Consider the following 55743-nt stretch of genomic DNA (forward strand, 5'->3'; position numbering starts at 1 on the left):
CTGGTCGAAGCGCAGGTGCGCGGGTACGAGCGGGGCGGGGTGTCGGCCACCGCGAAGCACTTCCCCGGCCACGGCGACACCGCGGTGGACAGCCACACCGGCCTGCCGGTGATCGGCCACAGCGTCGAGGAGTGGGAACGGCTGGACGCGCCGCCGTTCCGCCGGGCGATCGCGGCCGGGATCGACTCGATCATGACCGCGCACATCGTGGTGCCCGCGCTCGACCCGTCCGGCGACCCGGCCACGCTCTCCCGGCCGATCATCACCGGCGTCCTGCGCGACCGGCTCGGCTACGACGGCGTGGTGATCACCGACTCGCTCGGCATGGCCGGTGTGCGGCAGAAGTACGGCGACGACCGCGTGCCGGTGCTGGCGCTGAAGGCGGGCGTCGACCAGCTGCTGATGCCGCCGAGCATCGACCTGGCGTTCAACGCGGTGCTGACGGCCGTGCGCAACGGCGAGCTCACCGAACGCCGCATCGACCAGTCGGTCCGCCGGATCCTGCGGATGAAGGCGAAGCGCGGCCTGTTCGGCGGGCAGTTCGTCGACCCGGCCAGGCTGCCGGAGGTCGTCGGGACCGAGCAGAACCGGCAGACCGCGCAGCGGATCACGGACCGGACGACGACGCTCGTGCGCAACGCGCACCTGCCCCTGCCCACGCCACCGGCCTCCGTCTTCACCACCGGCTGGGGCACGACCGCCGACCCGGTGCCGCACCGGCTCGCCACCGCGGTCGCGAAGCGCTCGGCGGCCACGAACGCGCTCGTCACCGGCGCGAATCCGAACCAGGCGACGATCGACCGGGCGGTCGCCGGTGCGGCCGGTGCCGACCTGACGATCGTGGCGACCAACAAGGCGTGGACCGACGTCGGGCAGCAGAACCTGGTGAAGGCGCTGCTGGCCACCGGCAAGCCGGTCGTCGTCATCGCGGTCCGGGATCCGTACGACATCGCGTACTTCCCCGAGGCTCAGACCTACCTGGCCACCTACTCCTACACCGAGATCTCGGTGGAGTCGGCCGTGCGGGTGATGTACGGGGAGCACGCCCCGGTCGGGAAGCTGCCCGTCACGATCCCGGTCGCCGGTGACCCCTCGACCGCGCTGCACCCGTTCGGCCACGGCCTGACCTGGGAGGGCTGAACCCCATGCGCCGACTGCTGATCGCCGTCCTGTGCGTGCTGCTGGTCGCGAGCCCGACCGCGGCGGCGCAGTCCGAGACCCCCGGTCGTGCGGGCGTGCCGTTGACCGTGATGTCCTACAACATCCACACCGGCATCGGCGTGGACGGCAGGCTCGACCTGGCGCGGGTGGCCGCGGACATCGCCGCGGCCGGCGCCGACGTGGTGGGGCTGCAGGAGGTGGACGTCCACTGGATGGCCCGCAGCGAGTGGCGCGACCAGGCGGCGGAACTGGCGGCGGCGGTCGACATGGCCGTCTACTTCGCGCCCATCTACGACCTGGACCCGGCCGAGCCCGGCAAGCCGCGACGGCAGTACGGTCTGGCGGTGCTCAGCCGCCACCCGGTGGTCGCCGCGGAGAACCACTGGATCACCCGGCTGTCCACGCAGGTGCCGAACCCGACGCCCGAACCGGCACCGGGGTTCCCCGAGGTCGTGCTGGACGTGCGCGGCGAACGCGTGCACGTCTACAACACCCACCTGGACTACCGCGCCGACCCGGCGGTGCGCCGCGCCCAGGTCACCGACATGCTGCGCGTGCTGGCCGAGGACCGCGGTGAGGCGCGGGTGCTGCTCGGCGACTTCAACGCCGCACCGGACGCCCCCGAGCTTGCTCCACTGTGGACGGAGCTGGTCGACGCGTGGGCGGTGGCGAACCCGTCGTCACCCGGCCCGACCTACCCGGCGACGGCGCCCGCCAAGCGCATCGACTACGTGGCCGCCGGCTACCCGGCCCGCGTCCGGGACAGCCGGGTGATCACGACCGGCGCGTCGGACCACCTGCCGGTGCTGGCCGAGCTGACCGTCACCCGACGCCACGGGTCCCCTTGGGACGGACCGCTCCCCGACCACCGCCTGCGCTACGGCACGGCGCACCAGGCCGGGCTGGCGGCCGAGCACGTGGACCGACTGGTGCCCGACGTCGAGGCGGGCGTGCTGGCCTCACCCCGGGCGTTCCCGGGCGGCGTGGTGCTGGCCGCGCGCAACGGCGTCATCGTCCGGCACGCGGCGGTGGGCGACGCGCTGCGCTACGGGCACGACGGTGCCGAACTGCCGCCGGACCAACGGATCCCGATGCGCGAGGACACCATCTTCGACGTCGCGTCGCTCTCGAAGCTCTTCACCACCGTGGTCGCGCTGCGGCTGGTGGAGCGCGACCTGATCGACCTCGACGCCCCCGCCGCGGGGTACCTGCCCGAGTTCGGCCAGAACGGCAAGCAGGACGTCACCCTCCGCCAGTTGCTGACCCACACCTCCGGGCTGCCCGCCGGGCTGGTGCTCGGGTCGTACCCGACCGTGGAGCAACGGCTGGCCGCTGTCTACGCGGTGGCACCGCGGTCGCCGCCGGGCACCCGGTACGTCTACTCCGACCTGAGCCTGATCGTGCTGGGCAAGGTGCTGGAACGGGTCACCGGCCGGTCGCTGCCCGACCTGGTGGCCGCGGAGGTCACCGGGCCGCTGGGGTTGCGCGACACCACGTACAACCCGCCGCAGGAGCTGCGGCCGCGGATCGCGCCGACCCAGCACGGCGGCGCGCGCGGGCTGATCTGGGGCCAGGTGCACGACTCCACGTCCTGGTACCTGGGCGGCACGGCGGGCCACGCCGGGGTCTTCTCCACCGCACGCGACCTCGCCGTCTTCGCCCAGATGCTGCTCAACGGCGGGCGGTACGGCGACCGGCGCGTGCTGCGGACCGACAGCGTCCGGGCGATGACCACGAACTGGAACGCGGCCATCCCCGGCGCCGACCGCGGGCTCGGCCTCGACGTGAACAAGCCCGCGTTCATGGGCCTGCTCGCCACGCCGTACACCGTCGGTCACACCGGGTACACGGGGACGTCCCTGGTCATCGAGCCGGACAGCCGGTCGTTCGTGCTGCTGCTGACCAACCGCGTGCACCCGACCGCCGCCGGTCCGCCGACCAACCCGTACCGGCACGCCGTGGCCGACGACCTGGCGCGGGCCGTGCTGGAACGCTGACCGCGCCGCTCACGCGGGCGGTGGCACAGCCGGCGTGAGCAGGCCCCGGCCGGCGCGACGGTGCCACGCGAACCGCCGGCACGTCAGTCGTCGCCGCCGAGGATGTCGTCGACGAACCGCTCGGCGAACTCGCGCAGCTTGACGTTCTCCCGCTGGGACCGGTCGACCAGCAGCGCGAACGCCTCTTCCGCGGGCACCCGGTGCACCGCCATGACGATGCCCTTGGCCTGGTCGATGACCGCGCGCGAGGTCAACGCCTGCCGCAGCTGGGCCGCCTGCCCACGGGCGCGCAGGTAGCGGCGGGCGTTGCGCAGCGCAGCCTCCGCGGCCGTGGTGTAGAGCTCCAGGAGGGCCGCGTCGAGCGCCCGGAAGCCGTCCGTCCGCGCGCCGTAGAGGTTGAGCGAGCCGGGAATGCCCTCGTCCACGCACAACGGCGCCGACAGGTAGCCGGTGACGCCGGACCCCGCCGCCTCCGCGTCGAACCCCGGCCACCGCCGCGGCACCTCGACCGCCATCGCGTGCACGACCTGCCCGGTGCGGGCGGCGTGCAGGCACGGCCCCTCGTCCGCCCGGTACTGCGCCAGGTCCAGGTCCAGTGCCTCCTGCCGGGTCGCCGCACGCGTCACGGGCCCCTCGCCGGACAGCAGCGTCACGCTCACCATGTCCGCGCCGGGGATCGCCTGCGACACCTGCTTGCAGATCCGGTCGAGGATGACCGCCAGGTCCTCCTCCTGCTCCAGGACCTGCGACAACCCCTCCAACGCCCCGGTGACGTCGTCCAGCCGCCGGATCAGCAGTTCGGCGACGTGGTCCTCCGCCGCTGCCCGCTGCCCGCCGCCCATCGCCACCCGCCTCCTCCTAGGTGCCCTCGTCCTGCTCGCGCGGCCTCCCGTCCGGCCGCTGTCGTGACCGCTGCCCATCTCGACACGTCGTCACCCCCGCCGGCGCGTCCGGTCCGGTGGTTCGGCCTCGCCGGTCTCCTCGGTGACGTCCTGACCGGTCGGCGCGTCATCCGTCACGGCCGGCACCTCCGGGGACTCCCCCGACATCGGCCGGCGCGGCGGCGCGGGAGCCCGTTCCCCGGACTCGTGCGCGGACTCGGTCATGGCCCCGGGTTACCCACCGGTCGACCGCGTCACGCCGCACGATCAGCTGATGTGGACCGTCCGGCCGTGGTTTCGGCGGCCGGGCGGGGGTACTCGACCCGTACGTCGAACAGTCGGCGACACGCACCCCCGTCGCTCCGGACGACCGCCGGTCGACGCGCGTTCCGAACCCACTGGACTTCGCCATGGACATCCCACCTCGGCCCGACTGCGGTGCGATCATCACCTACCTCAACCCGGACGCCCTCGACCCCACCGCCTTCCTGCGCGGCGTCGTCATCGGGGCCCACGTGGTGGACCCGCAGACCTCGCACGCGTGGGTGCCGGTGCTGCTGCCCGACCGCACGTTGTCCGTATTGGACACCAGGAACATCATCGAAGTGCAGGTGTCCGACGGCCCGTGCCCACCATCGGGTGACATGGACGACATGCGGTAGCGGGAACAGCCGGCGGCGTCGCGCCGACCCTCGAACCAGCCTGGTGGACGTGAAGCCGGTCTCGGTGCGGGTCGCCAGACGCGTGTTCGACGCCACCGCGGTGGTAGTCCGGGCGGCGGGCGTACAACCCCGGTGGTAGGCCGATCGGCAACCCCGGCCGGACGACTCCGGCCACGTCCGTTCCTAGGCTTCGCCCGTACCCGTTGTCCGAGCGAAGGAATCCCCGATGGTCGTCACCGATGTCCTTGCCGCCGCCAGTGTCCACAGCTTCGGTCCCGGGCGGCTCGGTGCCGCGGCGGGCGCCGTGCTGGGGCTGATCGGGATCGTCGTCGGCGTGCTGGCGCTGGCCCGTCCCGGCAGCCGCCTCGGTGTCGGCTCCGGGCGGCGCGGCGCCGTCCTGTCCCTGGCCGCGGGGGTGCTCGGGATGGCTCTGGGCGCGCTCGTCGTGGCCACGTCCGACGACGGCATCGGGACCGGCAACGGGCGTGGCGGCGCCTACCTGGCCCTGGTGGTGGGGCTGGTCGCCGTGGTGCTCGGCGGGCTGGCCCTGAACCGCTCGCGCCGCGTGACCGCCTGAGGCCGGTCGGGCAGCGGGGTCGGGCAGCGCGGCCCGGGGCGGCGGCGGGTCAGGGGCGGCGGGTCAGGGGTGGGTCAGCCAGCCCGGCACGGTCAGGCCCGACTCGTAGGCGAGGATCACCAGCTGGGCCCGGTCGCGGACCTGCGTCTTGGTCATGATGCGGCTGACGTGGGTCTTCGCGGTGGCCGGGCTCAGCACCAGCCGTGCCGCGATCTCGTCGTTGGACAGGCCGGCGGCGACCAGCGCCATCACCTCGCGCTCGCGGTCGGTGAGCGCGGTCAGCCGCGGCTTGGGGTCGGGGTGCGTGGCGCGGGTGGCGAACTCGGCGATCAGCCGGCGGGTGATCGACGGCGCGATGAGCGCGTCGCCGCGGGCCACCACCCGCACGCCGTGGATCAGCTCGGCCGGTTCGGTGTCCTTGACCAGGAAGCCGCTCGCACCGGCGCGCAGCGCGCCGTAGACGTAGTCGTCCAGGTCGAACGTGGTCAGGATGATCACCCGGACGTTCGAGCTCGCGGTGATCTCCCGGGTGGCGGCCAGGCCGTCCAAGCCGGGCATCCGGATGTCCATCAGCACCACGTCCGGTCGCAGCCGCCGGGCCAGCTGCACGGCCTCGGCGCCGTCGGCGGCCTCCCCGACCACCTCGATGCCGTCTTCACCGTCCAGGATGGACCGGAAACCGGCGCGCACCAGGGTCTGGTCGTCGGCCAGCAGCAGGCGGATCACGCCGGCACCCGATCCGCGCGCAGCGGCAGGCGGGCGTGCACCCGGAAACCGCCGTCCGGCCGCGGTCCCGCGGTCAGCGAGCCGCCCAGCGCCTGCGCCCGTTCGCGCATCCCGAGGATCCCGTTGCCGGGCGTGCCCGGTGCGCCGTCGCCGTCGTCCTCGACTTCCACGAGCACGGCGTCGTCGTCCGGTCGGACGCGGACCACGGCGGCGGTCGCGGCGGCGTGCCGCGTCACGTTGGTGAGCGCCTCCTGGACGATCCGGAACGCGGCCAGGTCGACCTCGGGCGGCAGCGGCCGGGTCTCGGCGAGTTCGACGCGGATCTCCAGCCCGGTCCGGCCCGCGGTGGTGATCAGGTCGTCGAGCCTGTTCAAGCCGGGCGGCACGCCGCCGTCCTGGCGCAACGCGGTGAGCGTGGTGCGCAACTCGCGCAGGGTTTCCTTGCTGGTCTGCTTGATCGCGGTGAGCGCCTGCTCGGTGCGTTCGGGGTCCGGGCGGTGCAGCGCGGCGCTGGCCTGGACGTTGATCAGCGAGAGGTGGTGGCCGAGCGCGTCGTGCAGTTCCCGGGCGATGCGCAGGCGTTCCTCGGTGGCACGACGGCGTGCCTCCTCCTCCATCCGCTGCTCGGCGGCGAGGGCGCGGGCGCGCGCTTCGGCGAGGTAGGCACGGCGGTTGCGCGTCACGCCGACGATGACCGCGACGAGCCAACCGGCGTGCAGGAACGTCGCGCCGTTGTTGGCCTTGGTGAAGCTGTCGGCGAAGGCGAAGGCGAGCACCGAGGCGAGGCCGAGTCCGATCGCGACGGCGAGGTGGCCTTCGTCGACCACGGTGTACAGCGCCACGACGAACACGACCATGATCGGGCCGGGTTGCTGCAGCAGCGCCCCGTACGCGGCGACGGCGGCCAACGCCACCACGCCCACCGGGATCGGGTGGCGGCGCCGGACGTACAGCGCGGCGGACGACACCAGCACGGCGGCCAGCGCGGCCCACTCGGCGGGTGTGTCGATGCCGCGTGCCTGCACCAGCAGGCCCAGGAGCGCGACCAGACCGGCGGCGAGCGCCAACGCGATGTCCGCCGTCCGGCCGCGCAGTCCCGCCATGCGCCGAAGCCTAACCTCCCGCCCGTGAGCGGGAGGTCAGGTCGGCGTGGTGGGGCTCCGGGTCAGGAGACGCGTTTGCGCGTGTAGACGCCCGCGGCCAGGCTGACGCCACCCGCGGCGAGGGCGATCTGGATGAGCAGCTCGATCCAGTCGATGCCGCCGGTGTCGCCCACGCCGAGCGCGTTGGCGATGAAGGTGCCGATGACGGCGGCGACGATGCCGACCAGGATGGTGAGCCAGATCGGAATGCTCTGCTTGCCGGGCAGGACGAGTCGACCCAGAGCGCCGATGATCAGGCCCACGACGAGGGCGCTGATGATTCCGGAGACGGTCACGTTCACTCCTTAGAGTCAAGTGAGCCTCAGGTACCCGATCACCGCGCCGCTCACTCCTCCGAGATCGGTCGCGCCGCCGAGCCGTGGCGTGCCGGCGCTACGACGCGCAGAACTCGTTGCCCTCGGGGTCCAGCATGACCCACCAGTGCCCGGCGGGCCCCTGGTCGTACTCGCGGACGCGGGTCGCGCCGAGCCCTTCCAGCCTGGCCACCAGCGCGTCGAGGCCGCCGGGCTCGCTGTGGACGTCGATGTGCAGCCGGTTCTTGACGGTCTTGGCCTCCGGCACGTCCTGGAACAGCAGCCGCCGGCCGCGCCCGACTCCGCTGGTCGGGTCGAACGGGTCGTCGGGGTGGCGGATGGCGGCGAAACCGCGGAAGTTCTGGCGGCCGTTGTGCTCGACGACCGCCTCCTCCCCGAGGTGACCCGCGGCCAGCAGTTGCCCGATGAGCGCGCCGGGGTCCTCCACCTCGTACTCCAGCGCCGCGGCCCAGAAGTCCGCGAGGACGGGCGCGTTCTTCGTGTCGATGACCAGCTTCCAGCTCAGTGCCATGTAACCGGTTATATCGGTTACAGCGGCGCCACCGCAACCCGAACGGAGCAACCGGACCGGTCGGCCGGGTCGCGGATACGCTGTGGTGGCATGAGACCGGCACTCGTGATCGTGGACCTGCAGGAGATGCTGATCCCGCTCGTCTGGCGCGGCGAGGAGTTGGTCGACCGCGTCGCCGCGCTGGCCCGCGAGGCACGGCGCGGTGGCGTGCCGGTGGTCGCGTTGCGGCAGGTCGGTGACCGCGGCACGGAGTTCGACCCCGAGGCGCCCGGCACGCGGCTCAGTGCGCGGTTGGGGCTCCGGCCGACCGACGTCGTGGTGGACAAGACGGCCACCGACGCGTTCTACCGCACCGATCTCGCCGCCGTGCTCGCCGAACGGGACGTCGACACGGTGGTGCTCACCGGCCTGGCCACCGACTACTGCGTGGACGCGACCGCGCGGTCCGCGGTGAGCCACGGGCTGGACGTCGTGCTGGTCGGCGACGGCCACGCACCGGCCGCCGGCGGCGATCCCGACGCGGGCCTGACCGCCGAGCAGGTCATCGCCCACCACAACCGGATCCTCGGCACTGCCGTCCACCCGGGCGGGTCGGTGCGCGTGGTCGCGGCGGCGGACGTCGTCTTCGCGCGGCCGGGGGTCGGTCCGGGTGGCGGCCCGGACCGACCTGGAGGCGGTGCGGTCAGCCGCTGACCGAGGCGGAGAAGTTGTTGACCGCCAGGCCGACGCCGCCGTTCCACGGCTCGAAACCGGCCTGGATGCTGGTCAGGTACCAGGACGAGGTGATCGCGCCGCGGTTGCGGACGTCGTTGATGAAGTCGAGCACGTTGAACGACCACGACGAGATCGGCGACGGCGCGACGTAGGAGATCACGTTGTTGGCGCCGTTGCTGCCGCGCCAGACCTGCCAGCTGCGACCGCCGATGGTGGTGTTGCCCACCGCGCTGCCGATCGGCTGGATCGGGCCCTGGCGGTTGAACCAGATCATGATCTCCATCTGGTTGACGCCGTTGGTCTTGGGCGTGGGGTCGAGCCAGATGTCGTAGGAGGCGTTGTAGGTGCCGCCGACGTAGCTGTAGCTGATCGAGGACGACGCGCTGCGGATCCGGCTGACCTGCATCGGCAGGTTGGAGCCCGGCGAGCAGTTGGTGTAGTGGCAGCCGAGGAACACCGACGGGTACGACAGCGGTGCGCCGTTGGTCGGCGCCGAGCCCTGCTGCTGGGTGATGCGGAAACCGGTGGAGGTGACGTTGATGCACTGGGTGGCCGACGTGCCCCAGCGGTTGTTCTGGACCACGTAGCGGCCCTGGATGGTGGTCGATCCGTACTGCTCGCAGATCGTGGTGTCGGCTTGGGCCGGCCCGGCTGCGGCGACGACCGCGGAGGCGGCCATCAGCCCGGCGAGCACGAGGGCGCGGACGGTGCTTCGCATGGAACTCCTTCCGAAGGGTCCACGACGGCGGGGATCTCCTGGGAGCGCTCCCAGGGTAGACCGGAACCGCCCCGTTCGCATACCTCGGACAGGTGACGGCCGGCGGCGGCCGGGCCGCGCACCGGCGATGGCGCGCTCCGGCGGCGTCGACGCGGTCGCCGGCCGGTCCTACCGTGATGCCATGACCGTGTTCCGTGATCAGGACCTGGCCGGCGTGCGCGTGGAGCGCGTGCGGCTGCGCGGTGCCGAGCTGGTCGACGTCGAGATCAGCGGCGAACTGGTGAACGTCGTGGTGAACGGCGTGGACATCGCGCCGCTGGTGGAAGCCGAGCTGGACCGCCGCCTGCCCGAGCGGGCGAAGATGCGGCCGGACGACGCCGAGGGGTTCCGCGCGGCGTGGGCGATCCTGGAGCGGCTGTGGGAGGGCACCGTCGCGAAGGCGAGGACGTTGCCGGAGTCGGAGCTGCACCGCGGCGTCGACGGCGAGTGGTCGTTCATCCAGACGTTGCGGCACCTCAACTTCGCCAATGCGGCCTGGGTCGGCCGGATGGTGCTCGGGAACCCGTCGCCGTGGCACCCGCTGGACCTGCCGTGGGACCAGGCGCCCGGGTGGGACGGCATCCCGTGGGACCGCGAGGCCCGGCCGTCGTTGGAGGAGGTGCTGGCGGTGCGGCGTGAACGGCAGGCGATGGTCCGCCGCGTCGTGGACTCGCTCACCGACGAGCAGCTGACCGCCCACGTGACCCGCACCGAGGCGGGCTGGCCGCGGGCGGAGCACTTCCCCGTCGAGGACTGCCTGCGGATCGTGCTCAACGAGGAGTGGGAGCACCGGCTCTACGCCGAGCGCGATCTGGGCTCACTGCTGGGTTGACGCCATCAGCAGACCCATTTCGTAGATGAACAGGGCGCCCATGTAGAACGGCGCGGCGAGCAGCAGCAGTGCCCAGAACGGCGCCCTCATGCGTCGGGTGAGCAGCCACGACAGCAGTGCCGAGAGCAGCAACGGGACCGGCATGTGCACGGTGGCGTAGTCCAGGAGCAGCGCGCCGAACGAGAGCGGGCCCCCGGTCGGGACGAAGATCGTCACGACCACGAACAGCACGAGCGCGAACGCCAGGTGCGCGAGGAGGTAGGGGACGAACCCGGCCTTCGGCGGCACGGTCGGCGGGTGCTGCGACGTGCCGCGGAGGCGGGCGTGCGGATCCGAGTTCATGTCCCGTCCCCCTGGGTCGTGGAACCCGGATCATACGTATGCCGCCCGCCGCTATTCGACGTCGTGCAGAATGTGCCGGGTCCCGAACCGACTGGAGGACCTCGTGGCCGCTCCCGGTATCACCCGGCCGCCGACCAGGCTGGAGCTCGTCCGGGCCGAGATGGCGCCCGTCCTCGGGCCACGGGCCGCCGCGCGCATCGAGCCGTTCGACGACGGCACCCTGTACGTCCGGGCCGGTGCGCTGCGCCAGACGTTCGCGTGGCTGGTCGACTTCGTGGTCTTCCTGCTCGTGGTCGGCCTCGGCTACGCCATCGTCAGCGTGCCGTACAGCTCGGGCGCCGTCAGCGACAACCAGCTGGCCGTGGCCTTCCTCGTGACACCGCTGGCCGCGCCCCTGCTGTACGGCCTGTGCTACGGCAACGGCCGTGCCCTCGGCGCCGTGCTCACCGGTACCCGGCTGGTGCGGTTGTCCGACGGCGGCCGGATCGGGTGGAAGGCGCCGTGGGCGATGATGGTCCGCACCGTGCTGCTGCCGTTGCTGATCGGCACGTTCGTCGTCGGCGCGGTCGCCGGCGGCTCACCGCCCGGATCACCGGTCCGGGTCAGCATCGACCGCCGGGACACCGATCGACTGCGCGCCGCCGGCCACCGGTAGCCCACGAGCCGGCAGGCCGGCCGCGGACAGTCCACAGTGGACGGTCACGCCGGGGACCGGGACGCCGACCCGTTCGGCGGGGTGCGGCCACGCGAATGGGCGCTCCGGCGCGGCGACCCGCGGTGGGAGGATCGACCACTCACCCGCAGTCGTCGGTTCCCGGGGGTTCGTGATGAGTTCCGCCGTCCTGGACGCGATCGCCGCCCTCGCACCGCGCTTGACCGACGCCGCCGCGCGGGCCGACGAGGACCGCCGGTTGGCCGACGACACCGTGGCGGCGTTGCGGGACGCGGGCACGTTCCGCGTCGCCCGGCCCACCAGGTACGGCGGCGAGGACGCCTCGATCCGCACGCACCTGGACCTGTCGTCGGCGGTGGCCCGGCTCGACGGCGGCGCGAGCTGGTCGACGGCGCTGTGGAACGGCAGCAGCTGGATCACCTCGCTGTACCCCGGGCAGGCGCAGGACGACGTGTGGGGCACCGACCCGGACGCCCTGATCAGCGGCACGCTGATGCCGACCGGTACGGCCGAGCCCGTGCCCGGCGGTTACCGGCTCAGCGGCGCCTGGACCTACGCCTCCGGCATCGGGCACGCCTCGTGGGGCCTGGCGGCGGCCACCGTGGAGGACGGCCTGGCGTGGCTGCTGGTGCCGCGCGAGGACTTCGAGGTCGTGGACGAGTGGTACGTGGCCGGGATGAAGTCGACCGGCAGCAACCGCTTCGTGGTGCGGGACGCGTTCGTGCCCGACCACCGCGTGCTGCGGCTCGGCCGGCTGGTGGCGGGCGCCAACGCCACGTCCGCCACCGCCGCCACGTTCCGCGCCGCGTTCGTGCCCTCGCTCGTGGTCATGGTCAGCGGCCCCCTGCTCGGGCTCGGCCGTGCGGCCCTGGCGCACGTGATCGACGCCAGTGCGGACAAGGGCATCGCCTACACCGGCTTCGACCGGCAACGCGACTCGGCCGCGTTCCAGCTCCTGGTCGCGGAGGCCGCTTCCGCCGTGGACAGCGCCGAGCTGCACGCCTACCGCGCCGCGGACCTGCTCGACCGGCACGCCGCCGAGTCCACCTACCCGCCCGAGCTGCTCCGGGCCCGCTGCCGCGCCGACGCCTCCGTGGCCGTGCGCCACGTGACCGACGCGCTCGACAAGCTGATGTACGCGCACGGTTCGCGCGGCTTCGCCGATGCCAGCCCGTTGCAGCGGATCTGGCGTGACGCGAACGTGGCCGCCCGTCACGGGATGCTGCTCCCCCAGGTGAACCTGGAGCTCTACGGGTCGTTCCTGGTCGGTGCGGAGAACACCGTCAGCCCGTTCGTCTGATCACCCGATCCGGAGCACGTGCTTGCCGCGCACGCCACCGGCTTCCAGCGCGCGGTGTGCCGCGGCGACGTCGGCGAGCGGGTGGACCGCGTCGACCACCGGCCGGACCGCGCCGCTCTCGACCAGCGCGGTGAGGTCGGCGAACAGCTCCGTCTTCGGGTTGCCGCTGAAGAACCGGACGCGGCGCGGGCCGAACACCGCGGACCCGAGCAGGTAGCCGACGTCCGCGGCGGAGCGGAAGGCGATGCCGACCATGCGGCCACCGGGCCCGAGCAGGCGGCGGTACGCGCCGGGCGTGCTGCCGCGGGTGTCGAGGACGACGTCGAAGCGGCCGAGGTCGGCCGGGTCGGTGCGGTAGTCGATCGCCTCGTCGGCACCGAGTTCGCGGACGAAGTCGAGCGTCGCCTTGCCCGCCAACGCGGTGACGTGCGCGCCGTAGGCCTTGCCCAGCTGCACGGCGACGCTGCCCACTCCCCCGCTCGCGCCGCGCACCAGCAGCCGTTCACCCCGGCGCAGCCGCGCCTTGTCGCGCAGGGCGGTGATCGCGGTGGTGCCGACGCCCGGCAGTGCGGCGGCCTGGACCAGGTCGAGGCCCGCCGGGCTGGGCGCGAGTTGGCGCGGGCGCACGACGACGTACTCGGCGGCGCTGCCGAACCGGCCGCGGGGCAGTCCTCCCCACACGTGCGCGCCCGGCGCGAAACCGGGGCCGGACACGACCTCGCCCGCGAAGTCGATGCCCACCCGCTTGGGGAACTCCCGGCCGAGCAGGAGCTTCAGCCGCCCCGAGCGGCCCATCAGCTCGCCGCCGTTGACGCTGGCCGCGTGGACGCGCACCAGGACGTGCCCCGGCCGGACCTCCGGGTCGGGCACGGTGCCCTCGTACAAGACCTCCGGCGGCCCGTACCGGTCGAACAGCGCTGCACGCATCCCTCACCTCTCGCACAAGTGGAAGCTGCCTTCCACTTCGACGCTAACACGGAAAACGGAAGGAGCCTTCCACTTGGGCTAAAGTGAGAGGCGTGGCCGGTGAGAAGACTCAATTGCGCGTGGACGCACGCCAGAACCGCGACCGCATCGTGGCCTCGGCGCGGGAGACGTTCGCCGCTGACGGGCTGGACGTCTCGATGACCGAGATCGCCCGCCGGGCCGGGGTGGGCGTGGCCACCCTCTACCGCCGCTTCCCGACCAAGGACGCCCTGGTCCGGGAGGTGTTCGCGGAACAGCTCGAAGCCTGCACGGGCGAGGTGCGCGGGGCGGCGGAGGACCCCGACCCGTGGCGCGGCTTCTGCCGGGCGGTGGAGAAGCTGTGCGAGATGCAGGCCAGGGACCGGGGGTTCAGCGCGGCGTTCCTGACCGCGTTCCCGGAAGCGGTGCCGGTGGACGGGATGCGCGCGATGGCCGAGGAGGCGTTCGCCGGGGTGGTGACGCGGGCCAAGGCGACGGGCAGGCTGCGGCCCGACTTCACCACCGACGACCTGACGCTCGTGCTGATGGCCAACAACGGCCTGGTCACCGACTCGGTGGAGGCCGCCGTGGCCGCGTCACGACGGCTGGTCGCCTACTTCCTGCAGGCGTTCCAGGCACGCGACCCGCTACCCCCACCGGTCAGCCTCGGCCTGCGCGACGCCCTCGGCTGAGCGCCCATGGGATCTCGGGTGCGGGAAAACCCCAACCGAGCGCTCAGCCCTGCTCCTGCTCGACCCGCCGGTTCCACTCGCCCTTGGACGACTGCCAGCCGTCCTCGTCCGCGCCGAGCCGCCAGTAGCCCGAGATCGACATCTGCTCGCGCGGCACGCCCCGCTCCAGCTTCAGGTGCCCGCGCAGGTCCTTGACCATGTCCGCCTCGCCGTGCACGAAGACCTGGACCACGCCCTCGGGGAACGCCAACTCCTTCACCGCGTCCACCACCCGGCGCCCGCGCGGACCGCCGTCGCGGTGCAGCCACCGCAGCTCCACCCGGCCCGCCGACCGGACTTCCTGCTCGTCCTCGGGGCCGTCGACCTCGACGAACACCTCCGCCCGCGCACCGGCGGGCAACGCCTCCAGCGCCGCCGCGATCGCGGGCCACGCGCTCTCGTCACCGGCCATCAGGTGCCACGCGACGTCCGGGTCGGGCGCGTACCCGCCACCGGGACCGGCGAAGTGCAGCACGTCACCCGGCTGGGCCTTCGCGGCCCACGGACCGGCCACGCCGGAGTCGCCGTGCGTGACGAAGTCGAGCCACAGCTCGCCAGCCTCGGCGTCCCACCTGCGCACGGTGTACGTGCGGGTGCGCGGCCACTGGTCGCGGGGCATCGTCGCGCGGATCGCGCCGAGGTCGAACGGCTCGGGGTAGAGCACGTCGTCCAGCGGGAACGCGAGCTTGACGTAGCTGTCGGTGTAGGGACCGACGGCGAAGTCCGCGAGCCCTTCCCCGCCGAGCACCACGCGGATCATCCGCGGCGCGATCCACTCGGTGCGCACCACGCGCCCGCTCCTGCCCCGGGACCGTTCGGCCATGTCGCGTACTCCTCGGTGATTCGAACGGCGCAACCAGCTTTCACCGTACGTGCCGGCCGCCCGCCGCCGCCCTTCACCCACCGCACGCATCTCGGGAGCGCTCCCAGCACGCGCCGTTCCGACCACCGCTTCCGCCACGCCGTCACGATCCAGCGGGCGGGGGCCGGCCTCGGTCCGGTCCCCGCCCCACCCGTCAGCGCAGGCTCCACTCCCGGGCCAGCTGGGCGGCCAGCCCGAGGTTCGCCGCGGCGGCGTCCTCGGTGCGCCGGCCGTACCCGCACGCGGCGGCGACACCGGCCACCGGCGCACCCAGCGCCTCCTCGGTGAGCCGCAGCGCTTCACGCGTCTCCTCGGGGTGGTCCTCGGCGACCACGCCCGCGATGACGTCCACCCCGGGCCGCAGGTGCCGCAGTCCGTCGTAGAACGCCGGGTCGGTGGGCGGCGGGCTGTCACCGCTGGTCACCGGCAGGTGCACGGTCGGCATCGGGACTCCCCGTCCGGCCAGCGCCTCGGCCAGCGCGTTGAGGAAGCGCACCGGCGGTTCCAGGTCCTCCGGGACGAACACCGGCACGTGCTCCAGGTCTCCGTAGCACAGGTGCAGCACCCACCGGGTGCGCGGTGCGGCGGCCAGGACGTCGGCGACCTGGCGGCTGAGGTCGGTGGTCAGCATCGGCCAGGCCTCCGGCGGGGTGAGGTGGTAGGCCACCAGCACGGCGGGCGTTTCCAGCTGGAGTTGCAGCCGGTCGCCCCACCGGGCGACCAGTTCGGTGACCTCGTGCACCACCGCGGTCTGCATGGTGGGCATCCACTCGCGGGCGGCGTCGATCGAGCCGAACGCGAACGCCGCCAGGTCCAGCGCGTTGGGGATGCCCACCTGCACGCGCAGCGGTTCACCGGTTCCGGTGATGGGCAAGCGGTCCAGCGCCGCGAACGCCGCCTCGGCCTGCTCGACGCGGGACAGGCCGACCTCCTCCGCGCACAGCCGCTGACCCGGCCGGACGCGGTAGTACGGCATGTCGTCGTAGCCGCGGCTCGCGCCGCCGCGCACCTGTTCGAGCGACGGCACGGCGGACATGTGGTGGGTGAGCCAGTCGATGATCCACCGCGGGTCGCGGTCGGACGGCAGGGCGGTCAGCGCGGCGTCGCCCCGGTGCCGGAGGAACCAGTCCATGGCGGTGGCGGGATCGTCGCACAGCGGGTGCGGCAGCGAGCCGACGAGGTGGACGGGCAGCGGACGGCGGTCGTGCTCTCGATCCGGGGTCTTCGTGGGTGCCTGTGCGGTCATGAGTGGTGTTCTGCTTTCGCGACGAAGAGCGTGAAGTGCCCGGGAGTGCCGCAGGATCTCCGCGCCCGACGTCCCGGCGTCCACCTCATCGTGACCCGGCCGGCCCGCCACGTCCACTTAGGATGATCAACAAAAGCCGACCGTGCACATCATCCACGCGATAGTGTGATTTCCCGCTGACGGTAAGGAAATTCTGAGCCGTTATCGGAATCACCGTTACCGTTCACCGCAGGGCGTCCGCGATCGCGGCGACGCCGTCGACGATGTCGGTCGGCGCGCTCGCGCCGTAGCCGAGGACCAGCCCCGGTCGGCCGGGCCGCTGCCGGTGCCACGACAAGGGCTGCGCCTTCACACCGCGGGCGAGGGCCGCGGCGGCGAGGTCGGTGTCGGACACGCCGTCGTCGAAGGTGATCAGCAGGTGCAGCCCGGCGGCGGCGCCGTGCACGACCGCGCCGGGCAGGTGCCGCCCGATCGCCGCGATCATGGCGTCGCGCCTGCGCGGGCCGGCCGCGCTGCTGAACGCGAGCACGCCCGCGTTCCAGGCCCTCAAGCACCTCGGCGTCGCCTACCTCTTCTACCTGGCGTGGACTCGGCACGATGCCGGCGTTCGCCTGAGGACGACCCGTCCGGCGAGGACGCTTTTCAAGCTTCTGATCTCTTCGCGCCTACACGCTCCGAACACACACCAGGACACGCGCGCAGCCGGACGGACTACTAGGCTCCCCGCATGGCCAGGTACTTCGACGTGCACCCGGTGAACCCGCAGCGCAGGTCCATCGACCAAGCGGTGGAGCTGATCAAGTCGGACGGCCTGATCGCCTACCCGACCGACTCCTGCTACGCGCTGGGCTGCCGACTGGGCAACAAAGCGGGCCTGGACCGGATCCGGCAGATCCGGCACTTGGACGACCGGCACCACTTCACGCTCATGTGCCGCGACTTCTCCCAGCTCGGGCAGTTCGTGCACGTGGACAACGCGGTCTTCCGGGCCATCAAGGCGGCCACCCCGGGCAGCTACACGTTCATCCTCCCGGCGACCACCGAGGTGCCGCGCCGGTTGATGCACGCGAAGAAGAAGACCGTGGGCGCGCGCATCCCCGACCACCCGGTGGCGCAGGCGCTGCTGGCGCAGCTCGGCGAGCCGCTGCTGTCCAGCACGCTGCTCCTGCCCGACCAGGACGAGCCGCTGGTCCACGGCTGGGACATCAAGGAACGGCTGGACCACGTGGTCGACGCGGTGCTGGACGCGGGTGACTGCGGAACCGTGCCGACGACCGTGGTCGACTTCTCCCAGGGCGAGCCGGAGGTCGTCCGGCACGGCGCGGGCGACCCGTCCCGGTTCGAGTAGCGCCCCGCGACGTCGGGCAGAGTCCACGAACCTCGAGCACATCCAGCGAACGGCTCAGTGGCGTTGCGCCACCCAGGGCTATGGGAGCGTTCCCAGAGCCGATAGCTTCCTGCTGCCCCCTCAGCGCAGAAGGAGCTACCCGTGCGGAAACGGTTGTCCACGGCGGTCCTCGCCGCCCTGCTGTCGGTCGTCGCCCTCCCGGTCGCGGACGCCGCCGGTCCGAACCATGATCACCGGCTCAAGACGTGCGAGCGGGCCGGCCTGCTGTTCTGCGAGGACTTCCAGCACGTGCCCACGGGCGCGGGCACCAGCCTCAAGTGGGGCGTGGACACCCGCAACGGCTCGCTGGAGGTCGAACGCGACCGGCGCGGCCAGAAGGTGCTGCACGTGCGCGCCGAGGGCAACGGCCGGGCGTTCCTCAAGGTCGACGACTTCGCCGCGCCGGGCAACAGCTTCTACGGCCGGGTCCGGGTGCGCGTCGAGGCGTTCCCGGACGCGCCGGACTGGGCGCACTACACGTTGATCGAGGCCACGGGCAGCGGCCCGGAGGTGGTGCGCCCGCTCGGCGGCCAGTACGTGCCCACGCTGGACAAGGCGTTGTGGGGCGTCGGCGCGGACGGCGGCCCGACCGGCGACTGGACGAACTGGCGCGAGTCGGCGCCGTCGAAGGCCGGCGTGTGGCAGTGCGTCGAGTGGCGGATGGACGCCTCCGACAACCGGATCACGCTGTGGTTCGACGGCAAGCCGAACCCGGACCTGACCGTCTCGACCCGCGAGCACGGCGGCAACCAGGTCGACTTCCTGTTCCCCGAGTTCGACACGGTCAAGCTGGGCTGGCAGCTCTACCAGCCCAACGAGGGCAGCTACGACATCTGGCTGGACGACATCGCGCTCGGCACCGACCGCATCGGCTGCTAGAGCCGGAGGAAAACCAGGCGCGGGACGGGCGGTGGCGCTGCTAGCGTCGCCGCCATGTCCTCGTCGTCGCCGGTCATGGCGCCCCGCCACGCGGGGCGGCCGACGCTGCACGGATGACGAGTCCGAGGCCCCCGTCCCAGGGGGTCTCGGCCGGAGCCCCCGCACCAGGAGGTTCCGATGTCGCGCTACTACGTGACCACCACCATCCCGTACGTCAACGCGCGCCCGCACCTGGGGCACGCGCTGGAGTTCGTGCAGGCCGATGTGCTGGCCCGGCACCACCGCCAGCGCGGCGACCGGGTGCGGTTCCTGACCGGGACCGACGACAACTCGCTGAAGAACGTGCTGGCCGCGCGGGCGGAAGGCCTGTCCACCGATGAGCTGGTCGACCGCAACGCGGCGGCGTTCGCCGGTTTGCGCGAGCCGCTGGCGTTGTCGTTCACCGATTTCCTCCGCACGAGCCGTGACGCCAGGCACCGCGCCGGTGTCGAACGGCTGTGGCGGGCGTGCGCGCACGACCTCTACCGCAAGCACTACGAGGGCCTGTACTGCGTCGGCTGCGAGCAGTTCTACACACCGGCCGAGCTGGTGGGCGGCAAGTGCCCCGAGCACGACGTCGAGCCTCAGCAGGTGTCCGAGGAGAACTGGTTCTTCCGCCTCTCCCGCTACACCGACCGGCTCCGCGACCTGATCACCGACGGCACGGTCCGGATCGAGCCCGCCGCCCGCCGCAACGAGGTGCTGGCGTTCCTCGCCGCCGGGCTGCGCGACTTCTCCATCTCCCGCTCACGTGCCCGCGCGCACGGCTGGGGCATCCCCGTGCCCGGCGACCCGGACCAGGTCGTCTACGTGTGGTGGGACGCGCTGGGCAACTACATCACCAGCCTCGGCTACGGCGCGGACGGCTCGAACTACCGCCGCTGGTGGGTGGAGGGCGACCGGCGCGTGCACGTGATCGGCAAGGGCGTGGTCCGCTTCCACGCCGTGTACTGGCTGGGGATGCTGCTGTCCGCCGGCGAGCCGCTGCCGACCGACATCCTGGTGCACGACTACCTCACCACCGATGGCCGCAAGATCAGCAAGTCGACCGGCGACGTGGTCGACCCGGTGGCGCTGTCGGACCGGTACGGCGCCGACGCCGTGCGGTGGTGGCTGCTGCGGGACGTGCCGCGCGTCGGCGACGCGGACTTCACCGAGGCACGCCTGGTCGCCCGCGCGAACGAGGACCTGGCCAACGGCCTGGGCAACCTGGTCAACCGGGTCACCGTCATGGTCCACCGCTACCGCGAGGGCCGACCGCCTGTCGGTGCCGCACCGGATCCCGGGGCCGAGCCGCTGGCGCGGGCGTGCCGGAACGCGCCGGACCTGGTGCACGCCGCCATCGCCGACTTCGACTTCCGGCGGGCGACGGCGGCGGTGTGGCGGATCGTGGAGGAGGCCAACCGCTACGTGGAGCGGGTGCGCCCGTGGGACCTGGCCCGTGCCGAACGGGGCGGCGAGGTCACGGCGGGACGGCGGCTCGACTCGGCCATCACGGCGCTGCTGACCGCGTGCCGCGTCCTGTCCACCGAGCTGACCCCGTTCCTGCCGACGTTGGCCACGCGGATCTCCGAGCAGTGCGTGACGCTGACGGGTCAGCTCCCCCAGCCGCAACCGCTGTTCCCGAGGCTGTGACCGCGGATCCGCCGGGTGGTGCGCCGGCGGATCCGCGGTGGCGCCTACCTGGGCAGGTAGGCGCGGTGCGAGCGGGAGAACTCGAAACCGTTGTAGCGGTCCCAGTTGACCGACCACGTCATCAGGCCGCGCAGGTTCGGGTAGACGGCCTTCGGCTTGTAGGTGCCGCAGTTCGCGCCCTTCATCAGGCAGTCCAGCGACTTGTGCACCTCGGCGACGGACGTGAACCCGTTGCCCGCGTTGATGCTCGCGGGCAGGCCGATGGCCACCTGGTCCTGCCGCAGGCCCGGGAACACCTTCGTCGCGTCACCGCGCACGGGGAACCCGGCCAGCACCATGTCCGCCATGGAGACGTGGAAATCATGCCCGCCCATGAAGTGGTACTGGTTGTCCAGGCCCATGATCGGCCCGGAGTTGTAGTGCTGGACGTGCAGCAGCGTGAGGTCGTCGCGCAGCGCGTGGATCACCGGCAGGTACGCGCCCGCCCGCGGGTCGGCGCCGCCACCACCGCCGTAGTGCTGGTAGCCGACCTGCACGAAGAACGTCTCCGGGGCCATGGTGAGCACGAACTTCGCGCCGTAGCGGGCTTTCAGCGTCTTCAACGCCTGGATGAGGTTGACGATCACCGGCGAGGTCGGCGCGCGGAAGTCGGTGTCGCCCGCGTTGAGGGACAGCGAGTGGCCCTCGAAGTCGACGTCCAGGCCGTCCAGGCCGTACTTGTCGATGATCGCCGACGCGGAGCGGACGAACGCGTCGCGCGCGGCCGTGGTGGACAGCTGCACCTGGCCGTTCGCGCCGCCGATGGAGATCAGCACCTTCTTGCCCTTGGCCTGCTTGTCCCGGATGCCCGCGATGAACTCGGCCTCGGATTCGACGTTCGGGCACTCGGCGACGGGGCACTGGGCGAAGCGGAGGTCGCCGGAGGTGGCGGAGGTCGGTTCGGCGAACGACAGGTTGACGATGTCCCAGTCGTCGGAGACGTCCTTCATCCGGATGTACCCGGAGCCGTTGGCGAAGCTCGCGTGCAGGTAGCCGACCAGGACCCGCTTCGGCAGGCCGGTGACCGGTGGCGTGGTGGTGGTCGTAGTAGTCGTGGTTGTCGTAGTAGTGGTGGTCGTGGTGGTTGTCGTCGTGGTCGGTGAACCGGCGCACGACGCACCGTTGATCTTGCAGTTGGCCGGGCTCGCGGTGCCCGCGGCGTTGAAGCCGAACGTCACCGTGGCACCGGGAGCGACGCTGCCGTTGTACTCGCGGTGGGTGAACGTGTAGTGCCCGGACGAGTTGGTCTGCAACGCGTCCCAGTAGGCGCCGACCGTCGTCCCGGCGGGCAGGTCGAACTCGACCTTCCACCCGGAGAGGGTCGCGCTGGTCTCGTTCTTGATCGAGAACTGCGCGGTGTAGCCGGTGTCCCAGCTCGACGACTTGGTGAACGTGGCGGTGACCGACGCGGCGTACGCGGGCGCGAAGCCGACCGCCGCCGCCGCGACCACCAACGCCCCCACCGCGGCCACCCTGGCGAACAGGACTCTTCGCGACATACGTCTCCTCCCAGCGGTGGCGGCCTCCAGGTGTGGGGAAATTGGACTAGACCACCATCGGTCTGTCAAGGCCACGTCGCGAGTGGTTGACCGAACGGCCCAGCGGGTACCTCGAACCGGCGTTCGAGGGAAGGAGAGGCACGTGGACCGCAACCCGGAGAAGGACCCCCAGGACTGGACGACCGGCGACGAGCCGATGACCGGGCCGCAGGAGTCCTACCTGCGCACGTTGGCGCAGGAGGCGGGCGAAGAGGTGCCGGAACGGCTGACCAAGGTCGAGGCCTCGCAGCTGATCGACCGGCTGCAGGAGAAAACAGGCCGGGGTCGGTGACGGTGATGACGCAGCGCGGCTCGCGGGGCTGATGACGCGGGTGCGGCACGCCGTCGCCGACGTGCCGCACGCGGTCAGTTGTCGTCTTCCTGCTCGCCGTCCTGCTCGTCCTGCTGCTCGACGCCCGGCTGGTTGTCGTTGTCACCGTCGCCCTCGTTCTCACACCCGGCGCCGAGGGTGAGGAACAGCGCCGCACCGCTGACCAGCACGGCGAGTGACTTCTTCAGCACGTTCGGTTCCATGCCGTCCCGGTACCCCGAACGGGCCGGCGCCAACCGGAGCAGCCCGCGTGTCCGGCTTCGGACCCCGACTCCGGACAACAGGACACGTTGTCCGGACGTTGTCCGGAGGATGAACGCCGGTCACGAAAACTCTCCTGTCCGGAGGGATCGCCGGTTACCGTGCGCAGGTGCAGATCCCGTGGCGAGCCGCACCGCGCGCGGCCCTGTCGAGTCCGCTGACGTTGCTGGTCAGCGTGGTCACCGCGCTGTTGTTGAGCTTCGTGGTGGCCGCCGCCGTGCTGCACTCGGCCGCCTCCGGCAGCGCCGCGGTCGACTACCAGCGGGAGCGGCTGTGCGAGGAGGCGTTGCACCCGTCGCTGGAGGCCACCGGCATCCCGCACGAGCACGTCGCCGGCAAGATCCAGGCGGTCAGGGAGGCGGTGCCGCACCATGAACCGCTGATCGGCACCTACGTCCGCGAGCAGCGCGCCGACTTCGGCGGCCTGCCGACCGAGGCCAAGTTCGGCTACCGGCCCGGCGCCACCGACCACCTCCAGGTGCTCGAAGGCGGCGCCAAGGACGGCCTGTGGGTGCCGAAGAGCATCGCCGACACCATCGGCCTGGAGCTGGGCGGGCGCGGGATGGGCGGCAGGCTGCCACCGGTGACCGCGATCTACGCCGACCAGATCGACCCGCTGCCCGAGTGGTGGTGCTCCGAACGCCACTTCGTCATACCCAACGTGCTCGACCGCGACGAGCTGGCGACCGGCGTGGTGTGGATGCCCAGCGCGGAGTCGTTCGCCGCGCTGCCGCCCGAGATCGCCGGCGTGACCGACATGAGCGTGCGGTTCCCGGCCGACGTGCCGCGCACGGTGGACGAGGCCGCGGCCCTGCTCGCCGAGGGCACCGCGCGCGTCGCCCCGCTCACCGGCGACTACAACCGGGTGGTCTCGCCGCTGGTCCTGCCGGTGGAGAACGCCAGGCAGACCGTGGCGAACGTGCGCTCCGCCGTCCTCGGCCTCACCCTGATCAGCCTGCTCATCGGCTTGGCGGGCGTCGCCACGGTGACCGTGCAGTGGGCGCAGCGGCGCCAGTCGGAGCTGCGGCTGCTGTGGGTGCGCGGCGCCGGGCCGCTCGCGCTCGGCGGCCGTGGCGTGCTGGAACTGGGCCTGCCGCTGGTGGTCGGCGGCGCGCTCGGGTTCGGCACGGCCCGCTTGCTGCTGCCCGTTTACGCACCTTCGGAGGTGCTGCCGCCGGGCACCACCACGACGGCGGCGGTGGCCGTGGTGGTGGTCGTGGTGCTGAGCCTCGTGGTCACGCTCGCCACCGGAGCGTCGCGCACCCACCGGATGTTCCAGGTCGCGGGCCGAGGCAACCGGCTGCGCAAGGTGCTCACCGCCGTGCCGTGGGAGCTGGCCACCACCGGGCTGGCGGTGTGGGCGTGGGACCGGGTGCAGCACAGCGGCCTGTCCACCACCACGAAGGTCGGCGCCCTGCCGCGCATCGACGCCGCCGCGCTGGCGTTCCCGTTGCTGGTCGTGCTCACCGCGGCACTGGTGACGGCACGCCTGGCGCGGTGGGCGCTGGCCGCGTCGCACCGGGCGGAGCTGTGGTCGACGCCGGCCGCGCAGCTGGCGATCCGGCGGCTCGCGGCGGGCGCCGGGCCGGTGACCGGTGTGCTGCTGGTGGGTGTGCTGGCGGTCGGCACCATGGCGGTCGGCACCGCCATCGCCGGGTCGCAGGAGACCGCGTTGGAGGTGAAGTCCGGCATGTACACGGGTGCGAACAGCTACGCCCAGATCCCGTCGGAGGTCACCGAGCTGCCGGCGGCGTTGCGCGGGAACTCCACCATCGTGGGTTTCGTCAAGCAGTACGACCGCACGGCGCTGGTGGTCGACCCGAGGACGTTCCGCGACGGCGCGTTCCCGTTCGAGATCGACCCGGCGCTGCTGGACGAGCCGCTGCGGGTGGGCAACGTGCCGCGCCGCGAGGTGCGACTGCCCGGGTTGCCGCCGATCGCGCCGACCGCCTGGGTGCCGACGTTCCCGAAGCTGGGCACGGCGGGCTGGGTGGTGCCGGTCGACCGGATCTCCGACCGCGACGAGGTCGGCTCCTGGTACGTGTGGTCGAGCAGGCCGTTGGCCGAGGTGACCGCGGCCCTGTCGGCGGACGGCGTGAAGCTGTCGCGCAACCTCGACGAGAAGAGCAGGGCCGTGCAGGGCCTGCCGTTCCTGACGATCCAGTGGACGTTCGGGTTCGTCACGGCGCTGGGCGCGGTGCTGGCGGTGGTGGCGTCGATCGCGCTGCTGCTGGCGGTCGAGGTGCGGCGGCGGCAGAACGCGCTGTCCGGCGCGTTCAGCACCCGGATGGGCCTGCTCCCGGCCGCGATGCTGCGCAGCCACCTGCTGGAACTGGGCGCGGTGGCGGGTGCGGCGGTGCTGGTCGGCCTGGCCGCGAGCGCGGTCAGCAGCGGCTTCACCGTGCCGAAGCTGGATCCCGCGCCACGGCTCACCCCGGGCCCGCAGGTGCCCGACGTCCTGCCGCTGCTGGTGACGACGGCGGTGGGGAGCGTGCTGGTGGTGCTGGTGGCGGCGTGGATCGCGGTGCGCGCGGTGCGTTCGGCGAAGATCGGAGAGCTGATCCGTGGGTGAGCACGTGTTGCGGCTGCGCGAGGTGGGCGTGGACTACCGCACCCCCGCCGGTGCGGTGACCGCGGTGTCGGACGTGTCGCTGGACGTGCCCGCGACGGGGTTGACGGTGCTGGCCGGGCCGTCCGGGTCGGGCAAGTCGACGTTGCTGCGGGTGTTGAGCCTGGTGGAACGGCCCACGCGCGGCGGGGTGGAGCTGCGTGGGATGGGCACGGCGCGGTTGTCGTCCGGTGCGCGGCGCAAGCTGCGGCGGCGCGATATCGCCCTGGTGCTGCAGAACCCGGCGGACAACCTGATCGGTCACCTGGACGTGGGCGACAACCTGCGGGCGGCGGCGCAGGCGGCGGGTCGGGTCGCGCGGGTGGACGAGCTGCTGGCGCAGTTGGGGCTGCCGGGCACGGCCGGGTGGAAGGTGTCGGCGATGTCGGGTGGGCAGCAGCAGCGGCTGTCGTTCGGGTGCGCGTTGGCGCGCGAGGCGACGGTCGTGCTGGCGGACGAGCCCACCTCGCAGCTGGACACGTCGTCGGCGGACCTGGTGCTGGAAACGTTGGCCGACCTGGCGCGGCGGGGCGTGCCGGTCGTGGTGGCCTCGCACGACCCCAGGCTGATCGCGCTGGCGGACACGAGGTTCGACCTGCGGAACGGGGCGTTGGCGGCATGACGGACGTGGACGGCAGGGCGGACCTCGACGGCGTGACCGGCGTCGACGGCATGACGGCGTTGCGGGCGAAGGGGATCGAGCGGACGTTCCGGCACGCGAGCGGGCCGGTGCACGTGCTGCGCGGGGTCGACCTGGAGGTGGCGGCCGGTGAGCTGGTGACGTTGTCCGGACCGTCCGGGTCGGGCAAGAGCGCGCTGCTCGCGGTGCTGGCGGGGTTCGACCGGGCGGACTCGGGCGCGGTGGAGATGGCGGGCGAGGTGCTGACGTCGCCGCCGTCGTGGCGGGTGTGCGCGTTGCTGCCGCAGGCGTTGGGGCTGGCCGGTGAGCTGACGCTGGCGGAGAACGTGGCGCTGCCGATCCGGCTCGGCCGCACCGGCGGTTCCCTCGACCGGGTGACCGCGCTGCTGGACGAGCTGGGCATCGGCGAGCTGGCGCGGCGGTACCCGGCCGAGGTGTCGTTCGGGCAGCAGCAGCGGGCCGCGCTGGCCCGGGCCGTGGTCGGCGAGCCGAAGGTGCTGCTGGCCGACGAGCCGACCGCGCACCTCGACCAGCGCAGCGCGCCCACGGCGGTGCGGGTGCTGCGGCGGGCTGCCGACGCCGGTGCGGCGGTGCTGGTCGCCACGCACCACGACGAGGTGCACCGGGCGGCGGACCGCACGCTGGTGCTCAGCGGCGGGCGGATCTCCGTAGGATAGGCGTCGATGTCGCGCCGATCCGTGTCCGTTGCCCTGGTCTTCCCGTTGCTCGCCCTGTTGCTGCTGGTCAGCGACTCGCCGTACCCGGCGCTGCCGGGGCCGAAGCGGGACGCGCCGCGGGCCGTCGTGGCGCTCGGCGACAGCACCATGGCCGGTGAGGGCGCCGGGTCCTACGAGCCGGGCACCAACGGCGAGAACGGCAACTGGTGCCACCGGTCGACGAAGGCGTCGGTGCACCACACGCGCGTCGAGGGCGTGGACCGGGTGTTCAACCTGGCCTGTTCCGGCGCGAACGCCGAGCAGGTCGGCCTCACCGACCAGGTGCGCAACACCGAGGGCTCGCAGGCCAGGCAGCTGGCCGCGATCGCGCGCGAGTACCGGGTGTCGGTGGTCGTGGTGGCGGTCGGCGCGAACGACGACCCGAGGTTCGCCGACGTGCTCGGGGCGTGCCTGCGGGCGTGGATCGAGCGCCGCGTGGACTGCGCGAAGGCCATGGCCGACGAGTGGAAGGCCCGGGTCGAGCGGATGACGCCGAAGGTGGAGCGCGCGCTGCGCGACGTCCGCCGGGTATTGCAGGACGAGGGCTACACGCCCCGCTCGTACACGTTGGTGCTGCAGTCCTACGCCGCGCCGGTCGCGCCGGGTCTGCCGTTCGACCTGCAGAACCTGGCCGGCTGTCCGCTGCGCACCGGTGACCTGCAGTGGGTGCGGGACGAGGCGGTCGAGCAGCTGTCGGAGGGCTTGCGGACGGCGGCGAAGGCGGCGGAGGCGCGGTTCCTCGACCTGTCGAAGGCGGGTGAGAAGCGCGAGGCGTGCACGGGTGGCGACGAGATGGACCAGGAGTGGTTCACCCGGCTCACGATCGACTTCGACGGCCTGCGGGACGAGGCACGGGCCCGGCACGCGTTGCAGGAGTCGTTCCACCCCAACGACCGGGGTTACGAGCAGTTCGGCCGGTGCATGTCGGAGTTCCTGGCCACGACGGCGCGGGAGGCGTCGTGCGTCGCCGGCGAGGACGGCAACCTCACCGCGGTGGAGGCGGAGGACTGACCAGCGCCGCGATGTCGGCCGCGGTCCAGTACGGGGTTCGGCGGGCGAGGTAGGCGGCGATCCGCTCGGCGGTCCAGCCGTGCGACTCGGCGAGGCCGGTCGCGAGCATGGTCAGGTAGTTGGCCGAGGGCTTGGTGTGCTCGACGTCGGCCGCGCTCCACGGTGCGGTGAACGTGAGCGCGGGGTGGCCGTCGTGCTCGCCGAGGTGGAGCAGCGTTTCGTAGCGGCCGGGCCCGAGGGCGTGCCTGCCGTCCGCCATCACCACGGTCAGGTCGAGGTCGGTGCCCGGTTCGCGGTACATCTCCTGGGCGGCGACGTCGGCGAACTGCGCCGTGGTGACCAGGTAGGCGCGGGCGGCGGTGGTGCCGGGCAGGTCGGGGTCGTAGAACGCGCGCCCGCCGAGCCAGACGGGCGACTCGGTGGCGAAGTAGATCCCGCCGGGCACCTCCACCGGCCTGGTCGCCAGGGGCGGGCTGGTGTCGCGGCAGCCCGGGTAGCCGCGCGTGGCGCCGACCGGCGTGCCACCGGTGAGGTAGCAGGCGAACCGCTCGGCGCGCATGTTCGACCCGTAGCTGACGTACCAGACCAACCGGCGCGACATGGCCGCGCCCTCACAGGCAGTGGCGGCAGGCGCGCGCGGTCGGGTGCTCGTGCTCCAGCTCGGTGCGGGTGCCGACGACCTTGACGTAGCTGCCGACCCACGTGGTGCCGCGGGCCGGTGTGCCGTTGATCGTGTGGCAGGAGGCGCGGTGGAGCATGAGGTTGTCCGGGTTCAGGCTGCGCTCGGCGTTGATGACGTACTGGTCCTGGTTGAGTGCCAGCCAGTGCTCGTAGGCGCCGCTGTCCTCCGTGAACCTCTGCATCCGGCCATCATGCGCCGTCGCCCCGCCACCGGCTGTCCGCCATCCGGTGCCACTCGTCCTCCAGGATCGCGTAGATCAACTCCTCGCCCCAGTCGCCCTTGAAGACCTCGTTGTGGCGGAAGTGGGCTTCGCGGCGCATGCCGAGCCGTTCCATCACCCGCCACGACGGCTCGTTGAACGCGTCGCAGGACGCGACGATCCGGTGCAGGCCGAGGTGCGTGAAGCCGAGGTCGAGCATGGCGGCGGCGGCTTCGGTGGCGTAGCCGTGGCCGTGGTGGTCGGGGTGGAAGATGTAGCCGACCTCGCCCTGCCGGTGTGCCTCGCTGAGCCACTTGAGCACGGCTTCGCCGATGACCACGCCGTCCTTCTCCACCGCGAGCGCCAGGTGGTCGCCCTCCTTCTCCGGCCACGTCACCGACGCCTTGAGGGCCAGGCTGCCGGTGGTCTCCTCGGGGGTGCGGGCCTCGCCGTAGAGGTAGCGGACGACGTCCGGGCGCGACTGCCACGAGTGCAGCGCGGCGAAGTCGTCGGGCGTGAACGGCCGCAGGGTCAGCCGCCGGGTCCGGATGGGGTAGTCGGGCTTGGTCACGCCGGTCAATCTACGAAAACCCGGCCAGGACGTCGCGTCGGTTTTGCCGCCCGTTCCCGCGCTGTCGAGCGTCACCTCACAGGTCCGCCAGGGCCTTGATCGGCGATTCCACGCAGTCGGCGACGAAGCGCAGGAACCCGCCCGCCGTGCCGCCGTCGCACACCCGGTGGTCGAAGGCGAGCGTCAGCTGGGCGACCTTGCGCACGGCGAGTTGACCGTCCACCGCCCACGGCCGGTCGATGATGCGGCCGAGGCCCAGGATCGCGGCTTCCGGGTGGTTGATGATGGCGGCCGAGCCGTCCACGCCGAACACGCCGTAGTTGTTCACGGTGAACGTGCCGCCGGTCATCGCGGCGGGCGTGAGCTTGCCTTCCCGTGCCGACGCGGTGTGCGCGGCGATGGCGGCGGCGAGTTCGGTGGTGGTGAGGGACTGGGCGTCCCGCACGACCGGCACCACCAGGCCGCGTTCGGTCTGGGCGGCGAAGCCGAGGTGCACCTGGTCGAGGACGACGACCTCGTCACCCTCGACCCGGGAGTTCAGCTCGGGGAACTTCTTCAGGCCCAGCACGGTGAAGCGGGCCAGCAGGGCGAGCAGCGACACGGTCGGCAGCGCGGCCCGTGCGGCGAGGAAGTCGGTGGCGTCGACGTCGACCCAGACAGTCGCCTCGGGGATCTCGCGGCGTGAGGTGGCGAGCTTCTCGGCGACCGCGCCGCGCAGGCCGCGCAACGGGATGCGTCGCCCGGCGGATTCCGTCGAGAGGGGCGTGGCGCGGGCGGCCAGTTCGCGTTCCACGTCGGCGCGCCGGATGACGCCGCCGGGTCCGGTGCCCTCGATCCGGTCGAGCGCGAGGCCGTTCTCCCGGGCCAGTTGCCGCACCAGCGGCGAGATCACGGCGGGTGCGGTCGCGGGCGGCGGGGCGGGAACGGTCGCCGGCTCGGGCGTGCCGAGTGTTGAATTCGGGTGTTCCGAACGTTGGACACTCGCGTGCTGAGCGTTGGACTCTCGGCGTCGGCGGCGGCGCGGGGTCTCGGAGGTGCCGTAGCCGATCAGGACGTTGCCGCTGCCCGACTGCTCGGGCTCGCCGACCGTCAGCAGCACGGATCCCACGGCCAGCTTCTCCCCCGGCTCGCCGAACCGCGCGCTCACCACGCCCTCGTACGGGCAAGGCACCTCGACCACGGCCTTCGCCGTCTCGACCTCGACCACGGGCTGGTCGATCGACACCTCGTCGCCGACCGACACCAGCCAGCCGACGATCTCGCCCTCGGTCAGCCCCTCGCCCAGGTCGGGCAGCCGGAAGTCAGGCACGGTAGCTCCCCACGACCTCGTCGTCCCACTGCAGCCGGGCGACGGCGTCCAGGATGCGGTCCACGCTCGGCAGGTGGTGCTCCTCCAGTTTCGGCGGCGGGTAGGGGATGTCGAACCCGGTCACCCGCAGCACGGGCGCGTGCAGGTGGTGGAAGCAGCGCTCGGTCACCCGCGCCACGACCTCCGCGCCGTACCCGCCGAACCCGGACGCCTCGTGCACGACCACCGCGCGCCCGGTCTTCACCACCGAAGCGCACACCGTCTCGTCGTCGAACGGCGACAACGACCGCAGGTCCACGACCTCGACGTCCCAGCCCTCCTCCGCGGCGGCCTCGGCCGTCTCCAGCGCCGTCGCCACCATCGGCCCGTACGCGATGAGCGTGACGTCCCGCCCGGTGCGCCGCACCAGCGCCCGGTCGAACCCGATCGGCTCATCCGAGAGCGCGCCCTTGGCCCAGTACCGCCGCTTCGGCTCCAGGAAGATCACCGGATCCGGTGAGGCGATCGAGTCGCGCAGCAGCCGGTAGGCGTCGTCGGGCGTGCCCGGCGTGACGACCCGCAGCCCCGGCGTGTGCGTGTAGTAGGCCTCCGACGAATCGCAGTGGTGCTCGACGCCACCGATGCCGCCGCCGTAGGGCACCCGGATCACCACCGGCAGCTCCACCCGGCCGCGCGTGCGGTTGCGCAGCTTGGCCAGGTGACTGGTGATCTGCTCGAACGCCGGGTAGGCGAACGCGTCGAACTGCATCTCCACCACGGGCCGCAGGCCGTTCATCGCCATGCCGATGGCGGTGCCGACGATGCCGGACTCGGCCAGCGGCGTGTCGAACACCCGCTGCTCGCCGAACCGCTCGGCCAGCCCGTCCGTCACCCGGAACACGCCGCCGAGCGGGCCGACGTCCTCGCCGAACACCAGCACGGTCGGGTCGTCGGCCAACGCGTCGCCCAACGCCCGGTTCAGCGCGCCTGCCAAGGAAACCTGCGTGGTCATGCCAGTTCCTCCCGCAGCGCCGCGGCCTGCTCCCGCAGGTGCCGGGGCGTGGTCGCGTAGACGTGCTCGAACAGGTCGTCGGGTGACGGCACGACGTCGACGTTCAGCTTCGCCCGCACGGATGCCGCGAACTCCTCCGCCTCGGCCGCCACCGCCGCGCGGCGGGCGTTGTCCAGCAGGCCCCGTGCCGTCAGGTAGGCCTCCAACCGGTCCACCGGGTCGCGGTCCAGCCACGCGGCGACCTCGTCGGACGTGCGGTAGCGGGTGGCGTCGTCGGCGTTGGTGTGCGCCTCGATCCGGTAGGTCAGCGCCTCGATCAACGTCGGGCCGCCCGACTCCAGCGCCTCGCGCACCACCGCGTACACGGCGGCCACGTCGTTGCCGTCCACCAGCACGGACGGCACGCCGTACCCGATGCCCTTGTGCGCCAACGACGGCGCGGCGTTCTGCTTGGACATGGGCACGCTGATCGCGTAGCCGTTGTTCTGCACCAGGAACACCACCGGCGCCTGCCACACACCGGCGAAGTTCAGCGCCTCGTGCGTGTCGCCCTCGGACGTGGCACCGTCGCCGAGCAGCACCAGCGCCGCGGTGTCCTCGCCCTTGAGCCGGGCCGCGTGCGCGAAGCCGACCGCGTGCAGCGTGTTGGTGGCCAGCGGCGTGCACTGCGGGCCGACGCGGTGCTCGTACGGGTCGTAGCCGAGGTGCCAGCCGCCTTGCAGCAGGGTCAGCGTCTCGGCCGGGTCGACGCCCCGGGTGACCAGGGCGACGGAGTCGCGGTAGGTCGGGAACAGCCAGTCGGCGGGGCGCAGCGCGAGCACCGAGCCGACCTCGCACGCCTCCTGGCCGCGTGAGGACGGGTAGACCGCGAGCCTGCCCTGCTTGGTCAGCGCGGTGGCCTGGGTGTCGAAGCGGCGGCCGACGACCATCCGGCGGTGCAGCTCGACCAGCACGTCGTCGTCGGGCATGGACAGCGGCGAGTCGTCCACCGGCGTGCCGTCCTTGCGCAGCAGCGACAGCGGTTCGTCGCTGGGCAGCAACGTCCGCTCGGGCGCGCGGGTGCGGGCCATGGGCTCCTCCGGGTGGCTCGGCGTCTCAACGGGCGAGATGGAGGGCATGGTCCAGCTCACAGCGGCCAAAGTTCCAGATCCAGGCCCCCAATCCGGACGAATGGCCACGCAGACGGGTTATCGTCGGCCACATGACGGCTCGGGCTGGACATTCGGCACCGCTGGACGCGCTCGACCGGCGCATCGTGGAGGAGTTGCGCGCGGACGGGCGGCTGTCGATGCGGTCGCTGGCGGAGAAGCTGCACATCTCGCGGGCGAGCGCGTACTCGCGCGTGGAGCGGCTGCACCGCGACGGCGTGATCACCGGGTACTCGGCGGTGGTCGACCCGGAGCGCTACGGCTTCGGCATCTCCGCCTACGTCTACCTCAAGATCAGCCAGCACTCGTGGAAGGCGGTGCGGCAGCGGGTGGTGGAGATCCCGGAGGTGTGGCACGGCGCGCTGGTGTCCGGTGACTACGACCTGGTGCTGCTGGTGCGGGCGCCGGACGCGCACAGCCTGCGCGACCTGGTGCTGTCCCGGTTGCAGACGATGCCGGACGTGACGTCGAGCCACACCGTGCTGATCCTGGACGAGCTGCCGGCGGGCGGGCACGACCGCGACGGTCACCAGCCGAAGTTCTGAGTCCAGTACCACCCGTAGGAACCACCGCGCGCCAAGCCGACGCCCAACGCCTTCAGCTTGCAGTTGAGGATGTTGGCGCGGTGGCCCGGCGAGTCCATCCAGCCCTTGACCACGGCCTCGGCGGTGCGCTGACCGGCGGCGATGTTCTCCGCGCCGGGCGCGGGGTAGCCGGCGGCCTTGACCCGGTCGACGAAGCTGCGGCCGTCCTTCGAGACGTGGTCGAAGTAGTTCTGCGCGGCCATGTCGGCACTGTGGGCGCGGGCGGCGGCGGCCAGCCGGTCGTCGGCGGCCAGCGCGGGGCAGCCGTGCGCGGCGCGTTCGCCGTTGGTCAGCTCGACCACCTTCGCCTCGGCCAGCTCGACCTCGGTCTTGGTCGGCGTGGCGGGCGGCGCGGGCGGCACCGCCCGCACCTGCGTCTGCTTCGGCGGTTCGGTGGTGGTCGTCGTGGTGATCGCGGTCGTGGTGGTGACCGGCGGTTCGGTCGTCGTGGTGCCGGAGGCGGCCGAGGAGGTGCCGGGGTCCGACGACGGTGTCGCGGTGGTCGGCTGGGCGGCGGGCGGCTCGGGCGTGGTGCGCAGCGTGGCGGTCGCGCCGGCCGTGATCAGGGCCATCCCGTCCGGGTGCTCGCAACCGGCCAGGGCCAGCCCGGCGAGGACGACTGCGACCGGCAGCACACTGCTCTTGCGCGACACGCGGAAAACCTCAATCTGCATTCGGCGGTATTTCGGGCGCGGCGACCGCTGGTGCGCTTCTTCGCAGGGTAAGCGCACGCGGTCGCCGCACCGAAGGGAGAATCGGGTGGGCCGGGCAAGGGGGAGAGCGCTGGCCGACCCCGATTCCAGGAATAACTTTATCCGCGACCGCAGAACTGTCAACAACTATTTATTTAAGGAACATTTAAAGGTCGCATCAGGTGCGGAAAAGGGATCCCGGGTCAGACTGGCTCTTCCGCGCGGCCCAGCCGGAGCTGGACCCGCGTGCCGCCCAACGGCCCCCGGTCGACCACGAGCGAGCCGCCGGTGGACTCCGCGGCCCGGCGGGCGATGTCCAGGCCGAGGCCGGTCGAGCCCGCGCCGCTGCTCCCCCGCCGCACCGCCGCCTCCAGGTCGTCGATGCCCGGCCCGGCGTCCTCGATCACGATGACCACGCGGTCGGGCTGGTGGAACAGCGCGACGACGAACCCGACGCCCTCGGGGGTGTGCCGGAAGACGTTGCCCAGCACGGCGTCCATCGCGGCGGCGAGGTCGCTGCGGGTGAGCGGCACCAGGGCGCGGCGCTCGGTGCCGCGCAGGTTCCACAGCCGCTGCTGGTCGTCGGCGAGGGCGGACCAGAACACCAGCCGGTCGTGCACGACCTGCGCGGCGTCGCACCGGCCGCCGTCCGGGTCGTCCAGCTCGCGGCGGGCGGCCCGGATGAGTTCGTTCACCTCGCGTTCGAGCGCGTGCACGGCCTGCCGGACGCGGTTGGCGTTGGGGTCCTGCCCGAGCGTTTCCGAATCGAGCCGCAACGCGGTGAGCGGGGTGCGCAGCCGGTGCGACAGGTCGGCCAGGATTTCGCGTTCGTTCGCGACCAGTTGGCCCATCCGATCGGCCATCCGGTTGAACGCGGTACCCGCGTCGAGCAATTCCGGCGGTCCGCTCGGCGTGACCCGGGTGGTGAGATCGCCCTGGCCCATTTTCCGGGCGCCTTCGGCGAGGGCGGCGGAGGCTTTGACGACCCGGGCGCCGAGGCGGTCCGCGACCAGCACCGAGCCGAGCACCAGCACGACGGCGACACCGCTGAGCGCGAGCCAGGCCTTCTCGACGTTGCGGGACAGCTCGGCGCGCGGCACGAACGCCTCGACCACGGCGACCCGACCCTCGGCCAGCAGCACGGGCTGCAGGTGCACGACACCGGCCGGGATCTCCTCGGTCGACGCGCGGCCCAGCTCGCGGGCCGTCCGGAGCTGCTCGTCGGTGGCCACCGGCACGCCGACCACCTCGCCGCTCGCCAGGTGCACCGCGACGCGGCCGGCGGTGCTGGTCAGGGCCTGGCTCACCGACGCCGGGTCGGAGGTGATCACCAGCACCGGGGTGAGCGCGCCGGCGAGGCGTTCGGCGTCGGCCAGCGCGCGGTCCTCGGCGAGCTGGCGCACCACCAGGGCGAGCGGGATGAGGAACGCCAGCGCGACCATCGAGGTGACGGCCAGCGAGACCAGGGCGAGCGACTTCCTCACTCGGCCGCCGTGAGCTTGAACCCGACACCGCGCACGGTGTGCAGGTAGCGGGGTTGGGCGGCGCGTTCGCCGAGCTTGCGGCGCAGCCAGGACAGGTGCACGTCCAGCGTCTGGTCGTCGTGCCTGCCGGGCAGGTTCCACAGGTTGGCCAGCAGCTCGGCGCGCGGCACGACCTTGCCCTCGCGGGCGGCCAGGTAGGCGAGCAGGTCGAACTCCTTGCGGGTGAGGTTGAGCTCGCGGCCGTCGAGGCGGGCTTCGCGGCGGTCCGGGTCGACGGTGAGGCGGCCGATCCGGAACGTGGCGGGCGCGGCGTCCTTGCGGGCCCGGCGCAGGACGGCGGACAGGCGTGCCGCGAGGTGCTCGCTGGAGAACGGCTTGACCAGGTAGTCGTCGGCGCCCGCGTTGAGCAGCCGGACGATCTCGGCCTCGTCGTCGCGGGCGGTGGCGACGATGACCGGCACGTCGCACACGCCGCGCATCATGCGCAGGGCGTCCGCGCCGTCCATGTCGGGCAGGCCGAGGTCGAGCACCACGAGGTCGAACGCGCCGGCGGTGATCTCCCGCAACGCCTCCAACGCCGTGCCGACGGGCAGCACCGCGTGCCCGAGCCCGGTCAGCGCCCGGCTCACCGCCGACCGCACCACCGGATCGTCCTCGACGAGCAGCACCGAGACCATGGCGCGCACCGTAACGCCAACGGGTGACGGGCAGGGTTACCGCTCCCCCGTCACCGCCTGGTCCCGCTCGGGCAGGAACAGGCCGTCCAGCAGCACGGGGATCGCGCGCCGCGGGTCGGGCGACCGGTCGACGGCCGCCTGGAGCATCGTCAGCACGACCAGCACGTCGTTGAGCACGACGTCGTGGCGGAGGTAGCCGGCCGCCTGGGAGCGGTCGAACGGGCCGCGCAAGGCGTCCAGCAGCCGGCGCGCGTGCCCGCGCTGGTCGGGCTCGGGGAACCGGCGCAGCTCGTCCACCAGCGGGCGCATCGACACCTGGTAGGCCATCACCGCGTGGAGCAGCGCGCGGAACGCGGCGGGGTCGTCGGCGTTGGCCTCGGCGGCGTCCGCGAGCAGGCCCAAGTGCTTGCGCGCCAACGTGAGCAACAGGGCGCGGCGGTCGGGGAAGTGCCGGTAGACCGTCGCCTGGCCCAGGCCCGTCAGGCGGGCGATCCGCGCCGGTGACGGCGTCGTGCCGCCGGCCACCAGTTCCTCGGCGGCGCGGAGGATCGACGCCCGGTTCCTCAGGGCGTCGCTGCGGCGCGGAACGGTCATGGCGGCCACCCCGGCGAAGCAGTCCAGGTTACTCGCAGGTAATGAGAATAGCACCGACTGTGATCCCTCGGAACGCCTTCGTAACGTCGGCGACCTGCCGCCTTCACGCAGGTGATCTACTTCGAGGAAGGACTGGACGTGCGCGGACGTCTTCTCCGGGTCGTGTGCGCGGTGCTGCCCGCCGCCCTGGCCGTCATGCTCACCTCGACCCCGGCGCGGGCCGCCGCCGCGGTCGACTACGTCGCCCTCGGCGACTCCTACTCCTCCGGCACCGGCGCGCCGCCGTACGTGAGCGGCTCGTGCTTCCGCAGTCCCCGCGGGTACGCCCAGCTGTGGGCGGACACGCACGAGGTGTCGTCGTTCAAGTACGCAGCCTGCGGTGGTGCCACCACGCAGAGCATGACCGACCAGTTCGCCTCGCTCGACGCGGGCACCGACCTGGTCTCGATCACCATCGGCGGCAACGACGTCGGGTTCGCCAACACCATGATCACCTGCGTCACCGGCAGCGACACCAGCTGCGTCAACGCGGTGAACGCCGGTATCGAAGCCGCCCGCACCACCCTGCCCGGACGGCTCGACGCCACTTACGCCACGATCCGCGACCGTGCGCCGAACGCCACCGTGGTCGTCCTGGGCTACCCGCGCCTGGTCGAGCCGAACGGCACGTGCATGAGCGCGACCAAGCGCGCGGCGCTCAACCGCGGCGCCGACGACCTGCACACCGTGATCTCCGCCCGTGCCGCGGCCGCCGGCGTCCGCTACGTCGACGCCCGCGCCCACTTCGCGGGCCACGGCGCGTGCGGCCGTTCGCCGTGGATCAACCAGTTCTCCCTGTTCCGCCTCGCGGAGTCGTTCCACCCCAACGCCACGGGCTACGCCCAGGGCTACCTGCCCCTGCTGAACTCCGCCACCACCTGACCCCGCGTGTCCTACGTTCCCGCCACCCGTGTCCTACGTTCGGAACACCCGAGTCGAACGCACAGAACAAGATCGACTGTGCTGAGCGTTCAACTCGGGGTACGCGAACGCAGGACACGGTGGGCCTGAACGCAGGACACGCGCGTTCTGAACGCAGGACACGCGCCGGGCAAGACCTGGCCGGCAGGATGTCCGGGTGACCAGGGGCCTGCAGTACCTCGCCGCGTGGTCGGCGTCGACCGCGGTCGCGGTCGTGTTGTCCTGGCTCGGCATCCGGTTCGTGCTGGACGCCGGCGCACCCGAACGGCCGCTCGTCGTCGCCGGCCCCACCCAGTCGTCGGCGATCGCCAGAACGACCACCACCACGACCACCACCACTGCCGCCGCACCCACCACCACGACCACCACAGCCGCAGTAGTCGCGACGATCGCCCCCACCACCACAGTCCCGCCAACCACCACCACGACCGCCCAACCCCTGCCCTCCGAGAACGGCACCTGGACCGAGCGCAACGGCGAACCGGTCTACCTGCGCAGCTTCACCCTGCACGGCGGCGTCGCCGCGATCAGCTTCTCCGCCAACAACATGGAGCCGATCTCCGCCACCCCACGCCAAGGCTTCGCCGCCACCGTGGAACAACCCGCGGACGCCGTCGTGGTCGAGTTCACCACCCCCGGCCACCGCTCCCGCCTCGAAGCCACCTGGGTCGGCGGCCCCCAGTGGCGAATCGTGGAAGCCGGCTGACACGACGCCAACGGACCGGACCCGCCGCGCCCACCGTCCGCCCGCCCACAACGGACCCGCAGCCGACCGCAAAAGGTTCCATGTCAAATCGAGCCGGACCCGACCACCGAGCCACCCACCGCGCCCAACCCGACCACCCGCACTACCCGCGCATCAGCTCGACCACCCTGATTCGTCAGCTCGGAGTGGATCACGCGTCCCGCGTAACGGCCGCACTCCCCCGTTGTCCACCCCGTCACCCGATCGCGGCTGGAGCACCACCCGTTAGCCGAGTGGTGGTTCCATCACGGTCATGACGCACCCCGGCGAACCGCACCGCGACGACCTCTCCGGCAGGCTCAACCGGCTCCGCGCCGGCGTGCTGGGCGCCAACGACGGCATCGTGTCCACCGCCGGTCTCGTGGTCGGCGTCGCGGGCGCCACGACGGACCGCACCACGATCCTCGCCGCGGGCCTGGCCGGGCTCGTCGCGGGCTCGTTGTCGATGGCGGGCGGCGAGTACGTGTCGGTCAGCACCCAGCGGGACACCGAGAAGGCCGCGCTGAGGCTCGAGGCGCGCGAGCTGCGCGACATGCCCGAGGAGGAGGAACGCGAGCTCGCCGACATCTACCGGGACAAGGGCCTGTCCGAGGACCTGGCCGCGCAGGTGGCCCGCGAGCTGACCGAGCAGGACGCCCTGCGCGCCCACGCCGAGGCCGAGCTGCAGATCGACCCGGACAACCTGACCAGCCCGTGGCAGGCCGCGTGGGCGTCGCTGACGGCGTTCGCGGTGGGCGCGCTGATCCCGCTCGTCGCGATCGTGCTGCCGCCGACCGGCTGGCGGGTGTGGGCGTGCGCCGCGTCCGTGATCGTCGGCCTGGTGCTCACCGGCGTGATCAGCGCCCGGCTCGGGTCGAGCCGGGTGGGCCACGCGGTGCGCCGGAACGTGATCGTCGGGTCGGTCACGATGATCGTCACGTACTACGTCGGTCTCCTGTTCGGCGTAACGGTCGGCTGACCCTGATCACGCACCGCGCACACCCTCCGTGGTCGTTCGGGAAAAGTCGCCACCCGAAGGTGTGAGGTACGCAAAGTGCGGGTACCCGCAGCCGACTTGTCGCCGCCGAGCGCGACAGGCCCGGACTGGAGGTGCCCGCCGTGATCCACCCACCGACATCGCTGCTCCTCCTGCGCGGCGCGAAGGCCGAACGCCGCCTCTGGGCCTTGCTCGCCGCCCTGTTCTCGCTGGTCACGGGCGTCAACGTGATCCTCGCCGTGAGCGAGGCGGCGTGGTGGCAGGGCGCCGTCGCGATGCTGTGCCTCGTCGTCGCGGTGGGCTGCGCGCGCGAGTCCAGAAGAGCCGAAAACTGACTTCACCCAGCACTGAAGTCACGAAACTGAGCGAAACTCTAGTCCGACCGGGTGTACCGCGTTGGTCGCAACGGCGTCAAGTGGGGGTGTGATTCACCACGACGCCCTGTCGGACTAGAGCCATAACCGCGAATTCACACTATCGTCACAAGACCCCGGCAATCCCGGTGCACCGCCCAGCGCGTCCCAGCGGCCCCATCCGGCCGCCAAGCGCGCGCACAAGGAAGTGCAGTTCTCCCGCACAACGGAGTGCGGTCCCCACGCCGAAGATCTCTCGGGCGTGGATCCACAGCCAGTACCCCAGGCCGAAGCTGTCCGCGTAAAGCCGCGCGCGGGCGTTCGGCCGTCTCCGTATGCCCGGACGACGCCACGGGAGGGCCCGTTGTGACCCACCACCACCAGCCGCAAGGCCTTTACGACCCGCAGTACGAGCACGACGCCTGCGGTGTCGCGTTCGTCGCCGACCTGGCCGGTCGCAGAAACCACGCGATCGTCAACCAGGCCCTGGTCGCGCTGCGCAACCTCGAACACCGGGGTGCCCGCGGCGCGGAGCCCGAAACCGGTGACGGTGCGGGCATCCTGATCCAGGTGCCGGACGCGTTCTACCGCGAGGTCGTCGGCTTCCCGCTGCCCGAGCCCGGCGGCTACGCGGTCGGTACCGCGTTCCTCCCCCAGGAGGGCCAGGACGAGGTCAAGGCCGAGATCGAGCGCATCGCCGCCGAAGAGGGGGCGACGGTCCTCGGGTGGCGCGAACTGCCGGTGGACACCGACCACGTCGGTCCGACCGCGAAGACGACCATGCCCGCGTTCAGCCAGCTCTTCCTCAGCGGAGCGGAAGGGCTGGAGCTGGAGCGGCTGGCGTTCGTGGTGCGCAAGCGCGTCGAGCACGCGACGGACGTGTACTTCCCGAGCCTGTCCGGCCGGACCATCGTCTACAAGGGCATGCTCACCGAGCCCCAGGTGGAGAAGTTCTTCCCCGACCTGACCGACGAGCGGGTCACCAGCTCGATCGGCCTGGTGCACTCCCGGTTCTCCACCAACACGTTCCCGTCGTGGCCGCTGGCCCACCCGTACCGGTACGTGGCGCACAACGGCGAGATCAACACGCTGCGCGGCAACCGGAACTGGATGGACGCGCGCGAGTCGGTGCTCGCCACCGACCTGATCCCCGGTGACCTGTCCCGGGTGTTCCCGGTCATCACCCGCGGCGCGAGCGACTCGGCGACGTTCGACGAGGTGCTGGAGCTGCTGCACCTGGGCGGGCGCAGCCTGCCGCACGCGGTGCTGATGATGATCCCCGAGGCGTGGGAGAACCACGCCGAGATGGACGCGCAACGGCGCGCGTTCTACGAGTTCCACTCCACCCTCATGGAGCCGTGGGACGGCCCGGCGCTGGTGGCGTTCACCGACGGCACGCTGATCGGCGCGGTGCTCGACCGCAACGGCCTGCGCCCGGCCCGGTACTGGGTCACCGAGGACGGCCTGGTCGTGCTCGGCAGCGAGGCGGGCGTGCTGGAGTTCGACCCGGCCACGATCGTGCGCAAGGGCCGGTTGGAGCCGGGCCGGATGTTCCTGGTCGACACCGCCGAGGGGCGGATCATCGACGACGAGGAGATCAAGGGGCAGCTCGCGGCCGAGCACCCGTACCAGGAGTGGGTCGCCGAGGGCATCCTGCACCTGTCCGACCTCCCGGCGCGTGAGCGCGAGGTGCCGACGCACTCGTCCCTGGTGCGTCGTCAGCAGGCGTTCGGCTACACCGAGGAGGAGATGGCGCTGCTGCTGGGCCCGATGGCCCGCTCCGGCGCCGAGCCGATCGGCTCGATGGGCAACGACGCCCCGTTCGCGCCGCTGTCGGACCGGCCGCGGCAGCTGTTCGACTACTTCACCCAGCTGTTCGCCCAGGTGACCAACCCGCCGCTGGACGCGATCCGCGAGGAGCTGGTGACCTCGCTGCACGCCACCCTGGGCGCGGAGCCGAACCTGCTGGCCGCCGACGCCACGTCGTGCCGCCGGATCTCGTTGCCGTTCCCGGTGCTGGACAACGACGAGCTGGCCAAGCTCGTGCACGTGGACGACGACGGCACGCTGCCGGAGTTCCGCACCTTCACCGTGCGCGGCCTGTACGAGGTCGCGGGCGGCGGCGAGGCGCTGGTGCGGCGGCTGGACGAGATCCGGGCCGAGGTGTCGCAGGCGATCGAGGACGGCGCACGGCTCGTCGTGCTGTCGGACCGGGGCGTCGACCAGACGTACGCGCCGATCCCGTCGCTGCTGCTGACCGGCGCGGTGCACCACCACCTGGTGCGCGAGAAGACCCGCACCCAGGTGGACCTGATCGTGGAGGCGGGCGACGCCCGCGAGGTGCACCACATCGCCCTGCTCGTCGGCTACGGCGCGAAGGCGGTGAACCCGTACCTGGCCATGGCGTCGGTGGAGGAGCTGCCCGACGTCGAGCCGGAGGTCGCGACCCGCAACCTGATCAAGGCGCTGGGCAAGGGCGTGCGCAAGACCATGTCCAAGATGGGTGTCTCGACCGTGGCGTCCTACACCGGCGCGCAGATCTTCGAGGCGATCGGCCTCGGCGACGAGGTCGTGGACACGTGCTTCACCGGCACCACCTCGCGGCTGGGCGGCGTCGGCTTCGACGTCATCGCCGAGGAAGTGGCGCGGCGGCACCGGATGGCGTTCCCGGCCGACGGCGTCCGGGCGCACCACCGCGAGCTGGAGGTCGGCGGCGACTACCAGTGGCGCCGCGAGGGCGAGGCGCACCTGTTCAACCCGCAGACGGTGTTCAAGCTCCAGCACTCCACCCGCACCGGGCGTTACGACATCTTCAAGGAGTACACGCGGGCGGTGGACGAGCAGGCCAAGCGGCTGATGACGCTGCGCGGGCTGTTCGCGTTCAAGGAGGGCGTGCGCGAGCCCGTGCCGATCGACGAGGTCGAGCCGGTCTCGTCGATCGTGAAGCGGTTCGCCACCGGCGCCATCTCCTACGGGTCCATCTCGCAGGAGATGCACGAGGTGCTGGCGATCGCGATGAACCGGCTGGGCGCGAAGTCCAACACCGGTGAGGGCGGCGAGGACGCCGAGCGGTTCACCCCGGACGCCAACGGCGACTCCCGGCGCAGCGCCATCAAGCAGGTGGCGTCGGGCCGGTTCGGCGTGACGAGCGAGTACCTGGTCAACGCCGACGACATCCAGATCAAGATGGCGCAGGGCGCGAAGCCCGGCGAGGGCGGCCAGCTGCCCGGCGCGAAGGTGTACCCGTGGATCGCCAAGACCCGGCACTCCACGCCCGGTGTCGGCCTGATCTCGCCGCCGCCGCACCACGACATCTACTCGATCGAGGACCTGGCCCAGCTGATCCACGACCTCAAGAACGCCAACCCGGCGGCGCGCATCCACGTGAAGCTCGTCTCCGAGGTCGGCGTCGGCACGGTCGCGGCGGGCGTCTCCAAGGCGCACGCGGACGTCGTGCTGATCTCCGGCCACGACGGCGGCACCGGCGCGTCTCCCCTGTCGTCCATCAAGCACGCGGGCGGACCGTGGGAGCTGGGCCTGGCCGAGACGCAGCAGACGCTGCTGGCCAACCGGCTGCGCGACCGGATCGTGGTGCAGACGGACGGCCAGCTCAAGACCGGGCGCGACGTGGTGATCGCGGCGCTGCTCGGCGCGGAGGAGTTCGGTTTCGCCACCGCTCCCCTGGTCGTGTCGGGCTGCATCATGATGCGGGTCTGCCACCTGGACACCTGTCCGGTCGGCGTGGCCACGCAGAACCCGGTGCTGCGGGCGAAGTTCGCGGGCAAGGCCGAGCACGTGGTGAACTTCTTCGAGTTCGTCGCGCAGGAAGTGCGGGAGCTGCTGGCGCAGCTCGGTTTCCGCACCCTGGCCGAGGCTGTCGGGCACGCGGACCTGCTGGACACGCGGGCCGCGGTGGACCACTGGAAGGCGGCCGGGCTCGACCTGTCGCCGATCTTCCACGTGCCCGACCTGCCCGAGGGCGGGGCACGGCACCAGGTCGTCGCGCAGGACCACGGGCTGGACAAGGCGCTGGACAACACGCTGATCCAGCTCGCCGAGGGCGCGATCGCCTCCGGTGACCGGGTGCGGCTGGAACTGCCGGTGCGCAACGTCAACCGGACCGTCGGCACCATGCTCGGCTCCGAGGTGACCAAGCGGTGGGGCGGTGAGGGCCTGCCGGACGACACGATCGACATCACGTTCACCGGCACGGCCGGGCAGTCGTTCGGCGCGTTCGTGCCGCGCGGCATCACGCTGCGGCTCGTCGGCGACGCGAACGACTACGTCGCCAAGGGCCTGTCGGGCGGGCGGATCATCGTCCGGCCGGTGCCCGACGCGCAGTTCACCGCCGAGCAGCACATCATCGCGGGCAACGTGATCGGCTACGGCGCGACCGGCGGCGAGGTCTTCCTGCGCGGCAAGGTCGGCGAGCGGTTCTGCGTGCGCAACTCGGGCGCGCTGGCCGTCGTCGAGGGCGTGGGCGACCACGGCTGCGAGTACATGACCGGCGGCCGGGTGGTCGTGCTCGGCGCGACCGGGCGCAACTTCGCCGCGGGCATGTCCGGCGGCATCGCCTACGTGCTGGACGCGGCGGTGCAGCGGGTGAACCCGGAGATGGTGGACCTGGACCCGCTGGACGAGGCCGACCGCGAGTTCCTGCGCGGCGCGGTGGAGAAGCACTACGTGGAGACCGACTCGGCGGTGGCGCACGCGCTGCTGGCCGACTGGGACCTCGCGGTGGACCGGTTCACCAAGGTCATGCCGAAGGACTACAAGCGGGTGCTGGCGGCACGGGCCCGGGCCGAGCTGGAGGGCCGGGACGTCAACGAAGCGATCATGGAGGCGTCTCATGGCTGACCCTCGTGGGTTCCTCACCACCGAGCGTGAGACCCCGCGCAGCCGTCCCGTTTTCCTGCGCCTGCGCGACTGGCGCGAGGTCTACGAGGAGTTCGAGCGGCCCAAGCTGGAGAAGCAGGCCGGTCGGTGCATGGACTGCGGCATCCCGTTCTGCCACCAGGGCTGTCCGCTGGGGAACCTGATCCCCGACTGGAACAACCTGGTGTGGAAGGACGACTGGCGGCTCGCGTCGGAACGGCTGCACGCCACCAACAACTTCCCGGAGTTCACCGGGACGTTGTGCCCGGCGCCGTGCGAGGCCGCGTGCGTGGTGGGGATCAACGGCGATCCCGTCACCATCAAGCGGGTCGAGATCTCCATCATCGACCGGGCGTGGGACGAGGGCTGGGTCACACCCCAGCCGCCCGTCACGCGCACCGGCCGTTCGGTGGCCGTGGTGGGTTCCGGGCCCGCGGGCCTGGCCGCCGCGCAGCAGCTGACCCGCGCCGGGCACGACGTGACGGTGCTGGAGCGGGCCGACGCCATCGGCGGGCTGCTGCGCTACGGCATCCCCGAGTTCAAGATGGAGAAGTGGCGGCTGGACCGCCGGCTGGACCAGATGCGCGCCGAGGGCACCCGGTTCGAGACGAACGTGAACGTCGGCGTGGACGTCACGGTCGCCGAGCTGCGGGAGTCCTACGACGCGGTGGTGCTGGCCGGTGGCGCGACCGCGTGGCGCGACCTGCCCGTGCCGGGCCGCGAGCTGTCCGGCGTGCACCAGGCGATGGAGTACCTGCCGGGCGCGAACAAGGTGGCGCGCGGTGAGCTGGACGTGCCGCCGATCACCGCCGAGGGCAAGCACGTCGTCGTCATCGGCGGCGGCGACACCGGCGCGGACTGCGTGGGCACGGCCCACCGGCAGGGCGCGTTGTCGGTGACGCAGCTGGAGATCATGCCCCGGCCGCCGGAGAAGCGCGCCGAGGTCCACCCGTGGCCGACCTACCCGATGCTGTACCGGGTCACGTCGGCGCACGAGGAGGGCGGCGAGCGGCTGTACTCGGTGTCCACCGTCGAGTTCCTGGGCGATGACGCCGGTGCCGTGCGGGCGTTGAAGCTGGTCGAGGTCGAGGCGTCCGGCGGGCGGTTCGAGCCGGTGCCGGGCTCCGAGCGGGAGATCCCGGCGCAGCTGGTGACGTTGGCCATGGGCTTCGTCGGCCCGGAGAAGGACGGCCTGCTCACCGAGCTGGGCGTCGACCTCGACGCGCGTGGCAACGTGGCCCGCGACGAGCGGTTCGCCACGTCGGTCGACGGCGTGTTCGTGGCCGGTGACATGGGCCGCGGCCAGTCGCTGATCGTGTGGGCCATCGCCGAGGGCCGCTCGGCCGCCGCCGGCGTGGACGCCTACCTGACGGGCCGCGCCGTGCTGCCCAGGCCGATCGAGCCCACCGACCGGCCGCTCGTGTGACTCGTCCCCGGCCGCACAGCGTGGTGCGGCCGGGGACGCCCTTCCCGCGTGGCCGCACAGCGTGGTGCGGCCACCCGGCTCGGTGGTGAAGGCGGTGTGGTCGGGCGAGGCGGTGACCGCCATGACGAGGTCGCGCGACGACGCGGCCGGACCGGTTACGTCGGCCGGGCGGCGACCACTCGACGGATCAATTGCACCATCTGCGCGCGCTCGTCGGAGTCCAGCACCGCGAACCAGCGCGCCTCCCGCCCGTTCTGGTGCGGGAAGACGCGGGCGACCGACGCGCGGCCTTCCTCGGTGAGCGCCACGAACACCACGCGCCGGTCCTGGCCGTCCCTGGTCCGCTCCACCAGCCCGGCCCGTTCCAGCGTGTTGATCAGGTTCGACATCGCCGACCTGGTCGTGCCGGACAGCTCGGCCAGCCGCGCGGGCTGGGTCGGCCCCAGGATCCACAGCTTGAACATCAACCGGAACCCGGGCATGGTCCAGCCCTGCTCGCGGTGCACCAGCGCCTCGTAATCGGTGATCATCATGTACGCCAGGTGCAGCACGTTGTACGACAGGCCGAACGCGTCCGCGTCCCCGCCGAACTCGGCGATCCGGTGCCGGGCGAACCGCTCGTACTCCTGCTCCGTCGCCACGTCGTCGGCGACGGGAACCTCCTGCTCTGCCACCCGCTGATCCTCGCAGGGCAACCCGGCCGACGGGACCTGAATGCGGCACACTGACCGACGTGATCGGGACGAGGCGGTTCGCCATCACGGCCGCGGCCGTGCTGGTGGCCGCCACCGCCGCGTCCGTGGCGGCGAGTTTCGACATCGTCAAGGGCGATGCCGCGGTGGTCCTCGACGACCTCGCCCAGCTCGCCACGGGCCTGTTCGCGACCGGTTGCTGCTGGTGGACGGCACGCCGGGCGACCGGACCGGACCGCCGGTGGCGGCTCGCGACCGGGTTCGGCATGGCGGGCTGGTCCACCGGCCAGGCGCTGTGGACGTGGTACCAGCTGGTCGAGCGGCGGGCCGTGCCGTCACCGTCCCCGGCGGACGCCGGCTACCTGAGCATCGTGCCGTTCGCGTTCATCGCGCTGCTGGTCATCGGCAACTTCCGCCGGTCCGACACGCCCGACGCGCTGCTGGACCGGCGTTCCGTCAGCGCCAGGCTGGTGCTGCTGCTGGACGGCCTGATCGTGGTCGGGTCGCTGTTCGCGCTCACCTGGACCACGTCGCTGGGCGGGTTGGTCGCGTCGGGCAACCCGAGTTCGGCGGCGTTCCTGGTGGCCATCGCCTACCCGGTGACGGACCTGGTGCTGCTGGTGATCGTGGTGGTGCTGTGCGCGGACCGCAAGGTCGTGCTCCGGCCGCAGCTGCGGTTGCTCGGGCTCGGTTTGGTGGGGCTGGCGGTGTCCGACCTCGCGTTCGCCTACCTGGTCAGCGTCCAGGCGCGCGAGGTCCCGCCGCTGGCCAACGCCGGGTTCGTGATCGGGCCGGCGCTGATCGGGCTGGCCGCGCTGGCGCCGGCGCCCTCGCCGTCCACCGGCCCGAACCGCAACCGGCGACCGTGGCAGTGGGCCTACCTGCTGATGCCGTACGTGCCGTTACTGATCAGCAGCGTGCTGGTGCTGCGGCGCACGATCATCGGCGAGATCGGTCCGCTGGACGGGGTGGAGATCGGGTGCGGGTTCACGGTGTTCGTGGCGGTGATCCTGCGGCAGCTGGTGACCCTTGTGGACAACACGAAACTCGTGCTGCTGCTGCGTGAGTCGGAACGGACTCTGACGCACCAGGCCCACCACGACCCGTTGACCGGCTTGGCCAACCGGGCGTTGTTCGAGCGCAGGCTGGACGAGGCGATGGACTGCCACCAGCGCGACGGCACCCCGTTCGGGCTGCTGTTCGTGGACTTGGACGACTTCAAGGCGGTCAACGACGCCTCCGGTCACGCGCACGGTGACGCGCTTCTCGAACAGGTGGCGCAACGGCTGCTGCAGTGCGTCCGCGACACCGACGTGGTGGCCCGGCTCGGCGGTGACGAGTTCGGGGTCCTGGTGGAGGGCCTGGAGGAGCCGGAGAAGGTGGCGTTCCGCGTCCTCGACGTGCTGGGTGAGGAGATCAGCGCTTCGGTCGGCGTCGTGATCTGCGCCGACCAAGACCCGGAAGCCACCGCCGCAACCGTCCTCAGCCGTGCCGACAAAGCCATGTATGAAGCCAAACGCGATGGCGGACGGGGGCTGGTCATTCACTCGTAGGGGTGAAATTGCGGGCCACAATCCGGACGCCCGTGCCGCTGCGGACGGCGGGACGGCGATGCGGACCTGGGCAGCGCCGACGACCGGGCCGAAACGGTGCACTCTCGCGGGCGCAAGGCCGAGCGCGGTGCGAGTCGGGTGGTGGCGGCCGAGCGCGGTGTCGGCAGGTGCGAGGCTCGGGGCCGGCGGTGGGCCGAGCGGTGCCGGCCGGAGCGGACGGCGCGGGGCGGGGCGGTGCAGGTCAGAGCGGGCGGATGCAGGTCTCGAAATGGGTGGTTGCGAGGTGGGCGGCCGGGTGGCGGGGTGGGGGCGGGCGGTCAGGCGGGGGTGGTGGCTTGCTTGCCGGTGGTGATGGTCCATGTGTTGTCGGCGTTGAGCACGGCGGTCAGGTGGGAGGTTCCGCCGTACTGCAGCTGCACGACGTCATCGATCTGCTCCACGTCGAGCACTTCGCCGGCGGCATAAGCGCCTGCGGTCAGCCAGTAGTTCGGCTCGGGGGTGAAGACCAAAGTCTCGTCGGGCTGCGCGGTCGCGGCGAAGACGGCGGCGTGGGACAGGCCGATGCCGACCGCGGCGCCACCTGCGGGCACCGATGGCAGCACGTCGAGGTAGAGGCTGCCCAGCTGCGGATCACCCGTCGCCTTCCCCGGCACGAACCGGTAGGCGCCATCGGCGTAGTCGAACAGGACCTGGTTCTCCGTCAAGCCCTCCGGGTCCGCGGGCCAGGTCTCCCGCGCCTCGAACCGCACGCCCGGCCGCAGCGAACCCGCGGCCGACCAGACGAAGCAGTAGTCGAGGTCCCACTCGAAGGTGACCGTCGTGTCCGGCCACGCGGGCGCGGTCAGCCAGGCCAGTGACAGGGCGTTGGGCACGCCGAGGTCCACCGCGTGCTGGTACACGCAGAGGTCCTGGAACTGGGTGGAGTCATTGCGGACGTCGAGGGTGTACCGAGTGGACATGATGGACATCTCCCCGGTCGGTCCGTTCAGCCCAGTACACGCCGCCGCGCACAGGGCGTCAAGCGAACGACCGTCACCCGATCCGTCGACGTCGCAGCACAGGCACGTCAGCGCGGCAGGCCGGCCCACACCTCGGCCGCGACGATCCGCACCGCGGCGCACGCGTCCTCGACCGTCGCACCGGTCGGCAGCGCGACGGTGACGAGCGCCAGTTCGCGCAACCCGCCGTCGAACGGGATGTGGGTGGTCTCCGCCCCGCACAGCACGTACGACGACGTGTCCAACCCGGACACCACCGTGGGCCGACCGGCGATGTCCTCGGCCTTGCTGTTGCCGCCATTCGGTTCAGTCGGCGTCCCCACCGAGTGCAGGACCCGCACCCTGGGCGGTGTCGTGGTGCCGTCCGCGCTCCACCGGCACTGGTGGCCCGCCGGGTACGGCCAGGCCTTCGCGCCCGCCAACCCCGGCAGCCGCGCGACCGTGGCGTCCGACAACCCGCGGCACGCGTGGACCGGCCCGAGGGACTTCGCCGCGAACTGACGGTGCTCCACCTCGCCCGCGAGCACGCGGTCCGCGACCGCGCGCACCACGACGTCGGCGACCTCGCACAACCGCGCCGCGTCGACGTCGTCGGAGGAGTTGTTGTTCACGCTGACGTTGAGCACGACGAGGTCGGCGAACACCAGGCCGCGCTGGCACTGGACGCTGCCGCCGGTGATCTCGGCGATCCGCAAGCCCTGCCGGTACGGCACCACCGGCCCGTCGAGCACCGCCTCGTGCGCCACCCGGTCGAGGCCGCCCGCCGTCACGTCGAGCACCACGCCGCCCGCGGTCAGCTTGATCAGGCAGTAGTCGAAGGACTCGACCGGCCCGACCGACGCCTCGCCGAACGCCGCCACGTCCGCCGGCTCCACCTGCCCGCAGGGGTCGACCGACTCCAGGTCGCGGAGCAACCGCTCGGCGGTCGGCGCGGGCGGTTCGGGGAACGTCGGGTTCGGCACCGGCACGGCGTTGCCGGCCACCACGGTGCCACACCCGACGAGCAGTGCCAGTAACGGGACGACGCCGAGCGCTCTCGCCATGACCGCAGCGTAGGGGAGGATCCTCGTTCCACGACAGCGTTTCCGCATCCCCCACCGCTCCCCGCCGACCGGCGAAGGCCGGACCGAGGTGTGCTCACCTGTTTGCCGCCGGTCGCGTCCGGGCATTCGGAAGTGTCCTGTTCACGCGACCGGAGGTATGACGGTGTCACCCTCGGTAAGCGACTCCTCGGTAAGCGACAACGTGCTCGCCGGCCGCTACCAGCTCCTCGAACCGATCGGCACCGGCGGCATGGCCGAGGTGCACCGCGGGTGGGACACCGTGCTGCGCCGGCACGTCGCCATCAAGCTGTTCCAGCCCGGCTTCGACCCGGCGGGCGTCCGGCGGTTCGACAACGAGGTCCACGTCCTGGCCGGCCTCTCCCACCCCGCCCTGGTGTCCGTCTACGACGCCGACACCACAGGACCCACGCCGTTCGTCGTGCTGCGGTTGATCGAGGGCCGCACCCTGCACGACCGCCTGCTCCTCGGACCACTGCCGCCGGACGAGGTGCGGCGGCTCGGCGCGCGGCTGGCCGACGCGTTGGCGCACGTGCACGCCCACGGCCTCGTCCACCGCGACGTGAAGCCGGCGAACATCCTGCTCGACCACGAGGACGACGCCTACCTGGCCGACTTCGGGCTGGCCCACCTGACCGGCGCGACGCGGCTGACCCGCACCAACGAGCTGGTCGGCACCGCCGCCTACCTGGCACCGGAACAGGTGCTCGGCCAGGAGATCAGCCACCCGACCGACGTCTACGCCCTGGGCCTGGTCCTGCTGGAGTGCCTGACCGGGCGGCGCGAGTACGGCGGCGGCGAGGTGGAGGCGGCGGTCGCCCGCTTGCACCGCCCACCCGCCGTCCCCGACGACCTGCCCGCCGACGTCCGGCAACTGTTGGCGCGCATGACTTCCTCCGCCCCGGAGGACCGCCCCACCGCGCACGACTGCGCGCAGGTCCTGGTGGGCGCGATGTCCCCGCCGCGCGCCCCCGTCGCCGTGGCGGACACCGAGGCGGACACCGAGGAGCTGCCGCGTGCGGCGTCACGCCCGTGGCGGGCACTCGTCGCTTCGGCGGGCGCGCTGGTCGGCGCGTTCGCGATCACGATGGCCGCGACGTCCGGTGAGCCACCCGCGACCTCCGCGCCACCGGAGACCTCGACCGAGCAGGCGGCCCCCGCAACGGTGTCGTCGGACGCACCGGTCGAGCCGCGCTTCATCCGCACCCCGCAAGCCACCGGCACGACCACCGCGCCGAACACACCGCAGCCCACGACGTCGCAGGCGACGCCGGACCCGACAGCGGCCGAACCTCCCGTGGCAGAACCGGATCCCGTCACCACGGAGCCCGTCGTCACCACCACCCAGCAGCCGACCACAATCCCGCCGACCACCACGACGGACGCCCCGCAGCCCACTCCGGAGCCCGAACCGTCGACCCAGCCGACCGAGGACGCGACCGGAGACTGGTGATAACTGTCTGTTATCGCTAGTGTGCGGACCGTGTCGACTGTGGAGAACTCCCCCGTTCCGACCGAACGGCCGGCGGAAGCCGATCCCCGCTTCGCCCTGATGGACCACGCGATGGGCTACCTGTTCCCGGCCGCGTTGCGCGCCGCCGCGGCGCTGGGCGTGGCCGACCACCTGGGCACGGGACCGCGGCCCGTCGCCGAACTCGCCGAGGAGGTCGGCGCCGACCCGCTCAACCTCTACCGGACGTTGCGGCTGCTGGCCACCCGCGGGATCTTCGCCGAGGACGGCACCGGCCGGTTCGCGCTCACCGCCGCGGCGGAGTTGCTGCGCACCGACGTGGCGGGGTCGTTCCGCTCGGCGATCCTGATGCTCACCGACCGGACGTTCTGGCTGACCGCCGGCGAGCTGGAGGAGGCCGTGCGCACCGGCACGTCGCCGTTCGAGCGGCTGTTCGGGATGCCGTTCTTCGACCACTTCGCCCGTGACGCCGACACCGCGGCCGTCTTCCACGTCGGCATGGCGGCCATGTCCGACCCGGAGAACCCGGTCATCGCGCGGGCCTGCGACTTACCGCCGGAGGCCGTGGTCGTGGACGTCGGTGGCGGTCACGGTGGCCTGCTGCTGTCCGTGCTGCGCGACAACCCCGCGTCGCACGGCGTGCTCTTCGAACAGCCGCACGTGCTGCGCGAGCACCGGCTCGCCGAACTCGGCGCCGACGACCGCTGGACCCTGGCCACCGGCGACTTCTTCACCGAGGCGCCGCCCGGCGACGTCTACCTGATCAAGCGCATCCTGCACGACTGGGACGACGAGCGGTGCGTGCGCATCCTCCGCAACTGCCGGGAGGCCGTGTACGACCAGGGGCGGGTCCTGGTCGTCGACGCGGTGATCACCCAGGGCAACGCCCCCGATCCCGGCAAGGTCATCGACCTGCTCATGATGAGCTCGCTGACCGGGCGGGAACGCACGCGCGCCGAGTTCGAGGCCCTGTTCGACCAGGCCGGGTGGCGCCTGACCCGGGTGATCCCCACCGGCACGCGGTTGTCGATCGTCGAAGGCGTCCCCGCCACCTGACCGGCGACGACCGGGAACACACGACCGCGTGAGCCGGCGACGCGGGCGGGTGGCCTCAGGGGTGCATGCCCGGCCCGGGGTCGCCGTCTTCGGCCGGGGCGAGGGGCGTCGGGCTCAGCGCCGTCTCGTCCTCCCCCTCCTCCAGCAGCGTGGCCGCCGGGCCCACCACCCGCGGGTCGGGTTCGGCGACCACTTCGGGGTCCTTGTCGGCGTAGTCGACGCGTGCCAGCACGCTGCGCATGGCCTCGATCCGGGCCCGCTTCTTGTCGTTGCTCTTCACCACGGTCCACGGCGCGGCCTCGGTGTCGGTGGCGCGGAACATCGCCACCTTCGCCTCGGTGTAGGCGTCCCACCGGTCCAGCGACTTGATGTCGTTCGGGCTCAGCTTCCACTGCCGCACCGGGTCGACCTGCCGGATCAGGAACCGGGTCCGCTGCTCGGCCCGTGACACCGAGAACCACAGCTTGACCAGCATGATCCCGTCGTCCACCAACATCTGCTCGAACGTCGGCGCCTGCCGCATGAACCGCTCGTACTGCTCGTCGGTGCAGTAGCCCATGACCCGTTCGACACCGGCGCGGTTGTACCAGGACCGGTCGAACAGCACGATCTCGCCCGCGGTCGGCAGGTGGTTGACGTACCGCTGGAAGTACCACTCGCCCTGCTCGCGCTCGGTCGGCTTGCTCAACGCCACCACCCGCGCCCCACGCGGGTTGAGGTGCTCGGTGAACCGCTTGATCGTGCCGCCCTTGCCCGCCGCGTCACGTCCCTCGAACACCACGACCATCCGCCCGCCGGTGTCCTTGATCCAGTACTGCAGCTTCAGCAGCTCGATCTGCAGCAGCCGCTTCGACAGCTCGTACTCCTCGCGCGTGAGCCGCGTCCGGTACGGGTAGTTCTCCCGCCAGGTGTCGATCTCCGTGCCATCGGGGTGCCGCAGCACGGGGTCGTCCCCGTCCTCGTAGTCCACCACGAGGTCGTCCACCCGCAGGCCGGGAAACAGGTCGGCGAAGTCCAGCACGCTGTCCACCGGCTCGACGTACCCGACCACCGACCGGCCAAACGTGCGGGTCGCGTCGGCACGCGACCCGCACGTCGGCGCGTTACGGCAGGGAACCGATCTGCGCGACCACCAGGTCGATCCGGACGCCCTGGTTCGGGCATCCGCCGCAGTGGCGCAGGCCGATCACCTCGTGCGTGCGACGGGACAGCACCGGCGAGCCCGACGAACCGCCCTCGGTGTCGCACCGGTACGAGACCGGCACCTTGGTGACCGTCGAAACCGCGGTCCACATAGGACTTGAGCGGTGGTCAGGCCTCGCGTCCCGGGTCGAGCGCGGCCGAGTCGACCACCTCGTCGAACGACGTGTAGACGCCGTCCGGGATCGAGTGCAACGCGTGCACGGTGTCCTCGTCGGCGTTGTTGCGCGACGCGTGGTCGACCAGCCGGCCCTTGTCCGCCGGGTAGCGGACGTCCCCCAGCGCGGTGCGCAGCCTGCCCACCGTCGTCGTGTCGCTCATGGCACTCCCTCCACGCTCGGACCGTGCCCACCGGGTTACCCGGCACGGCGGCGGCACATGCCCCGTCCGATGCGGAGGTCGGGCGCCAGTGCCGCGACCAGCGGTTTTTGCCGGTCGCGGCGCTAGTGGCGCAGTCGGCCGGTGATGCCGTGGCCGTCCGTCGCCACGCCCTCGATCGTCGTCGGGTCCACGCTCCACCGGCGGGCCAGGGCCAGCACGTCGCCCTCACCGGGCACGGTGTCCCACCACGCCTCGTCGTCCGGCGACTCGGGCCGGGTGCCGATGCCCAGCGCGGTCTCGTCGGCCGTCACCTCGCCCTCGAACAGCGGGACGCCGGCGCCGTCGAAGTGGTAGGCCCGGCGCAGCCGCCCGTCCGCGGCCAACGCCCAGGCGCACGCGCCGGTGACGCGGTAGGTCTGGAAGAACTGCGCGTGCCCGAGCCGCGCGCTCAACCCGACGACCCACTCCAGGAAATCCGGGCTGGCCGCGTCGGGCAGGCCGCGGCCCGGCACCAGCACCCAGGGGCCGATCGGCGGTGCGACGAACACCGCGCCGTCGTAGGCCAGTCCGACGCCGTGCGCCCAAGTCGCCCGCTTGCGCCGGATCAGGCCGAGCACGTCGGCCGCGGTGGACGGGTCCGGTGCGGTGACGGCGAGCCACCAGCACTGGTAGCCGAACGGGACAGCCCGGTCCACGCCGATGCCGAAAGCCACGCCTCGATCCTCGCATCCCGCCCGCGCCGCCGCCCCCGTTTACCGCGGTCCCGAAAGTGTGGAACAAATTGAAACAAAAGCTGTAAACCAGGCTAAACCGGCACCGGCCCCGTCGAGTCCCGCACGACCAACGTCGTGGACAGCTCCAGGTGCAGCGCCTCGGGCCGGTGGCCGTCCAGGACGCGCATGAGCTGGGTGACCGCGATCCGGCCCATCTCCTGCAACGGCTGGCGGACCGTCGTCAACGCGGGACGGGTCGCCCGGCTCAGGTCGATGTCGTCGAATCCGGCCACGGAGAGGTCCTCCGGCACCCGCAGGCCGCGGTCGTGGGCGGCTTGGAGCGCGCCCACGGCGAGCTTGTCGTTGAAGCACACGATCGCGGTCGGCCGGTCGGGCTCGTCCAGCAGTTCGCCGGCCGCGCGCAGCCCCTCCGCCGTGGTGGGCTCGACGTGGTGGACGCGGTGGCGTGCGGGCAGGACACCCGCCTGGGCCAGCGCGGCGTGGTGGCCCGCCGTGCGGGCGTCGCCCGCCAGCCACTCCACGGGTCCGGCGATCACGCCGATGTCGCGGTGACCCAGCTCGACCAGGTGCGCGGTGAGCGCGCGTGCGCCCGCGAGGTGGGCCGCGGACACCGACGCGATGTCCGGCGGCGGCGCGGTGCGCGGGTCCACCACGACGAACGGGAAGCCGCGCCGGGCCAGCGCGACGAGCCGGTCACCGTCCTCCGGCGGCAGGATCAGGATCGCGGCGTCGACGTCCGGCTCGTCGGGCAGCGCGGTGAGCACGTCGGCGTGCTGCGAGGTCACGCCCGCGTCCAGGACCACGCGGACGCCGTGCAGCCGCAGCGTCTCCGCGATCGAGGAGACGATCAGGCCGAAGTAGTCGGTCAGCAGGTAGGGGCAGCGGACGTGGACCGTGCGGCGGCGGCTCTCCG

Annotated in this window: 58 protein-coding genes and 1 pseudogene (2 of these 59 only partly in view); 27 read left to right on the forward strand and 32 right to left on the reverse strand. The window is 72.2% G+C overall.

Going from position 1 to position 55743, the window contains the following annotated elements:
* Together B0I31_RS13235 and B0I31_RS42910 are read left to right on the forward strand one after the other, a co-directional pair.
* A protein-coding gene (locus B0I31_RS13235; protein ID WP_106615652.1) for a glycoside hydrolase family 3 protein crosses the window boundary here: on the forward strand, window positions 1-1140 show its 3' portion. Its footprint begins 615 nt before the window's first position; the window shows 1140 of its 1755 coding nt (coding positions 616-1755); its start codon lies off the left edge, out of view; it ends in the stop codon at window positions 1138-1140.
* 5 nt (window positions 1141-1145) lie between these two features.
* Window positions 1146-3158 (forward strand): serine hydrolase, encoded by a 2013-nt coding sequence (locus tag B0I31_RS42910; protein ID WP_106615653.1) that lies wholly within the window; start codon window positions 1146-1148, stop codon window positions 3156-3158.
* A gap of 83 nt (window positions 3159-3241) precedes the next feature.
* Here the strand turns inward: B0I31_RS42910 and B0I31_RS13245 are convergent, their stop codons facing one another.
* Together B0I31_RS13245 and B0I31_RS40595 are read right to left on the reverse strand one after the other, a co-directional pair.
* Window positions 3242-4000 (reverse strand): GAF and ANTAR domain-containing protein, encoded by a 759-nt coding sequence (locus B0I31_RS13245; RefSeq protein ID WP_106615932.1) that lies wholly within the window; start codon window positions 3998-4000, stop codon window positions 3242-3244.
* 90 nt (window positions 4001-4090) lie between these two features.
* Entirely contained in the window at window positions 4091-4264 is a 174-nt protein-coding gene (locus B0I31_RS40595) for a hypothetical protein (RefSeq protein WP_181320143.1), read from the reverse strand.
* 185 nt (window positions 4265-4449) lie between these two features.
* Here B0I31_RS40595 and B0I31_RS13250 point away from each other — a divergent pair, with 185 nt between their 5' ends.
* A complete protein-coding gene (locus B0I31_RS13250) occupies window positions 4450-4701 on the forward strand; it encodes a hypothetical protein (protein ID WP_106615654.1) in 252 nt (83 codons plus the stop codon).
* Window positions 4702-4927: 226 nt separating this feature from the next.
* Window positions 4928-5278, forward strand: a complete 351-nt coding sequence (locus B0I31_RS13255) for a DUF6223 family protein (RefSeq protein WP_106615655.1) — start codon at window positions 4928-4930, stop codon at window positions 5276-5278.
* 63 nt (window positions 5279-5341) lie between these two features.
* On the opposite strand, the gene B0I31_RS13260 is transcribed toward B0I31_RS13255, so the two are convergent.
* The 4 genes from B0I31_RS13260 to B0I31_RS13275 form a co-directional block, all read right to left on the reverse strand.
* Window positions 5342-6004: a response regulator transcription factor gene (locus B0I31_RS13260; protein ID WP_106615656.1), complete on the reverse strand. Its 663-nt coding sequence runs from the start codon at window positions 6002-6004 to the stop codon at window positions 5342-5344.
* The gene (locus B0I31_RS13265; protein ID WP_106615657.1) at window positions 6001-7107 is read right to left on the reverse strand and encodes a sensor histidine kinase; all 1107 of its coding nucleotides are present in this window, start codon (window positions 7105-7107) and stop codon (window positions 6001-6003) included. The genes B0I31_RS13260 and B0I31_RS13265 overlap by 4 nt, the downstream gene beginning before the upstream one ends.
* Before the next feature lie 62 nt (window positions 7108-7169).
* Window positions 7170-7442, reverse strand: a complete 273-nt coding sequence (locus B0I31_RS13270; protein WP_106615658.1) for a GlsB/YeaQ/YmgE family stress response membrane protein — start codon at window positions 7440-7442, stop codon at window positions 7170-7172.
* Window positions 7443-7539: 97 nt separating this feature from the next.
* Window positions 7540-7992, reverse strand: a complete 453-nt coding sequence (locus B0I31_RS13275; RefSeq protein WP_106615659.1) for a VOC family protein — start codon at window positions 7990-7992, stop codon at window positions 7540-7542.
* A gap of 90 nt (window positions 7993-8082) precedes the next feature.
* Here B0I31_RS13275 and B0I31_RS13280 point away from each other — a divergent pair, with 90 nt between their 5' ends.
* A complete protein-coding gene (locus B0I31_RS13280) occupies window positions 8083-8685 on the forward strand; it encodes an isochorismatase family protein (RefSeq protein WP_106615660.1) in 603 nt (200 codons plus the stop codon).
* Here the strand turns inward: B0I31_RS13280 and B0I31_RS13285 are convergent.
* The gene (locus tag B0I31_RS13285) at window positions 8675-9424 is read right to left on the reverse strand and encodes a GH12 family glycosyl hydrolase domain-containing protein (protein WP_106615661.1); all 750 of its coding nucleotides are present in this window, start codon (window positions 9422-9424) and stop codon (window positions 8675-8677) included. The genes B0I31_RS13280 and B0I31_RS13285 overlap by 11 nt on opposite strands.
* 181 nt (window positions 9425-9605) lie before the next feature.
* Here B0I31_RS13285 and B0I31_RS13290 point away from each other — a divergent pair, with 181 nt between their 5' ends.
* Window positions 9606-10295 (forward strand): DinB family protein, encoded by a 690-nt coding sequence (locus B0I31_RS13290; RefSeq protein ID WP_106615933.1) that lies wholly within the window; start codon window positions 9606-9608, stop codon window positions 10293-10295.
* On the opposite strand, the gene B0I31_RS13295 is transcribed toward B0I31_RS13290, so the two are convergent.
* Window positions 10281-10637 (reverse strand): hypothetical protein, encoded by a 357-nt coding sequence (locus B0I31_RS13295; protein WP_106615662.1) that lies wholly within the window; start codon window positions 10635-10637, stop codon window positions 10281-10283. The two genes, B0I31_RS13290 and B0I31_RS13295, sit on opposite strands and share 15 nt — an antisense overlap.
* 103 nt (window positions 10638-10740) lie before the next feature.
* Here B0I31_RS13295 and B0I31_RS13300 point away from each other — a divergent pair, with 103 nt between their 5' ends.
* Window positions 10741-11292, forward strand: a complete 552-nt coding sequence (locus B0I31_RS13300) for an RDD family protein (RefSeq protein ID WP_245949861.1) — start codon at window positions 10741-10743, stop codon at window positions 11290-11292.
* Window positions 11293-11464: 172 nt separating this feature from the next.
* A complete protein-coding gene (locus tag B0I31_RS13305) occupies window positions 11465-12610 on the forward strand; it encodes an acyl-CoA dehydrogenase family protein (RefSeq protein ID WP_106615663.1) in 1146 nt (381 codons plus the stop codon).
* Here B0I31_RS13305 and B0I31_RS13310 read toward each other — a convergent pair whose 3' ends face one another.
* The gene (locus B0I31_RS13310; protein WP_106615664.1) at window positions 12611-13537 is read right to left on the reverse strand and encodes an NAD(P)-dependent alcohol dehydrogenase; all 927 of its coding nucleotides are present in this window, start codon (window positions 13535-13537) and stop codon (window positions 12611-12613) included.
* A gap of 92 nt (window positions 13538-13629) precedes the next feature.
* Here B0I31_RS13310 and B0I31_RS13315 point away from each other — a divergent pair, with 92 nt between their 5' ends.
* Window positions 13630-14247, forward strand: a complete 618-nt coding sequence (locus B0I31_RS13315; protein ID WP_245949862.1) for a TetR/AcrR family transcriptional regulator — start codon at window positions 13630-13632, stop codon at window positions 14245-14247.
* 43 nt (window positions 14248-14290) lie between these two features.
* On the opposite strand, the gene B0I31_RS13320 is transcribed toward B0I31_RS13315, so the two are convergent.
* The 3 genes and pseudogenes from B0I31_RS13320 to B0I31_RS13330 form a co-directional block, all read right to left on the reverse strand.
* Window positions 14291-15109, reverse strand: a complete 819-nt coding sequence (locus B0I31_RS13320; protein ID WP_106615666.1) for a siderophore-interacting protein — start codon at window positions 15107-15109, stop codon at window positions 14291-14293.
* A 193-nt stretch (window positions 15110-15302) separates the two neighbouring features.
* A complete protein-coding gene (locus tag B0I31_RS13325; RefSeq protein WP_106615667.1) occupies window positions 15303-16394 on the reverse strand; it encodes a hypothetical protein in 1092 nt (363 codons plus the stop codon).
* A gap of 223 nt (window positions 16395-16617) precedes the next feature.
* Window positions 16618-16893, reverse strand: a pseudogene (locus B0I31_RS13330) (MocR-like pyridoxine biosynthesis transcription factor PdxR); the annotation flags it as partial.
* A 228-nt stretch (window positions 16894-17121) separates the two neighbouring features.
* Here B0I31_RS13330 and B0I31_RS13335 point away from each other — a divergent pair.
* From B0I31_RS13335 to metG, 3 genes are all read left to right on the forward strand, one after another.
* On the forward strand, window positions 17122-17742 hold the full coding sequence (locus tag B0I31_RS13335) for an L-threonylcarbamoyladenylate synthase (RefSeq protein WP_106615668.1): 621 nt from the start codon (window positions 17122-17124) through the stop codon (window positions 17740-17742).
* A 141-nt stretch (window positions 17743-17883) separates the two neighbouring features.
* Complete coding sequence (locus B0I31_RS13340) at window positions 17884-18660, forward strand: hypothetical protein (protein ID WP_219910694.1); 777 nt, start codon at window positions 17884-17886, stop codon at window positions 18658-18660.
* Between the two features lie 177 nt (window positions 18661-18837).
* Window positions 18838-20334 (forward strand): methionine--tRNA ligase, encoded by a 1497-nt coding sequence (gene metG / locus B0I31_RS13345; RefSeq protein ID WP_106615669.1) that lies wholly within the window; start codon window positions 18838-18840, stop codon window positions 20332-20334.
* 44 nt (window positions 20335-20378) lie between these two features.
* On the opposite strand, the gene B0I31_RS13350 is transcribed toward metG, so the two are convergent.
* On the reverse strand, window positions 20379-21872 hold the full coding sequence (locus B0I31_RS13350; RefSeq protein WP_106615670.1) for a chitinase: 1494 nt from the start codon (window positions 21870-21872) through the stop codon (window positions 20379-20381).
* A 142-nt stretch (window positions 21873-22014) separates the two neighbouring features.
* Here B0I31_RS13350 and B0I31_RS13355 point away from each other — a divergent pair, with 142 nt between their 5' ends.
* Window positions 22015-22203: a DUF3072 domain-containing protein gene (locus tag B0I31_RS13355; protein WP_106615671.1), complete on the forward strand. Its 189-nt coding sequence runs from the start codon at window positions 22015-22017 to the stop codon at window positions 22201-22203.
* Window positions 22204-22277: 74 nt separating this feature from the next.
* Here B0I31_RS13355 and B0I31_RS40600 read toward each other — a convergent pair whose 3' ends face one another.
* A complete protein-coding gene (locus B0I31_RS40600) occupies window positions 22278-22445 on the reverse strand; it encodes a hypothetical protein (RefSeq protein WP_181320144.1) in 168 nt (55 codons plus the stop codon).
* A 167-nt stretch (window positions 22446-22612) separates the two neighbouring features.
* Between B0I31_RS40600 and B0I31_RS13360 the strand changes: the two genes are divergently transcribed.
* Genes B0I31_RS13360 through B0I31_RS13375 form a run of 4 tightly spaced genes read left to right on the forward strand, consistent with a single transcriptional unit; the run spans window position 22613 to window position 27478 of the window.
* On the forward strand, window positions 22613-25075 hold the full coding sequence (locus B0I31_RS13360) for a permease (protein ID WP_106615672.1): 2463 nt from the start codon (window positions 22613-22615) through the stop codon (window positions 25073-25075).
* Window positions 25068-25733: an ABC transporter ATP-binding protein gene (locus tag B0I31_RS13365; RefSeq protein ID WP_245949864.1), complete on the forward strand. Its 666-nt coding sequence runs from the start codon at window positions 25068-25070 to the stop codon at window positions 25731-25733. Before B0I31_RS13360 ends, B0I31_RS13365 begins: the two co-directional genes overlap by 8 nt.
* Window positions 25734-25783: 50 nt before the next feature.
* Window positions 25784-26428: an ABC transporter ATP-binding protein gene (locus B0I31_RS13370; protein WP_106615937.1), complete on the forward strand. Its 645-nt coding sequence runs from the start codon at window positions 25784-25786 to the stop codon at window positions 26426-26428.
* 6 nt (window positions 26429-26434) lie between these two features.
* A complete protein-coding gene (locus tag B0I31_RS13375; protein WP_106615673.1) occupies window positions 26435-27478 on the forward strand; it encodes a GDSL-type esterase/lipase family protein in 1044 nt (347 codons plus the stop codon).
* On the opposite strand, the gene B0I31_RS13380 is transcribed toward B0I31_RS13375, so the two are convergent.
* The 6 genes from B0I31_RS13380 to pdhA all read right to left on the reverse strand — a co-directional run bounded on the left by B0I31_RS13380 (window position 27453) and on the right by pdhA (window position 32300).
* Entirely contained in the window at window positions 27453-28079 is a 627-nt protein-coding gene (locus B0I31_RS13380) for a histone deacetylase (protein WP_106615674.1), read from the reverse strand. The genes B0I31_RS13375 and B0I31_RS13380 overlap by 26 nt on opposite strands.
* A gap of 10 nt (window positions 28080-28089) precedes the next feature.
* The gene (locus B0I31_RS13385) at window positions 28090-28341 is read right to left on the reverse strand and encodes a hypothetical protein (RefSeq protein ID WP_106615675.1); all 252 of its coding nucleotides are present in this window, start codon (window positions 28339-28341) and stop codon (window positions 28090-28092) included.
* A gap of 7 nt (window positions 28342-28348) precedes the next feature.
* Complete coding sequence (locus tag B0I31_RS13390; RefSeq protein WP_181320145.1) at window positions 28349-28930, reverse strand: GNAT family N-acetyltransferase; 582 nt, start codon at window positions 28928-28930, stop codon at window positions 28349-28351.
* Window positions 28931-29006: 76 nt separating this feature from the next.
* Entirely contained in the window at window positions 29007-30239 is a 1233-nt protein-coding gene (locus B0I31_RS13395; protein ID WP_106615677.1) for a dihydrolipoamide acetyltransferase family protein, read from the reverse strand.
* Window positions 30232-31230 carry an alpha-ketoacid dehydrogenase subunit beta gene (locus tag B0I31_RS13400; RefSeq protein WP_106615678.1) on the reverse strand — a complete coding sequence of 333 codons (999 nt, stop codon included), beginning with the start codon at window positions 31228-31230 and terminating at the stop codon, window positions 30232-30234. Before B0I31_RS13400 ends, B0I31_RS13395 begins: the two co-directional genes overlap by 8 nt.
* Window positions 31227-32300 carry a pyruvate dehydrogenase (acetyl-transferring) E1 component subunit alpha gene (gene pdhA, locus B0I31_RS13405; protein ID WP_106615679.1) on the reverse strand — a complete coding sequence of 358 codons (1074 nt, stop codon included), beginning with the start codon at window positions 32298-32300 and terminating at the stop codon, window positions 31227-31229. Before pdhA ends, B0I31_RS13400 begins: the two co-directional genes overlap by 4 nt.
* 131 nt (window positions 32301-32431) lie before the next feature.
* Between pdhA and B0I31_RS13410 the strand changes: the two genes are divergently transcribed.
* The gene (locus B0I31_RS13410; protein ID WP_106615680.1) at window positions 32432-32923 is read left to right on the forward strand and encodes an Lrp/AsnC family transcriptional regulator; all 492 of its coding nucleotides are present in this window, start codon (window positions 32432-32434) and stop codon (window positions 32921-32923) included.
* On the opposite strand, the gene B0I31_RS13415 is transcribed toward B0I31_RS13410, so the two are convergent.
* The 4 genes from B0I31_RS13415 to B0I31_RS13430 form a co-directional block, all read right to left on the reverse strand.
* Window positions 32905-33615, reverse strand: coding sequence for a CAP domain-containing protein (locus B0I31_RS13415; RefSeq protein WP_106615681.1), 711 nt, complete (start codon window positions 33613-33615; stop codon window positions 32905-32907). The two genes, B0I31_RS13410 and B0I31_RS13415, sit on opposite strands and share 19 nt — an antisense overlap.
* Window positions 33616-33857: 242 nt before the next feature.
* Window positions 33858-35138 (reverse strand): HAMP domain-containing sensor histidine kinase, encoded by a 1281-nt coding sequence (locus B0I31_RS13420; RefSeq protein WP_106615682.1) that lies wholly within the window; start codon window positions 35136-35138, stop codon window positions 33858-33860.
* On the reverse strand, window positions 35135-35815 hold the full coding sequence (locus B0I31_RS13425; protein ID WP_073899299.1) for a response regulator transcription factor: 681 nt from the start codon (window positions 35813-35815) through the stop codon (window positions 35135-35137). The genes B0I31_RS13420 and B0I31_RS13425 overlap by 4 nt, the downstream gene beginning before the upstream one ends.
* Before the next feature lie 36 nt (window positions 35816-35851).
* Window positions 35852-36409 (reverse strand): TetR/AcrR family transcriptional regulator, encoded by a 558-nt coding sequence (locus B0I31_RS13430; RefSeq protein WP_146173833.1) that lies wholly within the window; start codon window positions 36407-36409, stop codon window positions 35852-35854.
* A gap of 111 nt (window positions 36410-36520) precedes the next feature.
* Here B0I31_RS13430 and B0I31_RS13435 point away from each other — a divergent pair, with 111 nt between their 5' ends.
* The 6 genes from B0I31_RS13435 (at window position 36521) to B0I31_RS13460 (ending at window position 45744) form a co-directional block, all read left to right on the forward strand.
* Window positions 36521-37330 (forward strand): SGNH/GDSL hydrolase family protein, encoded by an 810-nt coding sequence (locus B0I31_RS13435; RefSeq protein ID WP_245949865.1) that lies wholly within the window; start codon window positions 36521-36523, stop codon window positions 37328-37330.
* Window positions 37331-37526: 196 nt separating this feature from the next.
* The gene (locus tag B0I31_RS40605) at window positions 37527-38075 is read left to right on the forward strand and encodes a hypothetical protein (protein WP_181320146.1); all 549 of its coding nucleotides are present in this window, start codon (window positions 37527-37529) and stop codon (window positions 38073-38075) included.
* 292 nt (window positions 38076-38367) lie between these two features.
* On the forward strand, window positions 38368-39072 hold the full coding sequence (locus B0I31_RS13445; protein ID WP_106615684.1) for a VIT1/CCC1 transporter family protein: 705 nt from the start codon (window positions 38368-38370) through the stop codon (window positions 39070-39072).
* 140 nt (window positions 39073-39212) lie between these two features.
* Complete coding sequence (locus tag B0I31_RS13450) at window positions 39213-39425, forward strand: hypothetical protein (protein WP_106615685.1); 213 nt, start codon at window positions 39213-39215, stop codon at window positions 39423-39425.
* A gap of 384 nt (window positions 39426-39809) precedes the next feature.
* On the forward strand, window positions 39810-44300 hold the full coding sequence (gene gltB, locus B0I31_RS13455; RefSeq protein WP_106615686.1) for a glutamate synthase large subunit: 4491 nt from the start codon (window positions 39810-39812) through the stop codon (window positions 44298-44300).
* Complete coding sequence (locus B0I31_RS13460; RefSeq protein ID WP_106615687.1) at window positions 44293-45744, forward strand: glutamate synthase subunit beta; 1452 nt, start codon at window positions 44293-44295, stop codon at window positions 45742-45744. Before gltB ends, B0I31_RS13460 begins: the two co-directional genes overlap by 8 nt.
* A 155-nt stretch (window positions 45745-45899) precedes the next feature.
* On the opposite strand, the gene B0I31_RS13465 is transcribed toward B0I31_RS13460, so the two are convergent.
* Window positions 45900-46418: a MarR family winged helix-turn-helix transcriptional regulator gene (locus tag B0I31_RS13465; RefSeq protein ID WP_106615688.1), complete on the reverse strand. Its 519-nt coding sequence runs from the start codon at window positions 46416-46418 to the stop codon at window positions 45900-45902.
* A 59-nt stretch (window positions 46419-46477) separates the two neighbouring features.
* Here B0I31_RS13465 and B0I31_RS13470 point away from each other — a divergent pair, with 59 nt between their 5' ends.
* The gene (locus B0I31_RS13470) at window positions 46478-47989 is read left to right on the forward strand and encodes a GGDEF domain-containing protein (protein ID WP_106615689.1); all 1512 of its coding nucleotides are present in this window, start codon (window positions 46478-46480) and stop codon (window positions 47987-47989) included.
* Between the two features lie 317 nt (window positions 47990-48306).
* Here B0I31_RS13470 and B0I31_RS13475 read toward each other — a convergent pair whose 3' ends face one another.
* Window positions 48307-48948: a hypothetical protein gene (locus tag B0I31_RS13475; protein ID WP_146173834.1), complete on the reverse strand. Its 642-nt coding sequence runs from the start codon at window positions 48946-48948 to the stop codon at window positions 48307-48309.
* A gap of 107 nt (window positions 48949-49055) precedes the next feature.
* Window positions 49056-50030 carry a DUF3558 domain-containing protein gene (locus tag B0I31_RS13480; RefSeq protein ID WP_106615691.1) on the reverse strand — a complete coding sequence of 325 codons (975 nt, stop codon included), beginning with the start codon at window positions 50028-50030 and terminating at the stop codon, window positions 49056-49058.
* A gap of 163 nt (window positions 50031-50193) precedes the next feature.
* On the opposite strand from B0I31_RS13480, the gene B0I31_RS13485 reads away from it, so the two are divergent.
* Both B0I31_RS13485 and B0I31_RS13490 read left to right on the forward strand, forming a co-directional pair.
* The gene (locus tag B0I31_RS13485) at window positions 50194-51501 is read left to right on the forward strand and encodes a serine/threonine-protein kinase (protein ID WP_181320147.1); all 1308 of its coding nucleotides are present in this window, start codon (window positions 50194-50196) and stop codon (window positions 51499-51501) included.
* Between the two features lie 30 nt (window positions 51502-51531).
* Window positions 51532-52575, forward strand: a complete 1044-nt coding sequence (locus tag B0I31_RS13490; protein ID WP_219910695.1) for a methyltransferase — start codon at window positions 51532-51534, stop codon at window positions 52573-52575.
* A gap of 55 nt (window positions 52576-52630) precedes the next feature.
* On the opposite strand, the gene ppk2 is transcribed toward B0I31_RS13490, so the two are convergent.
* The 5 genes from ppk2 to B0I31_RS13515 all read right to left on the reverse strand — a co-directional run.
* Window positions 52631-53626, reverse strand: a complete 996-nt coding sequence (ppk2, locus tag B0I31_RS13495) for a polyphosphate kinase 2 (protein ID WP_245949866.1) — start codon at window positions 53624-53626, stop codon at window positions 52631-52633.
* A gap of 52 nt (window positions 53627-53678) precedes the next feature.
* Complete coding sequence (locus tag B0I31_RS13500; protein ID WP_181320148.1) at window positions 53679-53840, reverse strand: trypsin-like serine peptidase; 162 nt, start codon at window positions 53838-53840, stop codon at window positions 53679-53681.
* 46 nt (window positions 53841-53886) lie between these two features.
* On the reverse strand, window positions 53887-54096 hold the full coding sequence (locus B0I31_RS13505; protein ID WP_106615693.1) for a DUF2795 domain-containing protein: 210 nt from the start codon (window positions 54094-54096) through the stop codon (window positions 53887-53889).
* A gap of 122 nt (window positions 54097-54218) precedes the next feature.
* On the reverse strand, window positions 54219-54809 hold the full coding sequence (locus B0I31_RS13510; protein ID WP_106615694.1) for a hypothetical protein: 591 nt from the start codon (window positions 54807-54809) through the stop codon (window positions 54219-54221).
* A 92-nt stretch (window positions 54810-54901) separates the two neighbouring features.
* Window positions 54902-55743, reverse strand: partial view of a LacI family DNA-binding transcriptional regulator gene (locus B0I31_RS13515; protein WP_106615695.1) — the 3' portion only. The gene runs 151 nt beyond the window's last position; the window shows 842 of its 993 coding nt (coding positions 152-993); the start codon falls outside the window, past its right edge; it ends in the stop codon at window positions 54902-54904.

The sequence above is a fragment of the Saccharothrix carnea genome, assembly GCF_003014735.1.
GTDB classification, from domain to species: Bacteria; Actinomycetota; Actinomycetes; order Mycobacteriales; family Pseudonocardiaceae; genus Actinosynnema; species Actinosynnema carneum.

Excerpts from the sequence above, each read along its gene's own strand:
- metG (WP_106615669.1), top strand. The coding sequence starts at position 18,838 with ATGTCGCGCTACTACGTGACCACCACCATCCCGTACGTCAACGCGCGC.
- B0I31_RS13310 (WP_106615664.1), bottom strand. The coding sequence starts at position 13,537 with ATGCGTGCAGCGCTGTTCGACCGGTACGGGCCGCCGGAGGTCTTGTAC.
- B0I31_RS13400 (WP_106615678.1), bottom strand. The coding sequence starts at position 31,230 with ATGACCACGCAGGTTTCCTTGGCAGGCGCGCTGAACCGGGCGTTGGGC.
- B0I31_RS13425 (WP_073899299.1), bottom strand. The coding sequence starts at position 35,815 with ATGGTCTCGGTGCTGCTCGTCGAGGACGATCCGGTGGTGCGGTCGGCG.
- B0I31_RS13375 (WP_106615673.1), top strand. The coding sequence starts at position 26,435 with ATGTCGCGCCGATCCGTGTCCGTTGCCCTGGTCTTCCCGTTGCTCGCC.
- B0I31_RS13290 (WP_106615933.1), top strand. The coding sequence starts at position 9,606 with ATGACCGTGTTCCGTGATCAGGACCTGGCCGGCGTGCGCGTGGAGCGC.
- B0I31_RS13250 (WP_106615654.1), top strand. The coding sequence starts at position 4,450 with ATGGACATCCCACCTCGGCCCGACTGCGGTGCGATCATCACCTACCTC.
- B0I31_RS13285 (WP_106615661.1), bottom strand. The coding sequence starts at position 9,424 with ATGCGAAGCACCGTCCGCGCCCTCGTGCTCGCCGGGCTGATGGCCGCC.
- B0I31_RS13245 (WP_106615932.1), bottom strand. The coding sequence starts at position 4,000 with ATGGGCGGCGGGCAGCGGGCAGCGGCGGAGGACCACGTCGCCGAACTG.
- B0I31_RS13275 (WP_106615659.1), bottom strand. The coding sequence starts at position 7,992 with ATGGCACTGAGCTGGAAGCTGGTCATCGACACGAAGAACGCGCCCGTC.
- B0I31_RS40600 (WP_181320144.1), bottom strand. The coding sequence starts at position 22,445 with ATGGAACCGAACGTGCTGAAGAAGTCACTCGCCGTGCTGGTCAGCGGT.
- B0I31_RS13325 (WP_106615667.1), bottom strand. The coding sequence starts at position 16,394 with ATGACCGCACAGGCACCCACGAAGACCCCGGATCGAGAGCACGACCGC.
- B0I31_RS13475 (WP_146173834.1), bottom strand. The coding sequence starts at position 48,948 with ATGTCCACTCGGTACACCCTCGACGTCCGCAATGACTCCACCCAGTTC.
- B0I31_RS13255 (WP_106615655.1), top strand. The coding sequence starts at position 4,928 with ATGGTCGTCACCGATGTCCTTGCCGCCGCCAGTGTCCACAGCTTCGGT.
- B0I31_RS13335 (WP_106615668.1), top strand. The coding sequence starts at position 17,122 with ATGGCCAGGTACTTCGACGTGCACCCGGTGAACCCGCAGCGCAGGTCC.
- B0I31_RS13445 (WP_106615684.1), top strand. The coding sequence starts at position 38,368 with ATGACGCACCCCGGCGAACCGCACCGCGACGACCTCTCCGGCAGGCTC.
- B0I31_RS13350 (WP_106615670.1), bottom strand. The coding sequence starts at position 21,872 with ATGTCGCGAAGAGTCCTGTTCGCCAGGGTGGCCGCGGTGGGGGCGTTG.
- B0I31_RS40595 (WP_181320143.1), bottom strand. The coding sequence starts at position 4,264 with ATGACCGAGTCCGCGCACGAGTCCGGGGAACGGGCTCCCGCGCCGCCG.
- B0I31_RS13305 (WP_106615663.1), top strand. The coding sequence starts at position 11,465 with ATGAGTTCCGCCGTCCTGGACGCGATCGCCGCCCTCGCACCGCGCTTG.
- B0I31_RS13505 (WP_106615693.1), bottom strand. The coding sequence starts at position 54,096 with ATGAGCGACACGACGACGGTGGGCAGGCTGCGCACCGCGCTGGGGGAC.
- B0I31_RS13380 (WP_106615674.1), bottom strand. The coding sequence starts at position 28,079 with ATGTCGCGCCGGTTGGTCTGGTACGTCAGCTACGGGTCGAACATGCGC.
- B0I31_RS13280 (WP_106615660.1), top strand. The coding sequence starts at position 8,083 with ATGAGACCGGCACTCGTGATCGTGGACCTGCAGGAGATGCTGATCCCG.
- B0I31_RS13320 (WP_106615666.1), bottom strand. The coding sequence starts at position 15,109 with ATGGCCGAACGGTCCCGGGGCAGGAGCGGGCGCGTGGTGCGCACCGAG.
- B0I31_RS13370 (WP_106615937.1), top strand. The coding sequence starts at position 25,784 with ATGACGGCGTTGCGGGCGAAGGGGATCGAGCGGACGTTCCGGCACGCG.
- B0I31_RS42910 (WP_106615653.1), top strand. The coding sequence starts at position 1,146 with ATGCGCCGACTGCTGATCGCCGTCCTGTGCGTGCTGCTGGTCGCGAGC.
- B0I31_RS13410 (WP_106615680.1), top strand. The coding sequence starts at position 32,432 with ATGACGGCTCGGGCTGGACATTCGGCACCGCTGGACGCGCTCGACCGG.
- B0I31_RS13480 (WP_106615691.1), bottom strand. The coding sequence starts at position 50,030 with ATGGCGAGAGCGCTCGGCGTCGTCCCGTTACTGGCACTGCTCGTCGGG.
- B0I31_RS13430 (WP_146173833.1), bottom strand. The coding sequence starts at position 36,409 with ATGACCGTTCCGCGCCGCAGCGACGCCCTGAGGAACCGGGCGTCGATC.
- B0I31_RS13385 (WP_106615675.1), bottom strand. The coding sequence starts at position 28,341 with ATGCAGAGGTTCACGGAGGACAGCGGCGCCTACGAGCACTGGCTGGCA.
- B0I31_RS13295 (WP_106615662.1), bottom strand. The coding sequence starts at position 10,637 with ATGAACTCGGATCCGCACGCCCGCCTCCGCGGCACGTCGCAGCACCCG.
- B0I31_RS13460 (WP_106615687.1), top strand. The coding sequence starts at position 44,293 with ATGGCTGACCCTCGTGGGTTCCTCACCACCGAGCGTGAGACCCCGCGC.
- pdhA (WP_106615679.1), bottom strand. The coding sequence starts at position 32,300 with ATGGCCCGCACCCGCGCGCCCGAGCGGACGTTGCTGCCCAGCGACGAA.
- B0I31_RS13265 (WP_106615657.1), bottom strand. The coding sequence starts at position 7,107 with ATGGCGGGACTGCGCGGCCGGACGGCGGACATCGCGTTGGCGCTCGCC.